General features: G+C 70.6%; 53 protein-coding genes and 2 pseudogenes (2 of these 55 running past the window's edge). 10 read left to right on the top strand and 45 right to left on the bottom strand.

All coding sequences use genetic code 11. The features are described from left to right. The 8 genes in view from QF027_RS43445 to QF027_RS43410 are tightly spaced (at most 38 nt apart) and all read right to left on the bottom strand, a layout consistent with a single transcriptional unit that may run on beyond the window. Positions 1–683, bottom strand: the 5' portion of a protein-coding gene (locus QF027_RS43445; RefSeq protein WP_307080948.1) for an amidohydrolase family protein. It extends 157 nt beyond the left edge of the window; only the first 683 of its 840 coding nucleotides appear in the window; the start codon lies at positions 681–683; its stop codon lies off the left edge, out of view. Then, positions 680–994 (bottom strand): L-rhamnose mutarotase, encoded by a 315-nt coding sequence (locus tag QF027_RS43440; RefSeq protein WP_306973362.1) that lies wholly within the window; start codon positions 992–994, stop codon positions 680–682. Before QF027_RS43440 ends, QF027_RS43445 begins: the two co-directional genes overlap by 4 nt. Further along, the gene (locus QF027_RS43435; protein WP_307080947.1) at positions 991–1,959 is read right to left on the bottom strand and encodes an aldo/keto reductase; all 969 of its coding nucleotides are present in this window, start codon (positions 1,957–1,959) and stop codon (positions 991–993) included. The genes QF027_RS43440 and QF027_RS43435 overlap by 4 nt, the downstream gene beginning before the upstream one ends. Then, positions 1,956–2,711 (bottom strand): SDR family NAD(P)-dependent oxidoreductase, encoded by a 756-nt coding sequence (locus QF027_RS43430; protein ID WP_306973364.1) that lies wholly within the window; start codon positions 2,709–2,711, stop codon positions 1,956–1,958. Before QF027_RS43430 ends, QF027_RS43435 begins: the two co-directional genes overlap by 4 nt. After that, complete coding sequence (locus QF027_RS43425) at positions 2,708–4,057, bottom strand: L-fuconate dehydratase (RefSeq protein WP_307080945.1); 1,350 nt, start codon at positions 4,055–4,057, stop codon at positions 2,708–2,710. Before QF027_RS43425 ends, QF027_RS43430 begins: the two co-directional genes overlap by 4 nt. Positions 4,058–4,095: 38 nt before the next feature. Further along, a complete protein-coding gene (locus QF027_RS43420; protein WP_306973366.1) occupies positions 4,096–5,121 on the bottom strand; it encodes an ABC transporter permease in 1,026 nt (341 codons plus the stop codon). Then, positions 5,114–6,607 (bottom strand): sugar ABC transporter ATP-binding protein, encoded by a 1,494-nt coding sequence (locus tag QF027_RS43415; RefSeq protein WP_307080943.1) that lies wholly within the window; start codon positions 6,605–6,607, stop codon positions 5,114–5,116. Before QF027_RS43415 ends, QF027_RS43420 begins: the two co-directional genes overlap by 8 nt. Continuing rightward, positions 6,604–7,677: a sugar ABC transporter substrate-binding protein gene (locus tag QF027_RS43410; protein ID WP_307080941.1), complete on the bottom strand. Its 1,074-nt coding sequence runs from the start codon at positions 7,675–7,677 to the stop codon at positions 6,604–6,606. Before QF027_RS43410 ends, QF027_RS43415 begins: the two co-directional genes overlap by 4 nt. Positions 7,678–7,867: 190 nt before the next feature. On the opposite strand from QF027_RS43410, the gene QF027_RS43405 reads away from it, so the two are divergent. Further along, a complete protein-coding gene (locus QF027_RS43405) occupies positions 7,868–8,569 on the top strand; it encodes a FadR/GntR family transcriptional regulator (protein ID WP_306973369.1) in 702 nt (233 codons plus the stop codon). A 261-nt stretch (positions 8,570–8,830) separates the two neighbouring features. Here QF027_RS43405 and QF027_RS43400 read toward each other — a convergent pair whose 3' ends face one another. The 6 genes from QF027_RS43400 to QF027_RS43375 form a co-directional block, all read right to left on the bottom strand. Then, entirely contained in the window at positions 8,831–11,845 is a 3,015-nt protein-coding gene (locus tag QF027_RS43400) for an alpha-mannosidase (protein WP_307080939.1), read from the bottom strand. 27 nt (positions 11,846–11,872) lie between these two features. Next, the gene (locus QF027_RS43395) at positions 11,873–13,864 is read right to left on the bottom strand and encodes an endo-beta-N-acetylglucosaminidase (RefSeq protein ID WP_307080937.1); all 1,992 of its coding nucleotides are present in this window, start codon (positions 13,862–13,864) and stop codon (positions 11,873–11,875) included. Positions 13,865–14,249: 385 nt separating this feature from the next. Continuing rightward, positions 14,250–15,506 (bottom strand): glycoside hydrolase 5 family protein, encoded by a 1,257-nt coding sequence (locus tag QF027_RS43390; RefSeq protein ID WP_307080935.1) that lies wholly within the window; start codon positions 15,504–15,506, stop codon positions 14,250–14,252. A 33-nt stretch (positions 15,507–15,539) separates the two neighbouring features. Beyond that, positions 15,540–16,370, bottom strand: a complete 831-nt coding sequence (locus QF027_RS43385; RefSeq protein ID WP_307080933.1) for a carbohydrate ABC transporter permease — start codon at positions 16,368–16,370, stop codon at positions 15,540–15,542. Further along, the gene (locus QF027_RS43380; protein ID WP_307080931.1) at positions 16,367–17,305 is read right to left on the bottom strand and encodes a carbohydrate ABC transporter permease; all 939 of its coding nucleotides are present in this window, start codon (positions 17,303–17,305) and stop codon (positions 16,367–16,369) included. The genes QF027_RS43385 and QF027_RS43380 overlap by 4 nt, the downstream gene beginning before the upstream one ends. A 2-nt stretch (positions 17,306–17,307) precedes the next feature. Next, entirely contained in the window at positions 17,308–18,594 is a 1,287-nt protein-coding gene (locus QF027_RS43375; RefSeq protein WP_307080930.1) for an ABC transporter substrate-binding protein, read from the bottom strand. Between the two features lie 220 nt (positions 18,595–18,814). Between QF027_RS43375 and QF027_RS43370 the strand changes: the two genes are divergently transcribed. Next, positions 18,815–19,825, top strand: coding sequence for a LacI family DNA-binding transcriptional regulator (locus QF027_RS43370; protein ID WP_307082701.1), 1,011 nt, complete (start codon positions 18,815–18,817; stop codon positions 19,823–19,825). A 432-nt stretch (positions 19,826–20,257) separates the two neighbouring features. Here the strand turns inward: QF027_RS43370 and QF027_RS43365 are convergent, their stop codons facing one another. Together QF027_RS43365 and QF027_RS43360 are read right to left on the bottom strand one after the other, a co-directional pair. Next, entirely contained in the window at positions 20,258–21,790 is a 1,533-nt protein-coding gene (locus QF027_RS43365; RefSeq protein ID WP_307080928.1) for an alpha-L-fucosidase, read from the bottom strand. Positions 21,791–21,799: 9 nt separating this feature from the next. Then, complete coding sequence (locus tag QF027_RS43360; RefSeq protein WP_307080926.1) at positions 21,800–23,620, bottom strand: family 20 glycosylhydrolase; 1,821 nt, start codon at positions 23,618–23,620, stop codon at positions 21,800–21,802. A 249-nt stretch (positions 23,621–23,869) separates the two neighbouring features. On the opposite strand from QF027_RS43360, the gene QF027_RS43355 reads away from it, so the two are divergent. Then, positions 23,870–25,213, top strand: a complete 1,344-nt coding sequence (locus tag QF027_RS43355; protein ID WP_307080924.1) for an amidase — start codon at positions 23,870–23,872, stop codon at positions 25,211–25,213. 10 nt (positions 25,214–25,223) lie between these two features. On the opposite strand, the gene QF027_RS43350 is transcribed toward QF027_RS43355, so the two are convergent. Both QF027_RS43350 and QF027_RS43345 read right to left on the bottom strand, forming a co-directional pair. Beyond that, the gene (locus tag QF027_RS43350) at positions 25,224–25,706 is read right to left on the bottom strand and encodes a GNAT family N-acetyltransferase (protein WP_373432009.1); all 483 of its coding nucleotides are present in this window, start codon (positions 25,704–25,706) and stop codon (positions 25,224–25,226) included. A gap of 51 nt (positions 25,707–25,757) precedes the next feature. After that, positions 25,758–25,931, bottom strand: coding sequence for a hypothetical protein (locus QF027_RS43345; RefSeq protein WP_007386357.1), 174 nt, complete (start codon positions 25,929–25,931; stop codon positions 25,758–25,760). A 429-nt stretch (positions 25,932–26,360) separates the two neighbouring features. On the opposite strand from QF027_RS43345, the pseudogene QF027_RS43340 reads away from it, so the two are divergent. Both QF027_RS43340 and QF027_RS43335 read left to right on the top strand, forming a co-directional pair. Further along, positions 26,361–26,787, top strand: a pseudogene (locus QF027_RS43340) (hypothetical protein). Positions 26,788–26,812: 25 nt separating this feature from the next. Continuing rightward, complete coding sequence (locus QF027_RS43335) at positions 26,813–27,598, top strand: SDR family oxidoreductase (RefSeq protein ID WP_306973378.1); 786 nt, start codon at positions 26,813–26,815, stop codon at positions 27,596–27,598. 5 nt (positions 27,599–27,603) lie between these two features. Here QF027_RS43335 and QF027_RS43330 read toward each other — a convergent pair whose 3' ends face one another. From QF027_RS43330 to QF027_RS43315, 4 genes are all read right to left on the bottom strand, one after another. Next, positions 27,604–27,834: a hypothetical protein gene (locus QF027_RS43330; protein ID WP_306973379.1), complete on the bottom strand. Its 231-nt coding sequence runs from the start codon at positions 27,832–27,834 to the stop codon at positions 27,604–27,606. Positions 27,835–27,926: 92 nt separating this feature from the next. Next, complete coding sequence (locus tag QF027_RS43325; protein WP_306973380.1) at positions 27,927–29,444, bottom strand: SDR family NAD(P)-dependent oxidoreductase; 1,518 nt, start codon at positions 29,442–29,444, stop codon at positions 27,927–27,929. Between the two features lie 104 nt (positions 29,445–29,548). Further along, the gene (locus tag QF027_RS43320; protein ID WP_306973381.1) at positions 29,549–30,877 is read right to left on the bottom strand and encodes a wax ester/triacylglycerol synthase family O-acyltransferase; all 1,329 of its coding nucleotides are present in this window, start codon (positions 30,875–30,877) and stop codon (positions 29,549–29,551) included. A 146-nt stretch (positions 30,878–31,023) separates the two neighbouring features. Beyond that, entirely contained in the window at positions 31,024–33,642 is a 2,619-nt protein-coding gene (locus QF027_RS43315) for a PA14 domain-containing protein (protein ID WP_307080922.1), read from the bottom strand. A 160-nt stretch (positions 33,643–33,802) separates the two neighbouring features. Between QF027_RS43315 and QF027_RS43310 the strand changes: the two genes are divergently transcribed. Beyond that, positions 33,803–34,186 carry a hypothetical protein gene (locus QF027_RS43310; protein ID WP_307080919.1) on the top strand — a complete coding sequence of 128 codons (384 nt, stop codon included), beginning with the start codon at positions 33,803–33,805 and terminating at the stop codon, positions 34,184–34,186. A gap of 12 nt (positions 34,187–34,198) precedes the next feature. Here QF027_RS43310 and glgC read toward each other — a convergent pair whose 3' ends face one another. The 3 genes from glgC to QF027_RS43295 are packed head-to-tail and all read right to left on the bottom strand — an operon-like array spanning position 34,199 to position 37,424. After that, positions 34,199–35,419, bottom strand: a complete 1,221-nt coding sequence (gene glgC / locus QF027_RS43305) for a glucose-1-phosphate adenylyltransferase (protein WP_307080917.1) — start codon at positions 35,417–35,419, stop codon at positions 34,199–34,201. 49 nt (positions 35,420–35,468) lie between these two features. Next, positions 35,469–36,635 (bottom strand): glycogen synthase, encoded by a 1,167-nt coding sequence (gene glgA / locus QF027_RS43300; RefSeq protein WP_306973385.1) that lies wholly within the window; start codon positions 36,633–36,635, stop codon positions 35,469–35,471. 39 nt (positions 36,636–36,674) lie between these two features. Next, positions 36,675–37,424, bottom strand: a complete 750-nt coding sequence (locus QF027_RS43295) for a (2Fe-2S)-binding protein (RefSeq protein ID WP_307080915.1) — start codon at positions 37,422–37,424, stop codon at positions 36,675–36,677. A gap of 210 nt (positions 37,425–37,634) precedes the next feature. On the opposite strand from QF027_RS43295, the gene QF027_RS43290 reads away from it, so the two are divergent. Beyond that, a complete protein-coding gene (locus QF027_RS43290; protein ID WP_306973387.1) occupies positions 37,635–38,780 on the top strand; it encodes a DMT family transporter in 1,146 nt (381 codons plus the stop codon). On the opposite strand, the gene QF027_RS43285 is transcribed toward QF027_RS43290, so the two are convergent. After that, entirely contained in the window at positions 38,770–39,900 is a 1,131-nt protein-coding gene (locus QF027_RS43285) for a transglycosylase family protein (protein WP_307080913.1), read from the bottom strand. The genes QF027_RS43290 and QF027_RS43285 overlap by 11 nt on opposite strands. A 263-nt stretch (positions 39,901–40,163) precedes the next feature. Between QF027_RS43285 and gndA the strand changes: the two genes are divergently transcribed. Continuing rightward, positions 40,164–41,603 (top strand): NADP-dependent phosphogluconate dehydrogenase, encoded by a 1,440-nt coding sequence (gene gndA, locus QF027_RS43280; RefSeq protein ID WP_307080911.1) that lies wholly within the window; start codon positions 40,164–40,166, stop codon positions 41,601–41,603. A 506-nt stretch (positions 41,604–42,109) separates the two neighbouring features. On the opposite strand, the gene QF027_RS43275 is transcribed toward gndA, so the two are convergent. From QF027_RS43275 to QF027_RS43245, 7 genes are all read right to left on the bottom strand, one after another. Continuing rightward, a complete protein-coding gene (locus QF027_RS43275) occupies positions 42,110–42,460 on the bottom strand; it encodes a GNAT family N-acetyltransferase (RefSeq protein ID WP_306973390.1) in 351 nt (116 codons plus the stop codon). 35 nt (positions 42,461–42,495) lie between these two features. Then, entirely contained in the window at positions 42,496–42,915 is a 420-nt protein-coding gene (gene panD / locus QF027_RS43270; RefSeq protein ID WP_306973391.1) for an aspartate 1-decarboxylase, read from the bottom strand. 138 nt (positions 42,916–43,053) lie between these two features. After that, positions 43,054–44,322, bottom strand: a complete 1,269-nt coding sequence (locus QF027_RS43265; RefSeq protein WP_307080909.1) for a PP2C family protein-serine/threonine phosphatase — start codon at positions 44,320–44,322, stop codon at positions 43,054–43,056. An 852-nt stretch (positions 44,323–45,174) separates the two neighbouring features. Then, positions 45,175–46,593, bottom strand: coding sequence for a DUF2252 domain-containing protein (locus QF027_RS43260; RefSeq protein WP_306973393.1), 1,419 nt, complete (start codon positions 46,591–46,593; stop codon positions 45,175–45,177). A 109-nt stretch (positions 46,594–46,702) separates the two neighbouring features. Further along, positions 46,703–47,110 carry an SHOCT domain-containing protein gene (locus QF027_RS43255; RefSeq protein WP_306973394.1) on the bottom strand — a complete coding sequence of 136 codons (408 nt, stop codon included), beginning with the start codon at positions 47,108–47,110 and terminating at the stop codon, positions 46,703–46,705. Further along, positions 47,107–47,469, bottom strand: a complete 363-nt coding sequence (locus tag QF027_RS43250; RefSeq protein WP_307080907.1) for a carboxymuconolactone decarboxylase family protein — start codon at positions 47,467–47,469, stop codon at positions 47,107–47,109. Before QF027_RS43250 ends, QF027_RS43255 begins: the two co-directional genes overlap by 4 nt. Before the next feature lie 132 nt (positions 47,470–47,601). Then, positions 47,602–47,817: a hypothetical protein gene (locus tag QF027_RS43245; RefSeq protein WP_306973396.1), complete on the bottom strand. Its 216-nt coding sequence runs from the start codon at positions 47,815–47,817 to the stop codon at positions 47,602–47,604. Between the two features lie 110 nt (positions 47,818–47,927). On the opposite strand from QF027_RS43245, the gene QF027_RS43240 reads away from it, so the two are divergent. Next, positions 47,928–48,089, top strand: a complete 162-nt coding sequence (locus QF027_RS43240) for a hypothetical protein (protein WP_307080905.1) — start codon at positions 47,928–47,930, stop codon at positions 48,087–48,089. On the opposite strand, the gene QF027_RS43235 is transcribed toward QF027_RS43240, so the two are convergent. The 3 genes from QF027_RS43235 to QF027_RS43225 form a co-directional block, all read right to left on the bottom strand. After that, a complete protein-coding gene (locus QF027_RS43235; RefSeq protein ID WP_307080903.1) occupies positions 48,046–48,534 on the bottom strand; it encodes a hypothetical protein in 489 nt (162 codons plus the stop codon). The genes QF027_RS43240 and QF027_RS43235 overlap by 44 nt on opposite strands. A gap of 436 nt (positions 48,535–48,970) precedes the next feature. After that, entirely contained in the window at positions 48,971–49,174 is a 204-nt protein-coding gene (locus QF027_RS43230; protein ID WP_190107469.1) for a cold-shock protein, read from the bottom strand. Positions 49,175–49,418: 244 nt separating this feature from the next. After that, positions 49,419–49,757: a MerR family transcriptional regulator gene (locus QF027_RS43225; RefSeq protein WP_031144137.1), complete on the bottom strand. Its 339-nt coding sequence runs from the start codon at positions 49,755–49,757 to the stop codon at positions 49,419–49,421. 826 nt (positions 49,758–50,583) lie between these two features. Here QF027_RS43225 and QF027_RS43220 point away from each other — a divergent pair. After that, on the top strand, positions 50,584–51,027 hold the full coding sequence (locus QF027_RS43220; protein WP_307080901.1) for a hypothetical protein: 444 nt from the start codon (positions 50,584–50,586) through the stop codon (positions 51,025–51,027). On the opposite strand, the gene QF027_RS43215 is transcribed toward QF027_RS43220, so the two are convergent. The 9 genes and pseudogenes from QF027_RS43215 to QF027_RS43175 all read right to left on the bottom strand — a co-directional run. Further along, on the bottom strand, positions 50,928–51,596 hold the full coding sequence (locus QF027_RS43215; RefSeq protein ID WP_307080899.1) for a TetR/AcrR family transcriptional regulator: 669 nt from the start codon (positions 51,594–51,596) through the stop codon (positions 50,928–50,930). The two genes, QF027_RS43220 and QF027_RS43215, sit on opposite strands and share 100 nt — an antisense overlap. Beyond that, positions 51,596–52,000 carry a PaaI family thioesterase gene (locus QF027_RS43210; RefSeq protein ID WP_307080897.1) on the bottom strand — a complete coding sequence of 135 codons (405 nt, stop codon included), beginning with the start codon at positions 51,998–52,000 and terminating at the stop codon, positions 51,596–51,598. Before QF027_RS43210 ends, QF027_RS43215 begins: the two co-directional genes overlap by 1 nt. Positions 52,001–52,041: 41 nt before the next feature. Continuing rightward, complete coding sequence (locus tag QF027_RS43205; protein ID WP_307082699.1) at positions 52,042–52,548, bottom strand: SMP-30/gluconolactonase/LRE family protein; 507 nt, start codon at positions 52,546–52,548, stop codon at positions 52,042–52,044. Then, complete coding sequence (locus QF027_RS43200; RefSeq protein ID WP_307082798.1) at positions 52,497–52,808, bottom strand: hypothetical protein; 312 nt, start codon at positions 52,806–52,808, stop codon at positions 52,497–52,499. Before QF027_RS43200 ends, QF027_RS43205 begins: the two co-directional genes overlap by 52 nt. Positions 52,809–52,822: 14 nt before the next feature. Then, positions 52,823–53,789 (bottom strand): annotated as a pseudogene (locus QF027_RS43195) (sugar kinase). Beyond that, positions 53,786–54,406 (bottom strand): bifunctional 4-hydroxy-2-oxoglutarate aldolase/2-dehydro-3-deoxy-phosphogluconate aldolase, encoded by a 621-nt coding sequence (locus tag QF027_RS43190; protein WP_307080896.1) that lies wholly within the window; start codon positions 54,404–54,406, stop codon positions 53,786–53,788. The pseudogene QF027_RS43195 and the gene QF027_RS43190 overlap by 4 nt, the downstream one beginning before the upstream one ends. A gap of 47 nt (positions 54,407–54,453) precedes the next feature. Next, the gene (gene dgoD / locus QF027_RS43185) at positions 54,454–55,599 is read right to left on the bottom strand and encodes a galactonate dehydratase (protein WP_307080894.1); all 1,146 of its coding nucleotides are present in this window, start codon (positions 55,597–55,599) and stop codon (positions 54,454–54,456) included. Continuing rightward, positions 55,596–56,342: a FadR/GntR family transcriptional regulator gene (locus tag QF027_RS43180; protein WP_307080893.1), complete on the bottom strand. Its 747-nt coding sequence runs from the start codon at positions 56,340–56,342 to the stop codon at positions 55,596–55,598. The genes dgoD and QF027_RS43180 overlap by 4 nt, the downstream gene beginning before the upstream one ends. A 55-nt stretch (positions 56,343–56,397) precedes the next feature. Beyond that, on the bottom strand, positions 56,398–56,769 hold the 3' portion of the coding sequence (locus QF027_RS43175) for an SDR family NAD(P)-dependent oxidoreductase (RefSeq protein WP_307080890.1). It continues 78 nt past the right edge of the window; the window shows 372 of its 450 coding nt (coding positions 79–450); its start codon lies off the right edge, out of view — the gene reads right to left on this strand; it ends in the stop codon at positions 56,398–56,400.

Here is a 56,769-nt window from a genome sequence, read left to right as displayed (position 1 = left end):
CGGTCCGGGCCGAAGGCGTCCAGGACCGTGTCCGCGTACGGGCGCAGGTCGTCGATCGTCCAGGAGCCGAGGTCCGCCTCGGTGACCATGCCGGAGAGTTTGCAGACGGTGTTGGGCAGGGCGGCGAGGGCACGGACGCCGACCGCCCAGGGTTCCATGGCGCCGGAGGCGATGGGCGGTTTGCCCAAGTGGTCGAGGACGAAGGTGAGGTGTGGCAGCGACTCGGCCGCCTTGGCGCAGGCGGGCAGTTGGTGCGGCAGGACGACCAGGTCGTACACCAGACCCGCTTCGGCTACCGCGGTCAGGCCTCGGCGTACGTCCGGCCGCAGCAGCCACTCGGGATCCGGCTCACCCTGGACCTGGTGGCGGATGCCCTTGAGGAAGGTCCCGCCGGGGAGTTCGCGCAGACGTGCCAACTCGTCGGCGGTATCGGGACGGCTCAGGTCGGTCCAGCCCACGACACCCGCGATCACGTCGTGGCGGGCCGCGAGGGCCAGGAACTCCGGGGTCTCCTCGGGCACGGTGATCGTCTGGACGAGGACCGTGCGTTCGACGCCTGCCGCGCGGGCCTCGGGGGCGAGGTCCTCGATCGTGAAGTTCCGTCGCAGCGGGCTGTCCGAGCCGATCCAGTCCTGGTCCCGCACCGACAGGTCCCACACATGGTGGTGCGCGTCCACCGTCATGGCAGCTCCCACACGACGGGCAGGCCGGCGTCGGCGCCCTCGTCGGAGTAGTCGTGCGCCACGTCGAGGAGTTCGGCCATGCGGGCCTGCCAGGTGACGTTCACCGGGAGCTTCTCCAGCTCGGCGAGGAGGCGGCCGTAGTCCTCGCACTCCAGGACATGGAAGAGGTCGGTGCCGCTGCGCCAGATCGTCCAGGAGTGGGCCCCGGCGGCGCGGATCGCGTCGGTGAGTTCGACGGGGACCTCGCGGTGCGCGGCCTCGTACTCCTCGACGCGGTCCGCGCGGACCTTGGTGTGCAGGGCGACTCTCATGACGGCTCCTCGGTGGTCAGGAGACCGGTGTCGCGCAGTTCCTGCCAGAAGACAGGGGGCACCGGGGTCGCGAACTGGTCGGCGGCATCCTGGACTTCGGCCGCCGAGCGGGCACCCACCAGGACGCTCGCGACGGCCGGGTGGGCGGCACAGAAGGCGAGGGCGGCGGCACGCAGACTGATGCCGTGCCGCTCGGCGGCCTCCCGCATGCGCAGGGCCCGGTCCAGCACGTCCCCGGAGGCCTGCGCGTAGTTGTACGTCGCTCCGGGCCTCGGATCAGCGAGCAGCCCGGAGTTGAAGGCGCCGCCGATCACCACGGAGACGCCCCGTGCCACGGCGGCGGGGAGCAGCTCGGCGAGCGCGCTCTGGTCGAGCAGGGTGTAGCGGCCGGCGCACAGCACCACGTCGACGTCGGTCTCGCGGACGAAGCGGGTCAGCATCCCGGCCTGGTTCATGCCGGCGCCGATCGCCCCGACGACACCCTCGGAGCGGAGCTTCTCCAGGGCCGGGTAGCCCTCGCGGAAGGCCTCTTCGGCGTGGTCGTCGGGATCGTGGAGGTAGACGACGTCCACGCGGTCGAGGCCGAGCCGTTCGAGGCTCGACTCGAGGGTGCGTCGTACGCCGTCGGCGCTGAAGTCCCACACGCGGCGCCGCGTGGCGGGAACCGCGAAGCCGTCGGCGAGATCGTCGCCGCCGTCCCCGGACGGCTCCAGGCGGCGGCCCACCTTCGTGGAGAGGGTGTACTCCGCGCGCGGATGCTCGCGCAGTGCCTCCCCCAGCCGGCGTTCCGACAGTCCGAGACCGTAGTGCGGGGCGGTGTCGAAGTAGCGGATGCCGCGCTGCCAGGCGGCGGTGACCGCCTCGTGCGCCTGTTCGTCGCTGACCTCGGTGAAGAGGTTGCCGATGACGGCGGCGCCGAAGCCCAGTCCGCTGACCCGCACACCGCTCGTGCCGAGGGTGTTCACTGGCCCACCGGCCTCAGGCGCAGGCCCTGCATGCCGCCGTCGACGGCGAGAGAGGTGCCGGTGGTCGCGCCGGAGAGCGGGCTGGCCAAGTAGGCGATGGCGCCCGCGACCTCGTCCGCCGAGACGAGCCGGCCGGTGGGCTGGCGGGCCTCCAGGGCGGCTCGTTCGGCCGCCGGGTCGGGGGCCTTGGCGAGCAGCCGCCCGATCCACGGGGTGTCCGCCGTGCCGGGGTTGACGCAGTTCACGCGGATGCCCTCGCGGACGTGGTCGGCGGCCATGGCGAGGGTCAGGGAGTACACCGCCCCCTTGGTCGCGCTGTACAGCGCCCGCTGCGGAAGGCCCGCCGTGGCCGCGATGGAGGAAGTGTTCACGATCGCCGCGTGCGCGGACGCGCGCAGGTGGGGCAGGGCGGCGCGGGCGACGCGGACCATGCCGACGACGTTGACGTCGAGGACGCGGTGCCATTCGTCGTCGTCGTTGTCCGCCACGGTGCCCTGGGCGCCGATGCCCGCGTTGTTGACCACGACGTCGAGTCCGCCGAGTTCGGCCACGGCGGCGGCCACGGCCTCGCGGACGGAGGCGTCGTCGGTGACGTCGGCGCGGTAGGCGAGCAGCGGCTTCTCGACCGAGGACGGGTCCAGGTCGAGGACGGCGACCTGGGCGCCGCGTGCGACGAGGAGTTCCGCGGTGGCCCGGCCGATGCCGGAGGCGCCGCCGGTCACCAGGGCCTTGAGACCCTCGAAGTCACTCATGCCGCCTGCCCCTTCTTCTGCGTGTCGTCGGCGAGGTCTTCTGCCCAGAAGGCGCCTCCGGGGAACGTGTACCGCGCAATGGACTCGGGGCGCATGGCGGCCGAGAAGCCCGGCGCGACGGGTGCCGTGTAGTGGCCTTCCCGGATCACCACGGGATCGAGGAAGTGGTCGTGCAGATGGTCGACGTACTCGATGACCCGGTCCTCGGTGGTGCCGGTGACGGCCACGTAGTCGAACATCGACAGGTGCTGGACGAGTTCGCACAGGCCGACCCCGCCCGCGTGCGGGCAGACCGGCACGCCGAACTTGGCGGCGAGCAGCAGGATGGCGAGGTTCTCGTTGACGCCGCCGACGCGGGCCGCGTCGATCTGGACGACGTCGAGGGCGCCGGCCTGGAGCAGCTGCTTGAAGACGACCCGGTTCTGGACGTGCTCGCCGGTGGCGACCTTGACCGGGGCGACGGCCTTGCGGATCGTCGCGTGGCCGAGGATGTCGTCGGGGCTGGTGGGCTCCTCGATCCAGTACGGGTCGAACTCGGCGAGGGCCTTGGTCCAGCGGATCGCCTCGTCGACGTCCCAGCGCTGGTTGGCGTCGATCGCCATGCGGATGTCGGCGCCGACGACCTGGCGGGCGACACGGCAGCGCCGTACGTCGTCCTCCAGATCCGCGCCGACCTTGAGCTTGATCTGCCGGAAGCCGTCGGCGACGGCCTCGGCCGCGAGCCGGGTGAGCTTCTCGTCGTCGTAGCCGAGCCAGCCGGCGGAGGTGGTGTAGGCGGGGTAGCCGGTGGCGAGGAGCTCGGCGACCCGGTCCTCGGCCCCCTCGCGCCCCCGCCGCAGGATCTCCAGGGCCTCCTGCGGGGTGAGCGCGTCCGTGAGGTAGCGGAAGTCGATCTGGCCGACCAGCCACTCGGGGTCGCCCTCGGCCAGCAGCCGCCACAGCGGCTTGTCCGCGCGTTTGGCGGCCAGGTCCCACACGGCGTTGACGACCGCGCCGATCGCCATGTGCATCACGCCCTTCTCGGGTCCGAGCCAGCGCAACTGGCTGTCGCCGATCAGGTCGCGGTTCAACGTCCCCGGGTCCGCGCACAGTTCGTCCACCCACCGTCCGACCACATGCCCGCGCAGCGCCTCGATCGCGGCGACCTGGACCTCGTTGCCCCGCCCGATGGTGAAGGTGAATCCGTGCCCCTCGTGCCCGTCGGCGGCGTCCGTGCGCAGCACGACGTAGGCCGCCGAGTAGTCGGGGTCCGGGTTCATCGCGTCGGAGCCGTCGAGCTCGCGCGAGGTGGGGAAGCGGATGTCGTAGGTGTCTACCGCAGTGATGCGGGCGGGGGTCGGGGACACGGAGTGCCTTTCGGTAGGTGACGGGGACGCGGGCGGGGTCAGTCCTGGGCCCGGCCCGTCGTCACTCGGGCGATCATGAGTGCGAGCAGGATGATTCCGCCGTAGATGGCGTCGATCCAGGAGGGCGGCACCTGGGCCATGGTGAGCATGGTCTTGACCACGCCCAGCAGAAGAACGCCCGTCAGGGCCCCGAACATGGTGCCGCGGCCGCCGTCGAGACTGATACCTCCGATGACAGCGGCGGCGAACACCGTGAAGATCATGTTCTGGCCCTGGTTGGCGCCGATCGCGCCGACGTAGCCGGTGTACATGAGTCCACCGATCGAGGCGAGAACCCCGGCGACGATGTAGACACCCAGCCGGACACGGTCGACGCGGATGCCTGCGGCGCGGGCCGCTTCGAGATTGCCGCCGATCGCGTACAACGACCGCCCGACACGGTGGTACTTGAGCACCAGCCCGGCAACGGCGAAAGCGGCGGCGGCGAGCCAGACCGACATGGGGATGTGCAGGAACGTGGTGGTGGCCAGCGAGAAGAACGAATCCGGCATGCCGAACAACGTCTTGCCCTTCGTGGCGCCTACGAGGAGGCCACGCAAGATGATCAGCATGGCAAGCGTGACGATGAACGCGTTGAGCTTCACCTTCACCACAAGGAGGCCGTTGAAGGCGCCGATGGCCGCGCCCACGAGGGGGATGGCCAGCAGGGCGACGGGAGCGGGGAGCTCCGTGCCCCAGCCGGACTGTGCGGCCGGCAGTACCAGAAGTGCCGCCACCGCCGGCGCGATGCCGACCATCGACTCCAGTGACAGGTCGAACTTGCCGGTGATGAGCACCAGCGACTCGGCGAGCACCACCATCGCCAGCGCCGCGGATGAGGTCAGGATGGAGATCAGGGTGGCCTCGGTGAAGAAGGAGTCGTTGAGTACGGCACCGAGTACGAGCAACAACAACAGCGCCGGCACGAGAGCGAGTTCGCGAGCTCGGCGCAGCAGCAGAGCCCGCGCTGACCGTACCTCGGGCACGCTCACCTGCTTCACCGGCGGAGCCTGCGTGTCAGCCATGGTGGTCCACTCCTTCGATGGAGGCGATCAGCTCGCGGTCGCGCCAGCCGGCCGGGTGCTCGGCGACCACGCGGCCGTGGAAGAGGACGAGGACGCGGTCACAGCGCCGCAGGTCGTCGAGTTCGTCGGAGACGACCAGAACCGCGGTGCCATCGTCGCGGGCGGTGTCCACGCGGGAGAGCAGGGACTCCTTCGACTTCACGTCGACGCCCGCCGTGGGGTTGATGAGGACCAGCAGGCGGGGGTCGGAGGCGAGGGCGCGGGCCATGACGACCTTCTGCGCGTTGCCGCCGGAGAGGTCGGAGACGGGCTGGTCGGGGCCCTCGGTGTGGATGTCGAGCCGGTCGATCAGCTCGGCGGCGAAGCCGCGCTTGCGGTCGGTGCCGACGAAGCCGTAGCGGCCGAGCCGGTCCAGGACACTGAGGGTGGCGTTGTCGCCGATGGTCATGCCGAAGACCAGGCCCTGTGCGTGCCGGTCGCGCGGCACGAAGCCGACGCCCGCCTTGAGACTGGCCTGTACGTCGCCGAACGGCAGTGGCCTGCCGCCCAGTTGGGCTGTTCCACCGGTCGGCGTGTGCAGTCCCGTGAAGGACTCGGCGAGCTCGATCTTGCCGCTGCCGCTGATGCCGGCGAGTCCGACGACCTCACCGCGGCGCACGGTGAGGTCGACGTCCTCGTAGGCGTCGGAGGTGAGGCCGCGCACGTCGAGAAGGACGGGCGCGGTGTTCTCGACCTCCCTGAGCCGGCCCGCCTGCTCGGCGACGGTCTCGCCGGCCATGGCCTCGACCAGGGCCGCCCGGGGCATGTCGGCGACCGGGGCCGTGGTGATCCAGCGGGCGTCCCTGAGGACCGTCACCGTCTGGCACACCTCGTACACCTCCTGGAGGTGGTGCGAGATGAACAGGAAGGTGACACCGGAGTCCTGGAGCGCGCGCATCCTGCCGAAGAGCCGCTCGATCTCCCGCTTGTCGAGCTGCGCGGTCGGCTCGTCGAGGACGATGAAGCGGGCGCCGCAGCTCAACGCCCGTGCGATCTCCACCATTTGGCGGTCCTCGACCTTGAGGTCGGCGGTGCGCGACTCCGGGTCGACGCGCACGTCCCAGGTGTCGAGGAGTTCGGCGGCCTCCTTCTTCAGACCGCGCCAGCTGATGAACCCCCGGCGCAGCGGCTGCCGGTTGATGAAGAGGTTCTCGGCGACCGTCAACTCGGGTACGACGGTGGGCTTCTGGTAGACGCAGGCGACCTTGCTCCGCCAGGCGTCCCGGTCGGCGAGCGGGGGCGCGGGCTCGCCGTCGAAGCGGACGGTGCCCTCGTCGGGGGCCTGGAGGCCGGTGAGGATCGTGACGAGGGTGGACTTGCCCGCCCCGTTGCGCCCGACGAGGGCGTGGGACTCGCCGGGCAGCACGGTGAGGCGGCCGTCCGCGAGGGCGGTCGTGGGGCCGTACCGCTTGACGACCCCCTCGGCTTCAACCAGTGGGGTGCTCATTTGACCGTGTTGCCCCACAGCTTGGGGTCGTCGACGTTGTCCTTGGTGACCAGGGGCGCGGGCAGCTGGTCCTCCAGGATGCCGCTGGACAGCTTGACGATCGTGGAGTCGTGGTCGGTCGGGCCGGGCTTGAAGGTCTTTCCTTCCATGGCCGCCTTGATGTAGTACATGCCGTACTTGGCGTACAGGTCGGCGGGCTGGGAGACGGTGGCGTCGATCTCGCCCTTGCGGATGGCGTCGTACTCCTGCGGGATGCCGTCGTTGGAGACGATCCTGATGTGGCCCGCCTGCCCGGCCTTCTTCAGCAATCCCTTGGACTTGAGGGTCTGCAGGGTCGGCGCGAGGTAGACGCCGCCGGCCTGCATGTAGATGCCCTTGATGTCGGGGTTGGCGTTCAGGAGGGTGCCCAGCTGCGAGGCGGCCGCGTCGGACTCCCACTTGGCGGGGATCTCCAACACCTTCAGCTTGGGGAAGTTCTTCTTCACGCAGGCCCGGAAGGCCTCGGAGCGGTCGCGGCCGTTGACGGAGGCGAGGTCGCCCATGATCTGCACGACCTTGCCGGAGGGGATCTGCTCCCCGAGGTACTGGCAGGCCTTCTCGCCGTACGAGACGTTGTTCGCCCGTACGACCATGGCGACCTTGCCCTTGTCGGGGGCCACGTCGACCGCGACGACCGGGACGCCCTTGCGTTCGGCCTGGTCGAGGCCGGCCTCGATGGCGGCGCTGTCGAGCGGGGCGACGACCAGGCCCTTCACGCCCTGGTTGAGCTCGTTGTTGATGTCGGTGATCTGCTGGGAGGGGTCGCTGTTGGAGTTGACCGTCTTCAGCGTGTCCACCCCCTCGGACTTGGCCATCTTGGGCACGTAGTCGTTGTACGACTGCCAGAACGGCGAGGTCAGCAGCGGCAGGATCACGCCTACCTTGCCGGTCCCGTCGCCTCCCTCGGCGCCGGCGCTGCCGGTGTCCTTGGTGCTGCCGCACGCGGCAAGCACGAGCGAGGCGCTCGCGGCCGCGGCCACCGCGCCGATGATGCGAAACCTGTTCCGCTTCCCCACTGTTCTGCCGGGCATCTGGCGGCTCCTCATTGAGCGTGTCGAGCGTGATCGAGCATGAGCGTGTTCGAGCAGATGCCCGATACTTATCAGACCACTCACCCCTTGCAATACCCTCCGGCGGCAGGTTTTCCCGTCTTCCGGCCATAGTGGTCCGACCACCCTGCTGGTTAGACTGCGGCGCACCCCGGTGATGTGGAGGAATGGCGTGGACGAGACAGCCCCGCAGAAGGGCACCGTGACGCAGCGCGCCATCGAGCAGATCAAGGCGATGATCGGCGAGGGCCGGCTGGAGCCCGGCCAGCGGCTGCCGACCGAGCGAGATCTGGCCGTCCAGCTGGGCATCTCCCGCAGTTCGATACGGGAGGCGATCCGGGCGCTGACGGTGATGGGCGTGCTGGAGGCCCGGCACGGCTCGGGCATCTACGTCACCCAGCTGGAGGCGGGTGACCTGCTGGAGACCTTCGGCGTGGTCGCCGACCTGTCCCGGGGCCCGCGTCTGGTGGAGCTGCTCGAGGTGCGCCGCGTCCTCGAGTCGACGGCGACCGCGCTGGCCGCCGCCCGCATCACGCCCGACCAGCTGGCCGAGGTCGAGAAACACCTCGCGGCGATGAACGCCACCGACGACCCCGAGGAGATCCTCGCCCACGACCTGGCCTTCCACCGCGAGATCGCGGTGGCGGCCGGCAACGACACGATGGCGGCGATCCTGGAGGGCCTGTCGTCGCGCACCTTCCGGGCGCGGGTGTGGCGCGGCTACCAGGAGGAGGGCGCGTTCGAACGCACGCGGCGCGAGCATGCCGCGATCCACCGGGCCCTGATCGCCCGCGACCCGGAGGCGGCCCGGGCGGCGGCGGCCGCGCATGTGGGCGAGGTGGAGGAGTGGCTGCGGGCGCAGCTCGGGGCGTGACCGAAGAGGAGCCCGAGGTGGAGCTGCGCGCGCAGGCGGTCCGGTGGGGGGGACGACAGGCCGTATCCGGAACGCGGGGACGTCCGGTTCACGGACGCCGACGGCCGACGCCTCGGCTCGGACCGACACCCGCACACGGCGCGCTCGTCACCGCCACCACCGCGCCCGCGGGCATCGCGGCCGAGGATGAGCAGGGCGAGTGCACGGGTGCGACAGGATCAGCTCGTCCGGTGAAGGGGGCGGGTCTCCCCGCCCCCTTGCTCAGGCCCTGCCGAACCGCAGCGTGACCAGCTCGAACGGCCGCAGTCGCAAGAACACCTCGTTCCCCTCACGCCGCAGCGAGGGGGCATCGGACAACGGGCGCTCCAGCAGATCCGTCGCCGTGACCCCGGCGACCTCGAACCCCGCCGTGAGGGTGGCCCGGGCCCGCCCGCCGTGTGCCTCGTGGAAGCGGACCACCACGTCCCCGCTCCCGTCGTCGGCCAGTTTGACGGCTGTGATCACCACCGCCTCCTGGTCGACGGTCACCAGGGGAGCGACCTCCTGGGAACCCCGCACGGACCGGTCCGGCAGATTGATCCGCCACCCCTCCCGTACCGCGTCCCCGATGCCCGCCCCCGGCACCAGCGCGTGCCGGAACCGGTGGACGCCCTGGTCGGTCTCGGGATCGGGGAAACGCGGGGCCCGCAGCAGCGACACCCGGACCGTGGTGGTCGTGCCATGGTCGCCGTCGACCCGGACCGTACGGGTCACGTCGTGCCCGTACGTCGAGTCGTTGACGATCGCCACGCCCCAGCCCGGTTCCTCCAGGTGCACGAAGCGGTGGTTGCAGGCCTCGAACTTCGCCGCCTCCCACGAGGTGTTGGTGTGCGTGGGCCGGTGGAAGTGCCCGAACTGCGTCTCCGACGCGTACCGTTCGGCGTGCACGTCGAGCGGGAAGGCGAGCTTCAGGAACTTCTCCGTCTCGTGCCAGTCGACCTCCGTGTCCACGAGAAGCCGCCGCTCACCGGGCCCCAGGGACAGCACCTGGGTGACGCGGGAGCCGCCGAAGGTCCGCACGATCCGCACACCGTGCCCCTCGGGGGCGAGCTCGTCCACCTCGGTGAGATCCGTGACCGTGTTGCGGTAGAACTCGTCCACGTCCCACGCGTCCCACATGTTCGGGAAGTCCGGGTGGAGTTGGAGGAGGTTGCCGGCACGGCCCGGTGCGATCGTCTCGCGGTCGGCCTCGATGTCGTACACGGAGACGGCCAGGCCGCGCGCGTCGACCTCGACCCGCAGGATGCCGTTGTCCAGGACGTGCCCGCCGCCGGGCCGCTCGGTCACCGTCGTCCGCCCCTCGACGACCGCGATTCCGGCACCGCCCGCGGCGACTCCGTCACGGCCATGGGGTGCGGGGTTGAAGAGCAGTTCCCGTGTCCCCTCCCCCGCGAGGGTGCGCTGGGCCGCGTCGATGATGCCGTTCAACTCGTCCGCGAGCCGCTCGTACGTGCGCCGCGCCTCCCGGTGCACCCAGGCGATCGACGACCCCGGCAGGATGTCATGGAACTGGTGGAGCAGCACCGTCTTCCAGATGCGGTCCAACTCCTCGTACGGGTAGGGCGATCCGGCCCGTACGGCCGCCGTCGCCGCCCACAGCTCCGCCTCGCGCAGGAGGTGTTCGCTGCGGCGGTTGCCCTGCTTGGTCTTCGCCTGGCTGGTGAGGGTCGCGCGGTGGAGTTCGAGGTAGAGCTCGCCGACCCAGACGGGCGGTTCGGGGTATTCGGCCTGGGCCTTCGCGAAGAACTCCGCCGGGGTCTCCCACGTCACGGTCGCCGAGCCTTCGAGGTCGCGCAGGCGGGCCGCCTTGGCGACCATCTCGCGGGTCGTACCGCCGCCTCCGTCGCCCCAGCCGGTGGGGGCGAGGGAGTGCCGGGCGACCCCCTTGTCCTTGAAGTTCCGTGCCGCGTGGGCGATTTCGCTGCCCTTCATGGAGCAGTTGTAGGTGTCGACGGGCGGAAAGTGCGTGAAGATCCGGGTGCCGTCGATGCCCTCCCACTGGAAGGTGTGGTGGGGGAACTTGTTGGTCTGGGACCAGGAGATCTTCTGTGTCAGCAGCCACTTGGAGCCCGCCGCCTTGATGATCTGCGGCAGTCCGGCCGCGAAGCCGAACGTGTCGGGCAGCCACGCCTCCTGGTTCTCGACGCCGAACTCGTCGAGGAAGAACCGTTTGCCGTGCACGAACTGACGGGCCATCGCCTCCGAGCCCGGCATGTTGGTGTCCGACTCCACCCACATGCCGCCGGCCGGCACGAACCGCCCGTCCGCCACCGCCTTCTTCACGCGCGCCCACACCTCGGGCCGGTGGTCGCGGACCCAGGCCCACTGCTGGGCCTGGGACATGGCGAACACGAACTCCGGCTCGTCGTCGAGGAGGGCGGTCATGTTGGATGTCGTCCGGGCGACCTTGCGCACGGTCTCCCGCAGCGGCCACAGCCACGCCGAGTCGATGTGGGCGTGTCCCACGGCGCTGACGCGATGGGCGGAGGGGACGGCGGGCGCCTCGAAGGCGCTGTCCAGCCGCGAACGGGCCTGCGCCGCCGTGCCGCCCACGTCCTGGAGGTCCAGCGCGTCCAGCGCCTTCTCCACCGCCCGCAGGATCTCCCAGCGCCGCGCCGACTCCACCGGCAGCTCGGCCATCAGCTCACCGAGCACCTCCAGGTCGATCACCAGCTGCCACACCGTCTCGTCGAGCACGGCGAGGTCCATACGTGCCAGCCGGTACTGCGGTTCGCCGCCCGCGGTCTCCTTGTCGCCCAACCGCGTGGGCAGGAAGGGGTGGTAATCGAGGATGACGGGGTTGGAGGCGGCCTCGATGTGCAGGCGCACCTCCTCGCCACCCTCGACGGGAGCGCCGATCCGCACCCACTGGTTGCGCGGGTTGAGGCCCTTCACCGGGGTGCCGTCGGGCCGGTAGACCAGGCCCTCGCACTGGAAGCCGGGCATGTTCTCGTCGAAGCCGAGGTCGAGGAGGGCCTCGACGGTCTTCCCGGCCCACGCCTCGGGGACGGTTCCGGTGCCGCGGAACCAGCTGGTGCCCCAGGGAGCACCCCAGCGGGCGCCCACGGCGATGGGCTCCGGCTCGGCCGCCAGGCCCTCGGCGACGGGCACCGGCTCGTCGGGCGCGTGCCACACCGCCACTTCCAGCGGCACGGACTCGGGGTACACGGCGGGGCGGAGTCGCTCGTCGAGGACGCGCCTGAGGCGGGCTTCGACCAGGCTGCGGTCGTCATGCATGCGGGGTGCTCTCCAAGGGTCCGGGGGTTACCAGGGGTGGGTCACGGTCACGGGGTCCGACGACGTGTACAGCTCCCCCACGGCACGCAGCTCCAACCGCGCCTGCCGTTCGCCCTGTTCGGGCCGGAGGCCGCCGACGAAGTAGGCCCGCTGACAGGTGCCGCCGAGAAAACGCCGGCTGCCGTCGGGCAAAAGCCGGTGCAGGGTGTAGTGGCGTACGGCGCCGGGAGCCGCGTTCCACGCGAGGCGCAGGTCGCCGCCGGAGGCCGCGGTGATCCGCAGGCCGGAAGGTGCGGCGGGGGTGCCGGGGGTGTCGTACACCGCGAGACCGCCGAGCCGCCACGTCAGCGAGCCGCTGCCGGTGAGCCGCACGCCGAGCGCGTGGACGGTCCCGGAGAGCCCGGTGAGCCGTACGGTCGAGGTGTGCCAGCCGTCGCCGGAGGTCACGGGAAGATGGACGTACGGCGGTGTCGCCCCCGACGCGCCCGGCTCGGCGGTGGCCACGGCCAGCTCGACGCCCACCGCACCCGCGTCCATCCGGTGGGTCAGCTCGACCACCGTGTCGTGGCTGATCGGCAGCCGCGCGGCATACAGATCCACGGTGACCGGCTCATCAACCGAGCCACTCACGACCACACTGCTTCCGCCCCGCCAGGCGTCCGCGAAGTCGAAGGAGACGGCCGGCCGGGAGCCCTCCGTCCGTACCACCCACTGCCGCGACGGCAGCCGGTCCTGCAACCCGAGGTGGTTCCAGGCCGCGTCCGACGTGACGGCACCCTCCTCGTACCACCGCAGGCCGTGCCCGGTGTTGAACACGCTCGCGAACGGCAGCGAGGTGACCGTCGACCGGTCGGCGACCGACACCGCCGGAGCGCGCCAGCCGTCCGTCCCGTCGGGGCGGGACGGATCGAGCGACCGGCCCGTCCAGAAGCGGTCGTCGGCCGCGTGGAAGTCCTCCGGTGACCGCTGGTCGGCGGGCAGGTGGTTGCGGGTCCACTCCGGCCGGTACAGCCCGATCGACGTGATGTGCGGCTTGCCGGCCGGCACGATCGCGTCCCAGTTCTCGGACGTGTTCCAACCGCCCGCCTCCACGTCCACCCCGGCCCACAATTCGTAGCGGCTACGGCCCAGTCGCTGCGCCAGGGTGCCCGAGGAAGCCAGAGCGGCCGCCGTCCACCGGAAGTCGACGAACATGTCGTCGGCGGCCTCGAAGAACGCCTGGTTGCGGCTGTTCAGCGCACCCTGCCAGCTCACCGTCCCGTTCACGGTCATCGAGTCGTACCACGTCACCCGCTGCCCCCGAGCGGCGGCGAGCGACTTCAGCTCCCGGACGAATCCCAGCATGTCCGCGCCGAGAGCCGCATCCCCTCCGCCGGTCTCGGCGTTGACGAACCACCCGTCGAAGCCGTGGGCCGCGGCCACCGCGACGAGTTGCGCCGCCAGTGGATACCGCCCGGCCGCGTCCTTCTGCACCAGGTCCCGGGTCCACTGCAACTGCCCGCCGTAGGCGACGGGCGGCAGGAAGACGTTGCCGAGCACGGGCACGCCGTGGCGGTGGGCGGCGTCCACGATCGGCGCGTTCGGCGCGAGGATCAGTCCCTCGCCGGACGAACCGCCCCAGAAGACCAGCTCGTCGACGTAGGCCCAGTGCCCGAAGGCGTAGTAGTCGGACGTCGCCGAGCCCTGCGAAGGGTTGCCCGAGGTGGGCCCGAAGGAGACCAGCGACTGGATGCGGGCCTGCCCGGCGCGTGCCGTCGTGTTCGCGGGGGTCGGGGTGAAGCGGGCGGCGAGCGGTACGGAGGCCGCGTTGAAGGCGAGGTCGGCGTCGTCGACCGCCCGCCAGTCCTTGAGACTGCGCCAGGTGATGCCGGTGCCGGGGCCGCCGGAGGGCAGGGAGTCCGGGTACCAGTAGGTGGCGTACGGCTGGAGCGTGGTCGCCGCCGCTGCCTTCGCCGGCAGCGCGGGCAGCAGCGCCGCCGCGGTCGCGGCGAGCAGAACCGTGCGTCTGGTGGGGTTCACGAGCGGGTGCCTCCTAGTGGTCCTTGTGCGGTTGGTAACTGCTCGCCGGGGAGTGCGTACGAGGTCGAGTGAGCTCGATCGTGTGATGGTCCGGTCGCGGGCTTGCGGGGCCCTGGGCCGATCGGGTTGACGTGATCGTGCGAGCTGGGACGCCGGGTACGGCGCCTGGGGGCACCCCCTCTGGGGGAGTGCGGGGCCCCCGCTCCACCAGAGAGATGGTCAGGGGCCTCCCGTCGCCTCTGGCCGTAGCACCGGGACCGGACCACGCACAGGATGCGTGTCGCCGCCCCGGGGTCGAGTACGCCGGGGACCTGGGGGCACCTCCCACGCCCTTGAGGCAGTGGGGGAACGCCCAAGACCGTTCGGGGCGTGCGGCTGAACGGGCTCACTCCTGCTCAGTCCCCAGGAACGGTGGGAGTACCTGATCGGATGTGACGACCTCGGTGATGCCGCGCGCGGACAGATGGTCCTGGTCGGCGGCACGGGTGTCGAGGACGGTGGTGGGGCGGGCGCCGTCGGCGACCAGCCGGAAGTAGGCGTCGAAGACCGGGCCACCGGGCGCGCAGAGCGCACGGCAGGCGGGGTCGGAGGGAACGACCAGTGCGGTCGTACGGCGTTCAGGCGCGTGCGAGCCCGTACGCGCCGCCCGCTCCAGCGCCCGGGCCGCCTCCTTCGGCTTCCGGTCGTTGGTCAACAGGCCGAGCCCGTACTCCAGTTCCGGGAAGTCGGCGAGCTCCCGGGACACGTCGTGGGAACACCACCAGGTGATGCCCCACAGGTCGGGGCAGTCCAGGGCGTTCGCCACGGTCGCCTCGGTGAAGGCGGCGGCGTGCTCGGGCGGCACCAGCGGGGCGGGGGCGCCGACCTCCTGGAGCCAGACGGGCCGGTGCGGGTCCTCGGCCCAGGCCTTGCTGAGCTCCACGAGGTAAGCGGCGTGGTGCTCGGCCGGGACGGAGGTGCGGCCGTGGCGCTGGGCGGTGCCGTTGAAGACCCAGGAGTGCACGGCGGTGACGGCACCGTGGCGGGCGGCCTGGACGGGGGTGAAGGGCTGGTCGTCCTGGTACCAGGTGGCGTCGTACTCGGCGTGCAGGTGCAGTCGGCCGGGGGCCCCTTCCTCGCAGGCGGCGAGCATGCGGGTGAGCCAGGCGTCGATCTGCTCGGACGTGGCCCGGTCGGGGTCGGGATGCGGCCCCGCCGAGAACTGGTTGACCTCGTTGCCGAGGGTCATGCCGATGAAGTTGGGGCGGTCCGCCAGCGCCGCCGCCAGCGTGCGCAGATAGGCGGCCTGGCCCTCGACGACCTCCGGGTCGGTGAAGAGATTGCGCCGGTGCCAGGTCCGGGTCCAGGCCGGCAGGAAGTCGAAGCTGCTCAAGTGACCTTGCAGCCCGTCGACGTTGACGTCGAGACCGCGCTCGGCGGCGGCGTCGACGAGCCGCACGAGATCCGAGACGGCCCGCTCCCGGATCAGGGTGCGGTTCGGCTGGAAGTAGGGCCACAGCGGGAAGACCCGGATGTGGTCCAGGCCCAGGGCGGCGATCGAGTCGAGGTCGGCGCGGACGGGGTCGAGGTCGAAGTCGAGCCAGTGGTGGAACCATCCGACGCTCGGGGTGTAGTTGACGCCGAAGCGCACGGCAGCAGGCATGCGGAGTCCTTGTCAGACGCGAAGCGGGGGGGTTCAGCCCTTCACCGCCCCCTCGCCCACCCCGCGGAAGAAGTACCGCTGGAGGCCGGCGAAGAGGGCGATCAGCGGGGCCACTGCGATGACCGTGCCCGCGGCGACGAGCCGTTCGTCGTTGGCGAAGGTGCCGTGCAGGTAGTTGAGGCCGATGGTGAGTGTGAACTTCGACGGGTCGCTCAGCACGATCAGGGGCCACAGGAAGTCGTCCCAGGCGCCCATGAAGGCGAAGATCGCGACGACGGCCACGGTCCCCTTCACCGACGGCAGCGCGATCCGCAGGAACCGCTGCCAGACGTTGGCGCCGTCGACGTAGGCCGCCTCCTCGATCTCGTACGGCAGGTTCAGGAAGGCGTTGCGCATCAGCAGGACGTTCATCGCGCCGATGCAGCCCGGCAGGACCACGCCGATCAGGGTGTTGTTGAGGCCGAGCTCCCGCATGGTGGTGAACTGGGCGATGATGATGCCCTCCACGGGCACGAGCATCGCCAGGACGAACGCGAGGGTGGCCGCGCGGCGGCCGCGGTAGCGCAGCCGGGCCAGGGCGTATCCGGCGAGTGCCGAACCGACGCAGTTGGTCACGACGTTGGCGGTGGCGACCTTCAGGGAGTTGAAGGCGTAGTCCCAGACGGGGATGGTGTCGGCGACCCGCTCGTAGTTGTGGAAGGTCGGATTCCGGGGCAGGAAGGACGGCGGCGAGCTGTAGATGTCCTCCGTGGGGCCCTTGAGCGAGGTCGACAGCTGCCAGAGGAAGGGGCCGACGGTCAGGGCGAGGACGGCGAGCAACAGGACGTACCGCAGCACCAGTTCGCCCTTGCGTACCCGGGTCACGCCTCCCCCCTCCGGTCGGCCCGCAGCACGAGCAGCATCAGCGCGACGGTGACGACGAAGACGACGACCGAGATCGCGGACGCGTAGCCGACGCGGCCCGTCAGTCCGGTGCCGGTGCGCTGGACGAGCATCACGAGCGTGGTGTCCTCACCGGCCGGCCCCCCGCTCGGGCCGGCCATCAGGTAGACCTCGGAGAACACCTTGAAGGCGGCGACCGAGGACAGTGCCCCGACGAGTGCCATGGTCGAACGGACGGCGGGCACCGTCACCGTGACGAACCGCCGGATCGCCCCGGCCCCGTCCACCGCCGCGGCCTCGTGCAGCTCACGCGGCACGTTGGCCAGTGCGGCCAGGTAAATGATCATGTAGTAGCCGAGGCCCTTCCACACCGTGACGGCCATGGCGCTCAGCAGGAGCAGCCACTGGTCGCTCAGGAAGCCGATCCGCCCGACCCCGATGGCCTCCAACAGCGAGTTGATCAGGCCGCGTTCGTCGAGGAGCCACACCCAGATGAGGCCGACCACGACGATCGAGGCGACGACCGGGGTGTAGAAGGCGGACCGGAAGAAGGTGATGCCGGGAATGTTCTTCTGCACCAGCAGCGCCAGCAGCAGCGGCAGGATCACCAGCGCGGGCACGACTCCGAGGACGTACAGCGAGCTGTTGCGCAGGCCGATCCAGAACATGTCGTCGTGCAGCAGCTCACGGAAGTTCGCGAGGCCCACGAACTCGCCCGGGATCAGGGTGCGGCGGTCGGTGAAGGCGTTCACCAGCGTGGAGACGAACGGGTACAGGATGAACGCGCTGATGATCAGCAGACCGGGTGCGGCGAACAGCCAGGGGCTCGACGGGAGCTGGCGCCTGACCCGACGCCCGCGCGGGACGTCGGGCGCACGGCTGTCGGGCCGGGCCCGGGAGACGGTGGACGACGCCATGGCTATCCCTGCTGCTGGAGCAGCGTGTCGCAGGCCTTGACAGCGTTGTCGAGGGCTTCCTCGGGACTCTCCTTGCCCTGCAACGCCTTCGCGACCTCGTTGCGCAGGGCCGTCTTCATCTGCTCGCTGAACAGCACGGGTGTGTAATTGACCGCGTTCTTCAGGGACTTGGCGGCGGCGACCCGCACCCGCGTCTCGTCGGTCCCGTCCTCCTTGGTGAAGTAGGGGTCGTCCAGCGATCCCGCGGTGCTCGGGAAGATGGCGACCTTCTTCGCGAAGGACATCTGGTGCTCGGCGTCGGTGACGTAGTGCGCGAAGGCGACGGAGGCGGCCTTCTTCTTGGTCTGCGCGTTCACCATCACGCCCATCACGTACATGTTGACGTGCCCGGTACTGGTGATCTGGTCGGTGATGCCGATGTTCTTGTACAGGTTCGGCGCCTGCTTCTTGAAGTTGCCGAGGTCCAGTGCGCTGCCGGGGTTCATGGCGACGGCCCCGGTGAGGAACTTCTTGCCGGAGGACTCGGGCGTGGCGGTGAGCGCCTGCGGGTCGAGCGCCTTGGCGTCGTACAGCTCCTTGTACTTGGTGAGCAGTTCGACACCCTTGGCGTCGTTGAAGGCGAAGGCGGTGCCCTCGGAGTTCATGAGCTGGACGCCGTAGCGGCCGAAGTCCTCGACGGTGGGCACGTTGGCGAGGGTGGCGACCTTGCCGTCGCTCTTCTTCGCCAGCTCCAGGGCGTCCGCGAAGAGTTCGTCGTACGTCTTCGGCGGCTGGTCGGGGTCGAGCCCGGCCTCCTCGAAGAGGGACTTGTTGTAGAAGAGCGGTCCGGTGTTGAGGTACCAGGGGAAGGCGTAGGTGCCGGTCATGCCAGGTATCCGGTGGCTGGCCCAGGCGCCGTCCAGGTACTCCTTCCTGTACTGCCCGGCCGCCTTGTCGAGGTCGAGCGCGAGGCCGGCCTTGGCGAGGGGCGCGACCAGGTCCGGGGACACGTTGACGACGTCGGGCAGGGTGCCGCCCGCGGCATCGGCGCTGATCTTGTCGGCGTAGCCCTCGGCGGGCTGGTCGATCCACTTCACCTCGGTGCCGGGGTACTTCTTCTCGAAGTCGGCGATCAGGCCCTCGAAATAATCCTTGAAGTTCGCCCTGAGGTTCCAGGTCTGGAAGGTGATGTCGCCCTCGATCTTGCCGGAGGCGTCACTCGAACCGCCGTCGTCGCCGGACCCGCAGCCGCTCAGCGGCAGAAGGGCACAGACAGCGGCGGCAGCGAAGGTTCTGCGGGAAATGGGCACGGCGAACCGGTCTCCTTTGCGGCGGAGTTGGCCAACGACGGAGACCCTGCACGCCGTTCCACGGGCCCGTCAATGCCTCTCGCACAGCTAATTTCTTTAGTGACTAATGCGTATTAGGTTGACGGAGCTGAACCGCATTAGTGCATACTGTCCCGACGGTCTGCCGAGGGAATGGGGAAACAGCGTGTCAGGCAAGCGGTCACCGGTCCGCAGGCCCACGATGAAGGACGTCGCCCGGCAGGCCGGCGTCTCCCAGAGCGCGGTCTCCTTCGCACTGAACGGCCGGCCCGGCGTCTCCGAGGACACCCGCGACCGCGTACGCCGGGTCGCCGAGGAACTCGGCTGGCGCCCGAGCACCGCGGCCCGGGCGCTGTCCGGCGAGGGCGCCGCCACGGTCGGCTTCGTGCTGGCCCGCCCGGCCGAGACGCTCGGCGTCGACTCCTTTTTCCTCCAACTCGTCTCCGGGATACAGGAAGTGCTGGCGGAGCGTCATCTCGGGCTGCTGTTCCAGGTGGTGGAGGACGTCGAGGACGAGTGCGCGGTGTACCGGCGCTGGTGGGCCGAACACCGGGTCGACGGTGTCCTGGTGGTGGACCCGCGAACGGAAGACCCCCGCACCGGAGTCCTCGACGAACTGGGCCTGCCCGGTGTGGTGATCGGCGGTGCCCCCGACGAACGCCACCCCGGCCTGTCGACGGTCTGGGCCGACGACGCGGGCGCGATGGCCGCGGTCGTGGACGAGCTGTACGCCCTCGGCCACCGACGGATCGTGCACATCGCGGGCCTGCCCGGGCTCGCCCACACCGAGCGCCGTATCCGCACGCTGCGCGCGGAGGCCGAGCGGCGCGGCCTGACCGGCGTGACGTCGGTGACCACCGACTACTCCGACGCGGCGGGCGCGGCCGTCACCCGCCGGGTCCTGGAGGCGTCCGCTCCCCCGACCGCGCTGATCTACGACAACGACGTGATGGCCCTCGCCGGAGTCGCCGCAGCGACCGAACTGGGCCACTCGGTGCCCGGGGACGTCTCGGTGGTCGCCTGGGAGGACTCGGCCCTGTGCCGCATGGTCAAGCCGTGGCTGTCGGCCCTGTCCCGGGACAGCGTGGAGTTCGGCCGTACGGCGGCCACGGAACTGACAGCGCTGCTGGACGGCGGTCCGGCGCGGACGGTACGGGTGCCGGTTCCCCGGCTGATCGTGCGGGACAGCACGGGGGTGGTCCGGGGCGCCTGAACCGAGGGGACAGCGAGCGCCCCGGCGGGGACAATGGCCGTACGCGGACAAGGGGAACGGTCTGTGTCGCCACCGCACTCGCGCTGTCGGCCGCGGTGGGCTGTACGACCGGCGACACCGAGGAGCGGGCCCGCCCGAGCAGCCCGACCGCCTTGACGCCCCGCACTGCGAGCCCGACGCCGGCGCCGGTGAACCCCGTCTCGATCCCGGCCATGATCCAGCGCGATCACAGGGGGTCCGGTCTCGAACTGGGCAGGGTGCTGACCCGTACCTCCGCCTACACGAGCTACGAGCTGACGTACGCGTGTTCCCCGAGCCGCCGAGGCACTGGCCGGGACGCCCGGCTGGGAACGCGACTTGATGCCCTTCGACTGGCGGCTGCCGTGAAGGGTGGCCACCGGGGCGCAGAGAATCCGGTGGCCACCCACTCCCTCAGACCCGGGACCGATACAGCCCGAACTCCTTGATCTGTACGGCACTTCGAGCCTGTGTCACCCGCAGTCGCCACCTGCGGGCCCGTACCGGAGCCGACAGCAGCAGGATGCGGCTCGCGCCGACGGTCCCGGCACCCGTGACCTCCGTCCAGGTGCCGTCGCGGAACGCCTCGACGACGAAGCTCTCCACCTGCTGGCCGTGCCGGATGTCCTCGGCGAGACGGATGCGGTCGACCTCGTGTTCCGTGCCGAGGTCGACGGTGACGCGGCCCGGTGCCGACGTGGTGCGACCGCGCGCGGTCAGGTCCTGCGGCAGCTCCCGCTCGATCCGTTCCCTGAACTCCCGCAGCCGCACGACGTCCGTGCCGTGCAGCAGGCCCTCCGTGTCCGGTGGGACATTGAGCAGCAGCACCGCGTTGCGCCCCACCGACCCGAAGTAGATCTCCGTCAGGTAATCCACGGACTTGGGCTGTTGGTCGGCGTGGTAGAACCAGCCGTCGCGGATGGAGACGTCGCACTCCGCGGGCCACCACTGGAGGTAGTCCGTCGCGGGCTGCGCCTTCACCAGGGCGGCGCGACTGCCCTCGTCGGGGGTGTCGTAGGACATGGCCCAGTCGGTGCGGCCGTACTGGTTCTCCTTGACCGGGATGACGCTCCACTCGTCCTCGCGCGCCATGCCGCTCTCGTTGCCGACCCAGCGCAGGTCGGGGCCGGTGACGGCGATCGCCGCGTCCGGGGCGAGGGTCCGCACCAGGGTGTACCAGCTGTCCCAGTCGTAGCTCTCCACCTTTTCGGGTGGGATGTGGCCTTGCGCGCCGTCGAACCACACCTCGTCGACGGGCCCGTACTCGGTGAGCACCTCGTACAGCGTGTTGAGCATGTGGGCGCCGTAGTCGGTGGCGTCCAGGGTGTGGAATCGGTCCGGCGTACGGTCGTCGTCCGCCACGAGGGTCGGGATCGTGCGCGGGGAGCGGGCGCTGCCGTTGGCGTACACGCCGTGCAGGTACTGGTTCTCGTCGGCTGGTGAGATGTAGACACCGACCTTGAGGCCGTGGCGGCGCATGGACTCGGAGAAGGAACGCAGCACATCGCCCTGTCCGTCGCGCCAACTGCTCGATGCCACCGAGTGGTCGGTGTAGCGGGAGGGATAGAGGACGAAGCCGTCGTGGTGCTTGACGGTGAGGATGGCGAGCCTGAAGCCGCCGTCCTTCAGGGCCGCCGCCCATTGGTCGGTGTCGAGGCCGGTCGGCTGGAAGACGTCCGGGTCCTCGTCGCCGGTGCCCCACTCCAGGCCGGTGAAGGTGTTCACGCCGAAGTGCAGGAAAGCGGTCCGCTCCAGGCTCTGCCAGGCGATCTGCCGTGCGGTGGGCCTGACGTGGGACGCCGTGCGGACGAGGTCGGCCTCGGTGTCGTCCGGGGAGACGCGGATGCGGTAGGAGCGGTCGTCGGAGGCCGCGGCGGCCATCGTGGGGATGCCGGTCACGGCGAGTGCGGTGGCGGCGGTGACGAAGAGGCGTCTGGAGACGGTCATGGGGGCTCCTCAGCTCAAGTGCCAGACGGCGGGGGTGCGTTGATCGGCCGGGTACTGCACGATCCGGCCGTCGTCCGTGACGGTGAGCGCCATCTGGGTGATCGCGTTGACGAGCCGGTATCCGCCCGCCACGGGCTCCAACTCCCAGCGCTGCAAGGTGCCGGACGTGTCGCAGGTGTCCCAGGTCGCCTCGATGCCGGGCTGCAGCGGCACGTTGAGCGTGAGCTTGCCGCCGCTGATCGCGAGGCAGCCGGCCGCCGACCGGAGGGTCACATAGCCGTCCGCCGTGCGCTGCACGGAGGCCGTGAACGACCGCCCGAAGGTGTACGTGCCGTCCGCCACCGGAACCCGGGTCAGGTCCCGCCGACCCGGCGCGTGTCCCACCGCCGCACCGCGCGCCACGAACTCCGCGTAGGCGGCGTCGGGATGCGGATCCCCCCACGTGGCCTGGGCGACATGCCGTAGCGCGGGCCAGAGCCGGACGGCGACCTCGTTCTCCGTCTCACCGCGTCCGTTGTCCGGCCACAGGCTGATCTTCGCGCCGGTGACGCCCCGGGAGGAGGCGAGCTTCTCGCCCTCGAAGCTGCGCGGGTCCCAACTCTGGTCGTAGAGCGACTCGGTGTCGCTGTGGAAGCCGCCGCGGATGAGGTAGAGCGAATAGGAGGCGTTCATCACCGAGTAGCCCTGCGCGATGAGCTGACTGGGCTTGACCGCCACGTTCAGCCAGTGCTCGACCGTGGTGTCGGCCTTCACCGGCACGGTGTTGGCTCCGGTCAGCCCGTCGTTCCAGATCCGCAGCTTCACACCCTTGCTCGCCGCGTGGTCGTGGACGCGGTTGACGAAGTCGACGAACGCGTCCTGCGGGGTGGCGCCCGAACCGTACGTGTCCTGGGCGTACTTGAGGATCTGCGGGTACTTCGCGAAGTCGGAGCCGAGCATGTACTCGTCGGCTCCCATGTGCCAGGACTTCGCCGTGAAGACCTGGGCGTACTCGTCCATCAGACTCGTGTAGTAGTCGAAGGCCGCCTGCTGGGTGATGTCGAGCCGGGAGGGCTGCTTGTTGCCGTCGGAGTCGGTCAGCTGGAGGTCCGGGCGGTTCTCGATCCACGGGTCGAAGTGCCCAGGGGAGTTGATCTCGGGGATGATCTCGACGTGGTACTTGTCGCCGAGCGCGACCAGCTGCCGTATCTCGTCCTTGGTGTAGTAGCCCCAGGTGTTGGCCTCGGGGTGGGCGTCGCTCTTGACCTTCAGCTCCACGAGCAGCTGGTTGAGCTTGTTGTAGGCCATCTCTCGGACGAGGTTCTCCAGCCAGGGCAGCGAGACGTGGATGTAGCAGGCGCACACGCCGACGCCCCGCTCCTTGTAGCGCGGCACGTCGACCGTGCGCCCGGCGGGGATCCGGTCGCCCTGCGCGAGGAGCTGGAGGAGGGTCCGGGTGCCGTAGAAGGCGCCGGTCTCGGTCGCTCCGGTGATCGACAGGCCTGCACCGGCGTGGAGTTCGTAGCCCTCGGCACCGAGGGAGCTCCGGGACGGCTTGACGTCGATAACGATGTCACCGGACCGGGCTCCGCCGCGTACGACGGGGACCGAGCCGTGGCCCGCCGCCCGCAGATCACCGGCGAGCGTGCCGGCCACCCGGCGTTCGGCCGGGCCGTCGGCGACGAGCCGGGCCCCGGGCCGGTAGACGTAGGCGCCCGACTCCGGAGTCCACTGGGTCAGGGCGGGCACCGTGACCGGCGGGCCCGGGTCCGAGCGTGCGAGCGCCGGGGCGGGCGCCAGGAGCAGCGTCAGCAGCGCCACGACGGCGGCGAATCTCAGCCGTTTCCTCATGAGCGACTCCCTATTCATCGGATGGCTGATAATTGAGGTCCACAGAAGGGCTGTCAACGGGGCTGAATCAGCTGCGAGTTGAGCCAGAGATCGGATGACCTGCTGGTCGTCGCCTGTCTCCGGCGTCCTCCGTCGCGAAAAGTCCAAGAAGACCGGTCCGAATGTCCAAGCGCGAGCGCTCTCGACGCGACGTCCGCCTCCGGGCAGAGTTCTCCCTACGTACTCGCGAGTAGCCCCCGAGGAGCGCACGTGACCAGCTGGGTCGGCCGTACCGCCGCCGAGATCGCCGCCGCCGTCCGCGAGAAGCGGACCACGCCCCGGGAGGTGGTGGCCGAGCACCTCGCCCGGATCGACAGGCTCGACGGACGGATCGGGGCGTTTCGGGTGGTGCGCGCCGAAGCGGCGATGGCGGAGGCCGACGAGGTGGGCTCCCGGGGCGACCTCGGCGAACTGCCGCTGGCCGGGGTGCCGGTGGCCGTCAAGGACAACCTCTCCGTGCGCGGCGAGGCCAACCGCGTCGGCTCCGCCGCGACTCCCGACACTCCCGCCCAGGCCGATCATGAAGTCGTGGCCCGGCTGCGGGCCGCGGGCGCGGTGGTCGTAGGGCTGACAAACGTGCCGGAGCTGTGCGTCTTCGGTACCACGGAGGGCGTCCACGGCACCTCCCGCAACCCCTGGGACACCTCGCGTACGGCGGGCGGCTCGTCCGGCGGCAGCGCGGCCGCGGTCGCCGCGGGCCTGGTCCCCATCGCCCTCGGCAACGACGGCATGGGCTCCCTGCGCATCCCGGCGGCCAACTGCGGGCTCGTCACGCTGAAGCCGGGCTCGGGGGTGGTCCCGGCCGGCATCAGCGACGGCGACTGGTTCGGCATGTCCGAAAACGGTCCGCTGGCGACCACGGTCGAGGACGCCCGTCTGCTGCTTTCGGTCATCGCCGGCACCGAGTTCGTACGACGGGACGCGCCCGCCACGCTCGACGTCGCCGTGTCCCTGCGCAGCCCGCTCGCCGGGGTCACGATCAGCGCGCCGTATACGAACGCGGTCCGGGAGGCGGCCGGGCTGCTGATCAAGGCGGGGCATCAGGTGCGGCGCGCCGACCCGCCGTACCCGCTCTCGCTGAGTGTCACCTCCCTCGCCACCTGGACGGCCGGCACCTCGGTGGACGCGGCGGGGCTGGATCCGCGGCTGCTGGCCCGGCGCACCCGGGTGCACGCGGCGATTGGCCGGCGCTTCGTCAAGGCGGTGCGGAAGGGCAAGGCCCGGCAGGAACTGCGCGAGCGCCTGGAGCCGTTCTTCGCCGAGCACGATGTCCTGCTGCTTCCGGCGCTGGCCCGCCGCTCCCCCAAGGCTGAGGCCTGGCACGAGCGGGGCTGGCTGCGCAACGTCCTGGTCAACACCAACTACTCGCCGCTCACCCCGCCGTGGAACCTCACCGGCTGGCCGGCGATGTCGGTCCCGCTCGGCACTCTGCCTTCGGGCGCCCCCACCGCCGTGCAACTGGTGGCACGGCCCGGGTCGGAGACGGTGCTGCTGGAGGTCGCGGAGGAACTGGAGCGGCGGCAGCCGTGGCGCCGGACGGCGCCGCTCGACTGAATACCTGCCCCTAGAGGGCCTTGTACATGATGTGCAGTCCGACGCGTCCGTGCCGGGGGTGTTCGAAGGCGTCCGGCACGGTGCCGAGGATCGTGAAGCCGAGCGAGGTCCACAGCCGCACGGCCGGGTTGGTCTCGACGACGGCGTTGAATACCATCCCCCGGTAGCCGTCGGCCGCGGCGGCGGCCAGGACGTGCTCGGCGAGGGTGCGGCCGATGCCGCGGCCGCCCTGGTCGGGGTCGACCATGAAGCCGGCGTTGGCGATGTGGGCGGCGGGACCGCCGTAGTTGGGGGTGACGTAGGCCGAGGCGACGACGGCGCCGCTTTCGTCCTCGACGACGTAGACGCGCTTGGCCGGGTTCATCCACAGGGCGCGCGCTGCTTCTTCGGAGGTGTCGGGGTCCCAGGCGTAGGTCTCGCCCGCGGCCACGATCCGGTGCCAGAAAGGCCAGATCCGCGGCCAGTCGTCGGCCGCGGCTTCTCTGATCAGCATGGGCGTGAGTCTCGCACGCCCATGCCGTCGGCGATCGCGAAGGTCCTGCGGTCAGTCCACGCTGGGCAGGATGTGGGGCTCGGCGAGGTCGTCCTCGTAGCCCGCGAGACGGATGGGGGCGGAGCGCGCCCACACGTCGAGACTGCCGATGTCTCCGGGCCGTCGGCCCGCGCGCTCCGGGCGTTCCTTGGGGCGCTGTTCGCGATTCGTCTTTTCCGGTGTCACCGCGCACTCCTTATGTGTCGGGCTCACCCTCGGGACGTACCTGTGCACCCTACGGTCCGGTGCCTGGACGCCCGCTCGGGTCTGGGTCGAGTCGGTTTCGGACGCGGTGGCGCCGGTAACTCAGGTGAGAGCAGGCCGTGGTGACCGGCTTTGTCCCGGGACGGACTATGGGTGTGGGTGGGACCCCGTACTGCCGTCCGTCGGCTACAGATTAACCAGATGAGCAGTGGCCCGCTCGATAGGGGCTGAAAACAAGGCGTAACCATCGCGAGTCACCTAAGGTCTTTCAGTAACGTTCTGGGCATATTTGTCACTCGATGCACAGTTTGAAAGTCACCCGACCGGCCTACACGACCGCGCGCGCCTTCGACGGTCCGGAGCCACGCAGTTCAGGTCCTGTCGACCGAATGGGCTGGGGAGGACTGACGCATGGAGCTGCGCAGTGTCGAGGAGCTGATGGATCTGCTGCACGCCTGTCGGCACCAGCAGGCGTTGCGGACCGCCGCTCTGCTGCGCCGCAGCCGCCCAGCCGACAAGGAACTCCAGGTGGCGGGGCTGGTACGGGGCATCGGGCAGCTGCTGTCCCCCTCCGACGGCACCGCCCGGGCCGAACGCGCGGCAGCGGCGGTACGCCCCCTGCTCGGCTGGGGATCCCCCCAGGCCCTTAAGGCACTGGGGGAGCGTCGCCCACCTGGTCCGCCACCACGGCCCGACCTGCGACGACGACCTGTCGCGCCTGCGCGAGGCGGACCAGGAGAGCCGGGCCGTCGTCTTCGACGCCGGTGTCCTGGAGGACTGGCGCACCCTGCTGGAGCTGGTCGCGGCACGCAACACCCGTATCAGGGGTGTCGATTGACGGTCCGTCATGAGACGGTACGGCGATGACGCCTGGACTGCACGGCAGGGCCGCCCTGGTCACCGGGGCCACGCGCGGCATCGGACACGCCGTCGCCCGGCAGCTGGCCGACGCCGGGGCGCGGGTGTGTGTGACGGCCAGGGACGCGGAAGAGGTCCGGCACACCGCCGAGCAGCTCGGCGGTATCGGGCTGGCGGGGAGCGTCGCGGACCCGGAGCACGCGCGGGCGGCCGTGGATCTCGCTCTCGGCGAGTTCGGCCGGATCGACATCCTCGTCAACAACGCGGCGACGAATCAGCCGTACGGCCCCCTCATGGAGGTGGATCCCCAGGCGTGGGGCGAGGCCTTCACCGTCAATGTCGAGGCACCGCTGCGGCTGGTGCAGGCGGCGTGGCGGGCGTGGATGCGGGAGCACGGCGGGTCGGTGGTCAACGTCTGCACGGAGGGCGCCGGACATGTGGGGCCGAACGTCGGCGCGTACGGCACGAGCAAGGCGGCGCTGCTCCATCTCACCCGGCAGCTGGCGGGCGAGCTGGCCCCCCGGGTGCGGGTCAACTCCGTCTCTCCCGGTCTCGTACGGACGGAGATGGCGCGGTTCGTGTGGGAGAAGGGCCCCGTCGAACTGCCGTTGGGGCGGATCGGTGAGCCCGAGGACATCGCGCGGGCGGTGGTGTGGCTCGCGTCCGACGCGGCCGAGTGGATCACCGGGGCGGATCTGCTGGTGGACGGGGGCACACGGGTGCGGGCGGCGCACCCGGGCGGGTACGCCGTCCATGACCGGCTGCGGTCGTATGCCCCGCCGCACTCATGACGGCGTCACGGGAACAGGGCGATGCCCATGAGGATGATCAGGCCCGCGAAGACGACGAGCGCGATCATGCCCCAGCTCCAGGGGTGCCTGATCGGGTCGGAGGCACCACCGCGGGGCCGGTCCTCCGGGAGTTCGCGCTGGACCGGACGGTCGCTCGCGTAGAACTCCTCGTCGGTCGGGTAGTGGTTGCGCGGATCGTTGAAGGCGCGCGGATCGATGCTGTGTGGACGTGCCATGACAACTCCTGGCAGAGAACCTTCCGCCCCCGTGTTCCCCGTCGACGACGGCCCACACGTCAGGGCCGCCGCCGACCGTCAGAGCCGCGGGCTCACCACTTGCCGGGCGCGTAGTCCTTCAGGAAGACCCCGTACACGTCCTCGCCGTCCTCGCCGCGCACGATCGGGTCGTAGACGCGGGCCGCGCCGTCGACCAGGTCGAGGGGGGCGTGGAAGCCCTCCTCGGCGAGACGGAGCTTGTCGTAGTGGGGGCGCTCATCGGTGATCCAGCCGGTGTCGACCGAGGTCATGAGGATGCCGTCGGTCTGGAACATCTCCTGCGCGCTGGTCCGCGTGACCATGTTCATCGCGGCCTTGGCGGCGTTGGTGTTGGGGTGGCCCGCGCCCTTGTAACCGCGGCCGAAGACGCCCTCCATCGCCGAGACGTTCACCACGTAGGCGCGTCCGCTCCCGGCCTTCTTCGCGGCGTCGGCCATGGCCGGGCGCAGCGCGCTGATCAGGATGAACGGCGCCGTGTAGTTGCACAGCTGGGTTTCGAGCAGCTCCACCGGAGAGATCTGCTCGATCGTCTGGACCCAGGTGTTGCTGTCGACGACGTCGGGGACGAGGCCCCCCGCGTCGATGGCGGTGCCGTCCAGATGCCGGGCCACGCTGGCATTGCCCGCGACCAGGGCGAGGTCGGCGATCTGCTGCGCGTCGAGGCCGGAGATCCCGGCGGGCAGGGAGGCGAGTCCGTCGACCGCGCCGGAGCCGAACGCACCGATGACGTGGTGGGCGGGGAGCTCACCGGCGGGCAGCGGGGCGCTCTCGCCGTCGACCAGGGCGGCGTAGGCGGAGGGCAGCCGTCGTACGGTCTGCGTCGCGTTGTTGACGAGGATGTCGAGCGGGCCCGCCGCGGCGACCTGCTCGGCGAGGGCCACGGCCTGCGCCGGGTCCCGCAGGTCGATGCCGACGACCTCCAGGCGGTGGATCCAGTCCGCCGAGTCGTCCATGGCCTTGAAACGGCGGATGGCGTCCTTCGGGAAGCGCGTGGTGATCGTGGTGTGCGCGCCGTCGCGCAGCAGCCGCAGCGCGATGTACATGCCGATCTTGGCGCGGCCGCCGGTGAGCAGGGCGCGCTTGCCGGTGAGGTCGGCGCGGACGTCGCGCTTGGCGCGGTTCAGGGCGGCGCAGTCCGGACAGAGCTGGTGGTAGAAGTAGTCGACCTCGACGTACCGGGTCTTGCACGTGTAGCAGGAGCGCGGGCGCTGGAGTATCCCCGCGATCCGGCCCTCCTCGGTGACCGACGACGGCAGGATGCCCTCGGTCTCGTCGTCGATGCGCTGGGCGGACCCGGTCGCCGTGGCCTCCGTGACCGCCTTGTCGTGGGCGGTCTTGGCGGCCCGGCGCTCCTGCCGGCGGCGCTGCTTCACGGTGCGGTAGACGCCGGCGGTGGCCCGGCGCACGGCGATCGCGTCGGGGTGGTCGACCTCCAGCTTGTCGAGCTCGTCGAGCACGCTGAGGCAGACGGCCAGCCGCTCCGGATCGATGCCGGGGCCGTGCACGACCTCGTCACCGGGCTCGCGCACGACCTCGTCCATGGTCGCCGAGCCGTCCTCTGTCACCGTCATCGCGCTGCCGTTTCCCTGGTCACCCGAGCGGCGCGTCGGTCGCGTCCGCTTGTCGAACGCGGAATTTTACTTCAGCGCCGGACCCGACCCGCAATCCGGAACGATCAAGAACCGCAGGCAGCCAGCAGTTCCTTCACCTCCTCGGACAGTGCCCGGGCAAGGACGTCCAGGTCAGGCACGGCTTCGGCGTCCGCCACGAGACCGTAGTGGACCTGTCCCCGGTACGTCGAGATCGCGACCGCGAGGGACTGGCCGCGGGCGAGCGGGGCGAAGGGGTAGACCTCGGTGACCAGGTTTCCCCCGAGCTTCAGTCCGATGCCGGGCAGCGGGACGCTGGTGACGAGGATGTCGAACCAGAGCCGGGCGCCCTGGCCGGCCAGGGGCCCGCCGAGGCGGTGGCCGAGGGCCGGGACATGGTCGGCGAGGAGGGCGACGGCGCCCGCGCCGCGGTGGGGGCCGGCGTCCTTTTTGCGGTCCATGGCCGTGCGGACCGCGTCCAGGCGGCCCAGCGGGTCGGGGTCGTCGACCGGAAGCCGCACCAGGTACCCGGAGAGCCGGTTGCCCTGCGGGTGCGCGGTGCGCGGACGGCGCCTGGAGACGGGGATCAGGGCGCGGGGTGCCACGCCCGCACTGCCGTCGCCGCGCTCGTCCAGCCAGCGGCGCAGGGCGCCCGCGACGACCGCGATCAGGACATCGTTGACGGTGCCGCCCCGGGTCTTGCGGACGCGGTGCACGTCGTCGAGGTCGACGACGACTCCGGCGGTGCGGCGGGTGCCGGTCGGCTTGGAGACGAGGGCGGCCGAGGAGCGCACGCCTACGCAGGACAGGGCGACGGATGCGCCGATGTCGAGGGCGCGGCCCAGGTCGGAGACGGCGGACCGGACGAGCCCGGGCAGCCGGCGCACATCCGGGAGCAAGGCCTTCGCGGGTTCCGCGGGGCGCGGCTTGCGCACGGGCAGGTCCATCGGGTCCAGGACGGCGGCGGCGAGCGTCAGGGCCCGCAGTCCGTCGGCCAGGGCGTGGTGGAACTTGAAGAGCACGGCGAAGGAGACACCGTCCTCCCCCGGCAGCACATGGGCTTCCCATGGCGGCCGTTCGCGATCGAGCGGCCGCTGCATGAGTCGGCCGGCCTCGGTGTGGAAGTCCGCGGTCGGGGCGTGCAGCAGGACGTGGCGGAGCGGGTCGAAGTCCGGGTCGGGTACGCGGGCGGCTCCCCCGAAGGCGTACGGGAAGCCGAGCGGCCACACGTCCCGGATCCGCATCCTGAGGCCGGGCACGGCGGCGGCCCGGCCCGCGAGCAGATCGGCCGCGTGCGCGCCGGCGGTGGGTGAGTGTGCCGCGAAGACGCCGAGCGCTCCCAGGTGCATCGGGTGCTCGGCGGATTCCATGTTCCAGAACGCCAGGTCGAGAGGGGCGAGCAGGTCAGAGGTCAATGGCTTGCCTCGCGTCGAGAACGGGTGGGCCAGCAGTCAATCGCCATCCCGTGATTACGGTCAAGTACGATCAAGCTACGCACAGTTAACAACAGATTAAGCCCCGCCCCCAGTCGAAAGGGGCGGGACACATGGTGTGAATGCAATCATCCGTCGGTTGACGCACACCCTGCCGGAATCGCCCGGGACGCGTCCCGGATCAGGGCGTGGTGCGCGGCCCGGACCCGCTCGACGTCCGGTTTGAGGACCTTGCGGTCGTAGGTGAGCAACCCGTTCAGCTCACCCTCGACGTCCGCGATCTGGGTGTAGACGGCCCCGTTGCCGCCCCGGCAGGCCAGGGCCCGCACCTCGTCGAGCTTGGCCAGATAGCCGTCGGTGTAGGTCGCCGGGTCGACGTCGACGTACGACTGCTGGACGGACCAGGCGTGCCCGGGCACAGCGAGGCCCAGGCCGCCGTACTCACCGCTGACCAGGGCGCGCCTGCCGTCGGGGTGTGGTGGCAGGGCGGGACTGGGATACCCGTGCTCGTCCATGATGTCGCCGGCGTTGCCGTCGGCGCCGAGGTTGAGACCCGACTGGTTGTTGACCAGGCGGGTCGGGTCCCAGGCCTTGGCCTGCTCGGCGATCCGGCCGATGTCGTACTGCCCCCAGCCCTCGTTGAAGGTCACCCACATGACGACCGACGGACTGCTGATGTGCTCGTCGACCATCTGCTTCATCTCGCGCTCGTACTCGGCACGGGCGGCGGGACTCGGATTCACCCCCGCGGTCATCGCGGGCATGTCCTGCCACACCATCAGACCCAGCCGGTCGGCCCAGTGGAACCAGCGGTCGGGCTCGACCTTGATGTGCTTGCGGACGGCGTTGAAGCCGAGCTTCTTGTGCACCCTCAGGTCGTACGCCAGGGCTTCGTCGGTGGGCGCGGTGTGCAGGCCGTCGGGCCAGAAGCCCTGGTCGAGGGTGGCCATCATGAAGACGGGCTCGCCGTTGAGGACCGTGCGCGGGGTGCCGTCGACGTTCTCGACGGCGATGGAGCGCATCCCGAAGTAGCTGCCGACGCGGTCGGCGCCGACGGTCACCTTCAGGCCGTAGAGGAACGGATCGTCCGGCGACCACAGGCGCGGGTTCTCGATGGTCAGGGTCAGCGGCGCACCCGTCCGGCCGCGTGCCGTGGCGAGCTTCCGCTTTCCGTCGTACGCCGTGGCCGTGATCGGTACACCGTCGCGGACGCCCTGCGCCTGCACTGTCAACCTGTTGGCGGAGACGTCGGGGATCAGCTTGAGGGAGCCGACGTGGTCGCGGGCGACCGGCTCCATCCAGACGGTCTGCCAGATCCCGGAGGACGGGGTGTACCAGATGCCGCTCGGGTCGAGACGCTGCTTGCCGAGGGGCGGGTTCTCGCCGTCGGCCGCGTCGGTGGGGTCGTACACGCCGACGATCAGTTCCTGGGTGCGGCCGGGCTTCAGCGCGTCGGTGATGTCGGCGCTGAACTTGTCGTAGCCGCCGGTGTGTTCGGCGACCTTGATCCCGTTGACGTACACCTCGGACCGCCAGTCGACCGCCCCGAAGTTGAGCTGGAGGCGCTTGCCGGAGCCGATGCGCCAGTCGGCCGGGACGGTGAAGGTGCGGCGGTACCACATGCGGTCCTCGTGCCGTTCCAGGCCGGAGAGCTGTGACTCCACGGGGTACGGGACGAGGATGCGCTCGGCCAGGTTCCTGCCCACCGGTGGCCGTTCACCCGCCTCGGCGGCGGCGAACTGCCAGCGGCCGTTGAGGCCCTGCCACGCCTCGCGGGTCAACTGCGGCCGCGGATACTCGGGATGGGCGTTGTCCGGCCCCACCTCGTCGGCCCACTTCGTGCGCAGTTCGTACGTCGAGCGATTGGGTCCGCTGCTCCAGAACGCGCCGACAACGTTGCCGTCAGCACTGGTGAGCCCGCCTTCACCGTCATAGCGGAGGTCGGCGGTGCCACGCGCGGTGCCGGCCCTGTTGCCCACGACGGGTTCGGCGAGGGTGACGAGCAGGACACGGGGGTCTTCCGGGTCCTGTTTCGCCGTGCCCAAGGGCCACTTGGCGCCGCCGATCACCGCCCGGAGGTGGTCGGCGAGGGCGGCCGGAGGTGCGGCTAGGGGCTGGGCGAAGTCGAGCTTCAGGGTGCGGCCGGTGCCGAGGACGGTGGTCGCGACCGCGCCGTCGTAGTCGTAGCCCTCGGGCAGCCGGAACGCCGACTGCGGAACGGCCTCCTTGGTTCCGCCGGGCTGGACCCAGCGCAGGTGGAGGTTGGAGCCGCCGTAGTGCTCGAAGTACTCGACCTTGATGTCGTAAGACTCCCCGGCGGTCAACTCGACGGGCTGCGCGGTCTGTTCGCGGTCCCAGTCGTCGACCCAGTGGTCGATGAGGAGCTGTCCGCCGATCCAGAGGCGGAAGCCGTTGTCGCCGATGACCGAGAAGGTGTGCGGTCCGGAGGCCGTCGGTACCAGCCTGCCGGTCCAGCGGACGCTGACGTCGTCCGAACGACCGGTCGCGGCGGCCAGCCGGGGCTCCAGGTTGTCGAAGTCGAGGGTCGGGTCGAAGGTGGTCGCCTTGAGCTCGTGGAAGTCGAAGGCACCGGGGGCTGACTGGGTGTAGTACTCGCCCTTGAGACCACGGGCCTCGACGGGATCGTCGGCCTGGGCGGGGACCGCGGTCAGACCGGCGAGGCCGAGGAGGGCGGCGAGCAGTAACGCCAGCCGGGCTCTGAGACGGGTGATGTGCCTGCTGTGCACGGAAGCCTCCATAACAACGTTGTCATGGGCAGGAAGTGGCATGACAACACGGATTCCGACTTCCGTCCAGGGACATGACAAGTCCTCGGCACATGCCATCGCCGCGCCGCACGCGGACAATGGCAGAAGAACCCTCCCCTGCCGGAAGAAGGCGATGGAGATGCCGAAGGTTTCCCGCGACACGGCCACCCAGGGCGGCGACTACGGGGCGGTCGTCGACCGGTCCGAGGTGTTCGGCGACTACACGGTCGACTTCCTGACATTCCGCGAGGACGTCGACCACCGGCCGCTGCTCAAGGGGCTGCCCGACGACCGCTGCCAGTGCCCGCACTGGGGCTACGTCTTCAGGGGCGAACTCACCTTCCACTACGCGGACCACGACGAGGTGTACCACGAGGGCGACGCGTTCTACGCCCCCGCGGGGCATGTGCCGGTCCACACCGAGCCGGGCAGCGAATACCTCCAGATCAGCCCCTCGGATGAGCTGCGCCGAACCAGTGAGGTGATCATGAAGAACTTCACAGCCCAGCGGCCACAGGGCTGACCCGACCGCCGCTCAGGACACCAGCTGTCCCTTCCCGAGCGCGATCACCCCGCCCTTGGACACGGTGTACAGCTCCGCGTCCCGCTCCGGGTTCACACCGATCGTCGCGCCCGGCGGGACCTCGACGTTCTTGTCGAGGACGGCGCCGCGGACCACGGCACCCCGCCCGATCTTGACGTTGTCGTGCAGTACCGAGCCCTGGACCACGGCCCCCGGGTCGACCAGGACACCGGGCGAGAGCACGGACCGGGTGACCTGGCCCCGGATCAGGCAGCCCGCGCTGATGATGGACTCACTGGCGATGCCTCCGGAGTTGAAGCGGGCCGGGGAGAGCTGGCCGGAATGGGTGTAGATGGGCCACTGCCGGTTGTAGAGGTTGAAGGCGGGGCGCTCGGCGATCAGGTCCATGTGGGCGTCGTAGTACGCGTCCAGGGTTCCCACGTCGCGCCAGTAGCCGCGGTCGCGGGTGGTCTCGCCGGGGACGTGGTTGGCGCTGAAGTCGTAGAGCTGGGCCTCGCCGCGGTCGGTGAGCTGCGGCAGGATCGAGCCGCCCATGTCGTGGACGGAGTGCTCGTCCTCGGAGTCCCGCTGGAGCGCCTCGATCAGGGCCTTGGTGGTGAAGATGTAGTTGCCCATCGAGGCGAACACGCTCTCCGGGTCGTCCGGCAGCCCCGGCGGGTCGGCGGGCTTCTCCAGGAAGCCTTCCACCGTGAGGCCGTCCGAGCCCGGGGAGATCACCCCGAACGAGGGGGACTCGGCGCGCGGGACACGGATCCCGGCCACCGTGACGCCCGCGCCGGACTCGATGTGCTGCGCGAGCATCTGGCGCGGGTCCATGCGGTACACGTGGTCGGCGCCGAAGACCGCGACGTACTCGGGACGTTCGTCGTAGAGCAGGTTCAGGGACTGCAGGATCGCGTCCGCGCTGCCCAGATACCAGCGCGGTCCGAGGCGCTGCTGGGCCGGCACCGGCGTGATGTAGTTGCCGAGCAGGCTCGACATCCGCCAGGTGGTCGTGATGTGCCGGTCGAGCGAGTGCGACTTGTACTGCGTGAGCACACAGATGCGCAGGATGTCGCCGTTGACGAGGTTGGACAGGACGAAGTCGACCAGACGATACGTCCCTCCGAAGGTGACCGCCGGTTTGGCGCGGTCCGTGGTCAAGGGCATCAGGCGTTTGCCTTCTCCACCCGCGAGTACGATGCCGAGCACCGAAGGTCCGCCACGACGCATGGCCGCTCTCCTCACCCTGGTTTGACCCATCACTGCCCTTGCGAGGGGCCTAGTACGCCTGTTTGAGGATCTTCTCGTAGAGCCGGACCGTGCGCAGCGCGACGGCATCCCAGCCGAACTCGCCCACCGCCCGCTCACGTCCCGCCTCGCCCATCCGCCGCGCGGTCTCCGGATCGCCGATCACGGAGTCGAGTGCCCTGGCGAGGGCCGTCTCGAACTCGTCGTCCACGGTGACGAGCAGGCCGGTCCTGCCGTCGTCCACGACCTCCGGGATACCGCCGACCCGCGAAGCCACCACGGGGGTTCCGCAGGCCATCGCCTCCAGGTTGACGATGCCGAGGGGTTCGTACACCGAGGGGCAGACGAAGACGGCCGCGTGGGTCAGGAGCTGGATCACCTCGGGGCGCGGCAGCATCTGCGGGATCCAGTGGACGCCCTCGCGGACCCGGCTCAGCTCCTCGAAGAGCTCACGGAACTCCCGGTCGATCTCGGGGGTGTCCGGCGCGCCCGCGCACAGGACGACCTGCGCGGCCGGGTCGATGTCCCGGACCGCGCGCATCAGGTGCGGCACGCCCTTCTGGCGGGTGATCCGGCCGACGAACAGCACGAACGGGCGATCTCGGTCCAGTCCGATCCGGTCCAGTACGTCGGTGCCGTGGTCGGGCCGGTACAGGGCGGTGTCGATGCCGTTGTGCACGATGTGGACCTTGGCCGGATCCAGCGCCGGGTAGCAGCCGAGGATGTCCTCGCGCATGGCTCCCGACACGGCGATCACCGCGTCGGCGGTCTCGATCGCGGTGCGCTCGGCCCAGCTGGAGAGGGCGTATCCACCGCCCAGCTGCTCGGCCTTCCAGGGGCGCAGGGGCTCCAGGGAGTGGGCGGTCATCACGTGCGGGATGCCGTACAGCAGCTTGCCGAGGTGGCCGGCGAGATTGGCGTACCAGGTGTGCGAGTGGACCAGCTCGCGGCCTTCGAGGCCTGCGGCCATGGAGAGGTCCACGGAGAAGGTGCGCAGCGCGTCGTTGGCGGTGTCGAGCGCGGACCAGGGCCGGTGCCGGATCACGCCCGCCGCTCTCTCCTTGACGGACACCTCGCCCCAGCAGTGCACGTCGAGGTCGACGAGGGACCTCAACTCCCGGGCGAGGAACTCGACATGGACACCGGCACCGCCGTACACGTCCGGCGGGTACTCCCGGGTCAGCAGGCCAACACGCACCCGGAACCCCCTGTCTCAGCGGCTGGTCGGCTTTCATGGTCACCCAGATGCGCCGCGCGGGGAAGAGCGCGGGGCTCGTGTGAAACAACAGTCACCGCACAGGCCACCCTCCGGCAACCGGTAGTACAGACAGCAGCTGCGGCGGCGGAAGGCGGTGCCGGTGAGGGTACCGGTTCCGGCGAGCAGGGGATGGGCGAGGAGTTCCACGGCGAGGTCACGGGCGCGGGCGGAGAGGTCCGGACGGTGGCCGAGCTGGCGGGCAGCGCCCGCGAGGGCCGAGGCGGCGTTGCCCCGGAGCAGTCCGGTGGCGAGCCGGTAATCGGCGTGCAGCGCTGCCGTGAGCGGTTCGAGGTGGCCGTGCAGGACGACATCGGCGATGGTCCCGGCATCGCCCGGCAGCGGCTCCACGGCATCCAGCCACAGATCGTCGGGGGCGCTCGCGTCGGGGTCCCAGTGCAGCCGCCGCGGCGACAGGTCGGGGATCCGGCCGTACAGGGCCGCGCAGCCGAGCGCCACCGACCACAGCCGGGCCGCGAGGCCCTGCTGGGCGATGGAGGCCGCGATCCGGGGTTCGGGGGCGCGCAGGGCCCCGGCGACCTTCCTGACACGAAAAGTCAGGGTATTTCCATAAACTTCCGACGCCCGGTGCTCGTAGACTTGTGCGAGGGTCGGCAGCGCCGGGTGTGCTGTCCCGGGAGTGCCGCCGATCGTCCGTAGTACGAAGAAGGCGCCGAGCGGTCGTAGCGCCGCGAGATCAGGGTCGAGGTCCACGACCAGCAGTAGTACCAAGACCCGTAGGGGTACCCACCAGGGGGCCTCCACCCCGTGTCACCCGCCTTGGGGAGGACACGGACCGTTTTGTACTCCATCGGCAGTAGGACCCATTGCCTGCTCAGGTACGACGACGGGAAGAACTTTTCCCGGCATCGTGTTGGTCATGGAAGACGACCGTTCGTCGCGCCGGGCAGCCAGCCCCCGCCTCACGCAGAGGAGCAACTCATGAGTGCCCTCGCGTTGTCCGTGCTCCTCTCCCTCGTCTCCGCCGTCGCCTACGCGGGCGGAGCGATCGTGCAGGAGCAGGTCGCGGTGTCGCACCCGGACGAGCAGTACGCGCCGCTGCGCCGGCCGAGCTGGTGGGCGGCGGTCGCGCTGAACGGCCTCGGTGGACTGCTGCACGTGGTGGCGCTCGCCTACGGCCCTCTCAGCCTGGTCCAGCCGCTGGGCGCCCTGACGATCGTGTTCGCGCTGCCGATGGCCGCGCTGTTCGTCGGCCGCAGGGCCGGGGCCACCGCCTGGCGGGGCGCGATCATGGCGACGGTGGGTCTGGCCGGTCTGCTCTCCCTGGTCGGCGCCTCCGACGCACAGTCCCTCAGCACGGCCCAGCGGGTGTTCGCCGGTCTGGTGACGGCCGCCGCGGTGGTCGCGCTGATGATCGCGGGCCGGGCCGCACACCGGCACCCGGTGGTGCGCAGCGTGCTGCTCGCGACCGCGTCCGGCATCGCGTTCGGTATGTCCTCGGTGTTCACCAAGACGGTCGCCGTGGACTGGAGCGGTGGCGTGTCGACGGCGGACCTGCCCTCCCTGGCCGCGATCGGCGTCCTGGCGACGGCCGGGCTGATGCTGTCGCAGGCCTCCTACCGCGGCGCCGGTCTCGCGGCCCCGCTGGCGACGCTGACGGTCGTGAACCCGGTGGTGGCGGCGGCGGTCGGCATCACGATGTTCGGAGAAACCTTCCGCTACGGCACCACGGGCACCGCGCTCGCCCTGAGCTGCGGTGTGGTGGCGGCCGGCGGCCTGATCCTGCTGACGACGGAGCGGATCCAGCGCACCCATGCCGAGCCGGAGCCCGCGGCGACCGTCGCCCCCGAGGGCGGGGGGTTCGTCCCGGCGCCCGCCGAGGAGCCGGCGGTGGCCGTCCTGCGCGAGGGCGTACTCGTCGACGAGGTCGCCGCCCTGCGCGAGGAGCTGCTCGTCCCGGCTCCCGCCACACCGGCGGCTCCTGAGACGGCACAGCCGGACGGCACCGCCGAAGAACTCCTGGAGAACCTGGGCGACCAGCCCCCGGCGTACTACGGCCCCTTCTACGGCGCCGCGTACATCCCGGTGCCGGTCCTGGACCGGCACCGCACCCGTGTCACATCCTGATGCCGCCGGCCCTGAGATACGCCACCGGGTCGATATCGGAACCGAAGCCGGGCCCCGTCCGCACCTCGAAGTGCAGATGCGGGCCCGAGCTGTTGCCGGTGGAGCCCGAACGGCCGATGCGCTGCCCGCCGCCCACGCTCTGCCCGGACTTCACGGAGATCGCGGACAGGTGGGCGTACTGCGTGTAACGGCCGTCGGCGTGCCGGATCACCACCTGGTAGCCGAAGGAACCTCCCCAACCCGACGTGACGACCTTCCCGGCCGCGACCGCCTTCACGGACGTCCCGGTGGGCACCGCGAAGTCGACGCCGGTGTGGTAGCCCTTCGACCAGGCGGAGCCCGCCTTGCGGTAGGGCGTGCCGAGGGAGGCGTTCACGGGGGCGACCAGGCCGGTGTCTGCGGCCTTCTCGGTCTTCTCGGTCTTCTCCGCGGTGTCGGAGGAGGTCTTCTTCGTCGAGGTCCGGTCGGTGGTGGCGGTCGTTCCGGCGGTGGCGCGCAGCTTGAGGCGCTGCCCGGGCAGGATCAGGTCGGGGTCGGCCCCGACGGTCTTCCGGTTGGCGGCGTACAGCCCCCGCCAGCCGCCCCGAACCTTCCGGGCGTCGGCGATCCCGGAGAGCGAGTCGCCGCGGACCACGGTGTACATCTCGGCGGACCCGGCCCGCGACTGCGGGGTGGTCTGCGGCTGTACGTCCGGTACGGAGGCCGTCTTCCCGGTGAGGGGCCGGCCGTCCGGGGCGGAGCCCTCGCGGGTGAGTCCGGCCCGCGCCGAGCAGGCCGGCCAGGCGCCCGGTCCCTGTCCGTCCAGCACCTTCTCCGCCACGGCGATCTGCTGGTCCCTGGTGGCCAGATCCGCCCGTGCCGCGTACCGGGTGCCGCCGTAGGCCTCCCAGGTGGACTGGGTGAACTGGAGCCCGCCGTAGTAGCCGTTGCCGGTGTTGATGCTCCAGTTGTTGCTGGACTCGCACGCGGCGACCTTGTTCCAGGTGTCCACGTCGGCCGCATGGGCGGTGCCGGCGCCGATGAGCGGGACCGCGATGCCGACGCCGCCCGCGGTGACGGTGAGCGAGGCGCGGTTGATCCTGTTCGGCTGATACCGGCGGTGCCGGCCGCGTACGGCCATGGAGGCCTCCCCCTACAACATGCGTCAGGAGGGGCAAAAGTAAGCGCCGCGAACAGGCCATGACAAGACGGCAATCAGCCGCGTGGGGGCGCGCGCCGGACCGGTGTCTCCGGCTGAACGCAACGAGGCGCCCGAACCGTATCCCTGGTGTGCGGACAGTCCTCCGACAGGCCAGGATGTCCGGTGGACGATACTGACAAGCACGACCGGCAGCAGCGATAGACGACCTACGCGATCCACAGGATCTTTTGGGAGCAGGCGGTATGAGCACAACAGCGCAGATCGGCGTCACGGGCCTCGCGGTCATGGGCCGCAACCTGGCCCGCAACTTCGCCCGCAACGGCTATACGGTCGCCCTGCACAACCGGACCGCGTCGCGCACGCACGCCCTGGTCGAGGAGTTCGGCGGCGAGGGCGACTTCGTCGCGGCCGAGACCGCCAAGGAGTTCGTGGCGGCGCTGGAACGGCCGCGCCGGCTGGTCATCATGGTGAAGGCCGGTGAGCCGACCGACGCGGTGATCCAGGAGTTCGCGCCGCTGCTCGAGCCCGGTGACATGATCATCGACGGCGGCAACGCGCACTTCGCGGACACCCGGCGCCGGGAGCGCGAACTGCGCGAGCAGGGCATCCACTTCGTCGGCATGGGCGTCTCCGGCGGCGAGGAGGGCGCGCTGAACGGGCCGAGCATCATGCCGGGCGGCCCCAAGGAGTCGTACGACTCTCTCGGCCCGATGCTGGAGAAGATCTCCGCGAAGGCGGCGGACGGGGCGCCCTGTGTGACGCACGTCGGTCCTGACGGCGCCGGGCACTTCGTGAAGATGGTCCACAACGGCATCGAGTACGCCGACATGCAACTCATCGGCGAGGCGTACCAGTTGCTGCGCGATGTCGCCGGGTACTCCCCCGCCCAGATCGCCGACATCTTCCGCACCTGGAACACGGGCCGCCTGGACTCGTACCTGATCGAGATCACGGCCGAGGTGCTCTCCCACGTGGACGCGGCGACGGGCAAGCCGTTCGTGGACGTCGTGGTGGACCAGGCGGAGCAGAAGGGCACGGGTCGCTGGACCGTGCAGATCGCCCTGGACCTGGGTGTCCCGGTGTCGGGCATCGCGGAGGCGGTCTTCGCGCGGTCCCTGTCGGGTCACGCGGAGCTGCGGGAGGCGTCCCGCGGTCTCGCCGGGCCCAAGGCGTCCCCGTTGTCGGAGGCGGAGGCCGGGGCCTTCGCGGACCGTGTCGAGCAGGCGCTGTACGCCTCGAAGATCGTGTCGTACACGCAGGGCTTCCACGAGATCGCGGCCGCCCGTGAGGAGTACGACTGGGACATCGACCTGGGTGCCGTCTCGGCGATCTGGCGCGGCGGCTGCATCATCCGCGCGGCCTTCCTCGACCGCATCCGGTCCGCCTACGACACCCGCGCGGACCTGCCCAGCCTGCTCTCCGACGACACCTTCGCCCAGGAGATCGCCGACGCCCAGGACGACTGGCGCGAGGTCATCATCGCGGCGACCCGCCAGGGTGTCCCGACGCCCGGCTTCGCGGCGGCGCTGGCGTACTACGACGCGCTGCGCGCCGAGCGGCTGCCCGCTGCGCTCACACAGGGGCAGCGGGACTTCTTCGGGGCGCACACGTACCGGCGCACGGACCGCGACGGTTCCTTCCACACGCTGTGGGGCGGGAACCGGTCCGAGGTGACGGGCTGAGCGTCGCCCTGACATGGAGGAGGGCCACCGTTCGGTGGCCCTCCTCCACTGTGTTCACGTTGGTTGCCGTCAGCTGAGCGGTGGCCCCGGCTCCGGGTTCGGTACCGGTTCAGGGCCCGGCGGGACCGGGGACGGCGACGGGTCCGGGACCGGGCCCGGTCCCGGAGTCGGAGTCGGGTCCGGAGGTGACGGGGGCTCCGGGGCAGGGCCCGGCGTGGGGACCGGGCCGGGGCCCGGAGTCGGCCCCGGAGTGGGACCCGGTGGGACAGGATCGGGGTACGGGTTGGTCATGGGGTCCTCCAGCCAGTCGGTCGACGTCGGCTCTGGACTACTCCCCCGCGTACCCGTGAGCCCTCCCGCCAGTCACCCACCCGCGTGACGGGCGTGGCCCGCGTGGGTGTGCTCGGGTGCTCCGGGTACGAGAGGGGCTCGACGTGCGGTGCGGCGCGATGCGGCCCGTTGCGGTGCGCGAGGCCGGCAGGACCGCGGCTTTCGGACCCGCCCGCTCAGAAGCCCTCGGGGTGGGCCACCAGCCATTCCCGGGCCGCGCGGAGCAGTTCCGGGTCGGCTGCCGGGGCCTCGTCGGGGTGGCGCTCGGCCCACTTGACGACGTACGGGCAGAGCGGGGCGACAGGGATGCCCTCGCGCGCCGCGATGGAGTAGAGCTCGCGGGCCAGGGAGCCCGCGATGCCCTGTCCCTCGTAGGCCGGTTCCACGATGGTGTGGACCGGGACCAGAGCGCGCGCAGGGGATTCGAGGACGAAGTACTGGATGTGGCCGACGACCTCGCCTCCCCCGGAACCTAGGGCCTCCAGCCGACCGGCCTGTCGGTCGTCGCGGATCTCTATGTCGCTCATGGGCACGCTCCTGGTCCGAAGGTCGTCGAGCGGGGTCAGGCCGACACCGCCTGCGGGCTGCGCTCCTGGTCCGAACCCGGCACCGGCTCGGACGGGTCGGCCCCCAGCGCCACGATGCGGTTGTCGTGGTCCACGTGCACGACCCGGGGTACGAGCGCCCGCGCCTCGGCGTCGGTCACCTGAGCGTAGCTGATGATGATCACCAGATCTCCGGGGTGGACGAGATGGGCGGCGGCACCGTTGATGCCGATCACGCCGGAGCCGCGCTCACCCTCGATGACGTACGTCTCGAGCCGGGCGCCGTTGGTGATGTCGACGATGTGGACGAGCTCACCGGGCAGCAGATCGGCGGCGTCGAGGAGATCCGCGTCGATGGTCACCGATCCCACATAGTGCAGGTCGGCCTGGGTGACGGTGGCTCGGTGGATCTTGGACTTGTGCATAGTGCGCAGCATTCAGCACTCCTGGAAGACGGCTCCCTGCCTGCTTTGTGCAGGTCAAGGGCGTCCTTCACTCTACACCGGCACCCGTCGGCGTCGATGACTGTGAGGAACATCGCTTCCCTCTGGCGAGCAGGCTCCCTGCCTGTGCCATCACCACGGCCTCGTACGTTCGGCCGAAGCCTGCCGGGTGTCCGCGCCGGAGCTCACGTGCCGCTCGGTCTCCTGAGGGTCGTGCCAGTCCAGGCACATCACGGTGGCATCGTCTTCGAGCCGGCCCCCGGCGGCCTCACGGACGGCGGACGTCAGCGTCAGCGCCACCTCCCGCGGGTGCAGATCCCGGGTGTGCTCCAGCAGGGCAGGCAGGTCGACCGTCCCCCCGTGACGTTCGAGCATGCCGTCGGTGAGCATGAGCAGGCGGTCGCCGGGGCGCAGATCGATGTCCTGAACGCGGTAGGAGTGCGGCGCGGACTCGGACAGCCCGAAGGGCTGGTCCACCAGGCAGGTGATCTCCTCCGCGGTCCCCTCGCGCACGCGCAGTGGCCAGGGGTGGCCGGCGTTGACCAGCTGGGCCCGCCCGGTGGTGAGGTCGATGCGCAGCAGTTGCCCGGTGGCGTGACCGTGGCCGTGGTCGGCCAGGGCCTGGTCGGCCCGGTGGGCCTGGTCGGCCAGGGCCTGGTCGGCCCGGTGGGCCTGGTCGGCCAGACCGGCTCCCGTGCGGCGGGCGCCGCGCAGGGCGGCCACCAGGACCGTGGCGGCCAGCGCGGCGTCGATGTCGTGGCCCATGGGGTCCGTCACCGACACATGCAGGGTGTCGCGGTCCAGGGTGTAGTCGAAGGTGTCGCCGCTGAGGTCTTCGGAGGGCTCCAGACTCCCGCACAGTGTGAACTGTGCGGCCTCGCAGGACAGTGAGGGGGGCAGCAGCTGGTACTGGATTTCCGCTGCCAGGGTGGGGGGACGGGAGCGTCTGCCCCAGGTGTACAGGTCGGTGAAACGTCCGTTGGCGATCACTATGTAGGCCAGGACGTGGGCGGCTTCTCCCACCGCTTCGAGGACGTCCTCACCGGCGGCGGCCGGCAGGAGCAGTTCCAGCAGACCGATCGCATCCCCCCGGTTGGTGACCGGCACGATCACCCGCTGCCCCTGGCCGCTCGCCTCCTGGTACAGCCGCTGGGTGCAGATCACCTGCTCGTAGACACTGCCGAACATGGGAATCCGCTCCGCTTCCCGGCCGCCCTCGAGCGCCCCGGCGGTGGACAGCCGCACTACCGTCTTTCCCGTCAGGTCCACGATGAGAAAAGAGACCCGCGTGGCCTCGAAACGCCGCCGCAGGTGCTCGGCGACCACGTCGACGGCGCCTACCGGCGCCGCTGTCTCCGCCGCCGTCAGCAGCCGGGGAAGTGCGCTCTGTCCGTCATCCACGCCGTGGTCCTTTCCACAGGCCCCTCCTACAGCTTGGGAACCTCCACGGTGAGCGTCAATCTGTGAACGGTCACGACAGGTCAGGACGCCATGAGTCGCTTGGGCCGCTTCAGTGGAACGTCCGACGCGAGAGATGCGCGGGAAGGACGGCAAGCCCCGGCTCACCGAAGACACAGGCCGGCCACTACGGCCTGACGCCGACCGGCAGCCAAGAATCTGACTCCCGGGGTCGGCCCAGCCACCCACGGCCCACCGACCTGCACATCATGGGCCGCGCGGCGAGCCCTTCGTCGGCGACTCCCTGACGAAGCCGCTCCGGTCCGCCGCAGAAGCGGCACCTCGGTGGCGCCGATCTGCTCGCGCTGCGCGCCGTCACGGGACCCAGCGCCACCTCGCCGCGATCTCCGCCGCAGGGCGGTCTCCCCGACGCCTGGCGCCGGGGGGACCGGCAGGTCATCGACGAGTGGTCCAAGGTCGCGCTCAGGCGGGCAGGCCTGCGGCCCTGACGGGCGCGGCGGGAGCCGTCGCCCCAGCCCCGGGAGCCGTAAGAGCCTGCCGCTGTTCGTCATGGTCGCCCCGGCCGGCATGAACGTGACGCGGCAGGAAGCCGCTGACCCCGGCTCCTCGCGCTGACCGGCGCCCCTGCGGTCGCCCCCCGGTGTGTCATGTGCCGGTGCCTCGATCGCGCGCCGCGTTGGGAGGCCGCGGTGCGGGGTGTCTCCGTGGCAGCCGTCGAGGTCGGCGTCGGCGGGCAGGTCGCCCTTGTCGTCCCACTCGACGCCGCCCCGCTCGACGTGGATCTCCTGGACTCCGGGGCCACCGCCCGCGTCGGCGCGGGAGGTTCAGTGGTCTTCAGGCCGCTTCGGCGGACAGTCGCCCGACGTGGACGGCGTCGACGAGAGCCTGGTGGTCGCGTTCGTTCTGGTCGGCGTAGCGCTCGGCGAAGGTCGCCAGCGCCCGGTCGAAGCTGTCGCCGCCGCCCAGATAGGCGGCGATGCCGATGCGGTCGCCGGATCTGGCGTGCGCCCGGGCCAGCGTCGCGCCGCACAGCGCTCCGAAGGTCCGCATGCCGCGGGGCACCATCTCCTCGGCCGCGGCGACCCACTTCCAGTCGCGCAGCTGCCGTACGTAGAAGTCCCGGCGTCTGCCGTCGATGCCCTCGACGCGCTCCCAGCCGAGGAAGATGTCGCTGGTGGCCTGCATCAGCCGTTGCCCGGCGACCACCCGCTCGCCCTGCGTCCGGTACGCGCTCGCCCCGGCGTAGGGTGCCAGCACCGACTCGTCGGCCTCCTTGGCCTGGAGGAACAGCGGATCCTCGTCGTCCTTGCCGAGCAGCAGCACGATCCAGCAGCGGGTGCCCACACTGCCGACCCCGACGACCTTGCGCGCCATGTCGGCCATCCTGTACTGCTCCAGCAGGAACCGCCGGTCCGACTGGAGAGTCTGGCCGTAGCGCTCGATCAGTGTGCGGAGCTCGTGTTCCACGGCGCCGCGCCTGTCATCCGGCAGCAGGTCTTCGAGACGGGTGATGAGCGGTGGGGCGGAAGCGATGCGGCGCCTGCCGTCGACGACGTGGGTGAGTTTGTCGAAGACCTGGAGGGTGTCGTGCGACCGTGCCTTCGTCACGGCCTGCGCCCACCGTTCGCGGCCGCGCGCGGACAGGTCGGCCGCGAAGCGGTCGCGTACCCGGTCGACGTCGAACTGGGCGTACCAGACGGCCAGGTTGCCGAGTCCGGCGAAGGACCGCATGCTCTCGCGATAGGACCGCACGGTGGCCAGGACGATCGCGGCCCGCTGCTTGGTGCTGAAGCCGTTGGCCCGGCCCGCGATGACGAGGCTGGCGGCCAGGCGCTTGACGTCCCACTCCCAGGGCCCCGGCAGGGTCTCGTCGAAGTCGTTGATGTCGAACATGAGGCGCCGCTCGGGTGAGGCCAGCAGCCGGAAGTTCAACATGTGCGCGTCACCGCACAGCTGGGTCCGCAGTCCCGATGTCGGGGTGCCCGCGAGATCCGAGGCCATGATGGCGGCCGCGCCCCGGTAGAAGCGGAACGGCGACTCGGACATCCTGCCGTAGCGGATCGGCACGAGGTCGGGCAGCCGGGTCGTCGACTGCTTCGCGATGATCTCCAACGGGTCCGGGCGCTGCGGTCCGGGTGCGAACGCGGCGTGGCTGGAGCGGGGCACGGCGGCCCGCGCCGCCTTGCCGTGCGCGGCCCGTTCCTGCGGGGTGTGGTGCCGCACGTCGTGTCCGTCCAGGTGGTTGTCGGTCATGGCTGCGGCTCCGTTGGCTGGTCTCGCCGACCCGGGCGGTGGCGATGGCTGTCGGATGACACCGGGAACGGTTCTCGGAGCATGCTCGGATCCCCTGTGCCAGGGGAGGTCAGTGGAGGATCTTCTCCTTGGCCCGCTGGTACTCCTCGTCGGTGATGTCACCCCGGGTACGGATGTCGGAGAGTTTCGCGAGCTGATCGGTTTCGCTCCCGCCCCCCGCGCCCTGGCCGACGGTGGTGCGGATGTAGTCGTCGACCGCACGCTGTTTGGCCTGCGCGTGCCGTGTCTCGCGCCTGCCCATGTCCTTGCCGCGGGCCAGGACGTAGATGAACACGCCGAGGAAGGGAAGCACGACGACGAAGATCAGCCATCCCGTCTTGGCCCCTCCGCCAAGTGTGTCGTCCCGGAAGATGTCACCGATGACCCGGAAGAGCAGCACCAACCACATGATCCACAGGAAGATCCACATGACGGTCCAGAAGGCCCCGAGGACCGGATAGTCGTAGGCCAGATTCATGTCGCTGCTCCTTCTTCCCCGCCTGCGTCGTGCAGGGGGAGACCGAAGGCTTCGCCGATGCTGCGGGCGGCGGACACCACACGGGCGCTGCCGACCACCGGAGCGATGGCCACGAGGGTGCCCTGGATGCGCTCGAGGGGCACGCCGAGTTCGCCGGCGGCGCCGATGTTGAGCAGATACGAGGCGGGCGAGGCGTCCATGGACACCAGCGCCGCGATGCGCGTCAGCAGGTACGTCTCCGGATCCAGCCCCGACCGCTCGAACGTGTCGAGCGTCATCTGGACGAGCGTCTCGAACACGGGAGCGTCCGCCTCGGCGAGGGCGCTGACACCGCCTGTCCCGATCATTTCCTCGGTCATGGTCCGGCTCCTTCTCTGGGGGCGTTGCGATCCTTCTCCTGTACGACTCCAGTCGAGCCCCGCCGGTCTGACGCGGCATCCCCCGCAGCGGGTGATTCGGGTCCCGGCTGCCGGCCCGTGGCGTCGGCCGGTTCAGTCGATGATGAACCAGCCACGTACCTGCGCCTCGTGGTCGACGTACCGTTCGCCGGAGACGTCGACCACGACCTTGTCGATCGTGCCGCCGGTGAAGGGGAACGGCCCGTGGTGGTCGGGTGTCACGGGTGACGCGTCGTCGCGGCCCACGCGGATCCCGTCCCCGACGACACAGAAGAAACCGGGCTGGGTGACGATGCCGTCGCCGCCCACCTCCTGGTCGTCCCTGCAGAGGGTGAGGTGCCCTCGGCGCCGGGCATCTCGGGGTCGGCGCTGCGGCCGTTCGCCGCGAACTCGGCCGTGAACACCGCGGAGTGCAGGCGATGGTCCTTGACGTAGAGGCTGTGGCCGCCCGCGACACCGCCGTGGGCGTACAGCACGCCCTCGGCGTCGGCCGACCCGACGTCGACCCGGCGGCCATGGTGTACGACCGGCCGCTGGTCACGACGCCGGACTGCTCGGGCACCGCCGCGGAGTCGGGGTAGTACACGTGACGGTCGCGCTCGGGACTTCCGTGCGGGCGCTCGGCCAGGACCTGTCCAGGGCGGTGCGGTCGTCCAGCGGCAGCCCGGTGCAGATGCCCGCGTTGTAGTACCAGAGGCTCTTGAGGGTCTCGAGCCGGGCCGGTTCCCGCGCTGCCAGGTCCGTCGACTGCGCGCGGTCGGTGGTGAGGTCGTAGAGCTCCCAGACGTCGTGCGCGAAGTCGCCCCAGCCGCTCAGCGGCGGGTGCACCGTGCAGGCGAGCCATCCTTCGTGGTGGATCGACCGTTGGCCCAGCATCCCGTAGAACTGGGTCTGCCGTCCCGGCGCCCCGGGGTCGGTGAGCGAAGCCCTGAAACTCTCGCCCTCGATCGGGCTCTGCCGGTAGCCCTTGATCACCTCGGGTGGCTCGACGCCGAGGAGGTCGTACAGCGGGGGGACGACGTCCACCGCGTGGACGTACTGCCGGCGGACCCCCCGGGCCGAGATCCCCGCGGGCCGAGATCCCCGCGGGCCATGCCACCAGGCACATATCGGCCACGCCGCCCTCGTAGCCGGCCCAGCGCTTCCAGTGGAGGAACGGGGTAACGGGGTGTCGAACGCCCAGGCCCAGCCGGTGTTGCAGTGGTTGCACGACGTCGGGCCACCGAGCTCGTCGATGTGATCCAGGGACAGCTCGGCGAACGGCGTGCCCGAGACCGTGTGACCGTCGTACTCGCAGTCGCCCGGACACGCGCCACGTCCGGGCGGCGCCTGTGCAACCGACGCCGCGTCGACGCACGAACGCGTCGAACGATCGAGACACACCGACAGTCGAGACGTGGTCACTGGGCGGCATGAAGCCGGCCGGCCACCTCGGCTTGATCCCCGGGGCAGGTCTGCGAGGTCAGGCCAGGCTGATGTTCTCGGCCTGCGGACCCTTCTGGCCCTGGGTGACGTCGAACGTCACGGCCTGGCCCTCCTGGAGCTCACGAAAGCCCGTCGAGTTGATCGCGGAGTAGTGCGCGAAAACATCCGGGCCGCCGCCGTCCTGGGCAATGAAGCCGAAGCCCTTCTCCGCGTTGAACCACTTCACAGTTCCCGTTGCCATGTCCGGTGCCTTCCAGTCGATGAACGCCTCCCACTCCGGTGGCAGACGGAGGTGATCGCCCTGGTCCCTGCGGCACAGCACAGCAAAACGCCCACACCAGGGGCGTGGGCAAGAGAGAATTCCGAACCACGACAGCTGACGCAGACGCTACACGCCCGCACACCGCGTCACCACAGGAAATGGTTCACGCCGCGCACCGAGACCGTGCGTGCGGTGCCCGTCGGAACTGACGGGCACGCTCGTCTCATGCTGCTGCCGTTGGGTTCGCCGATTCGGCGGCACGGCGGTATTCCGCGTTGAGACGCTGGGCTTCCTCGAGCTGGTCTTCGAGGATGACGATCCGGCAGGCGGCCTCGATGGGGGTCCCGTGGTCGACGAGTTCCCGGGCGCGTGCGGCGATGCGCAGCTGGTAGCGGGAGTAGCGGCGGTGCCCGCCTGCGGAGCGCAGCGGGGTGATGAGGCGGGCTTCGCCGATGGCGCGGAGGAAGCCCTGGGTGGTGCCGAGCATCTCGGCGGCCCGGCCCATGGTGTAGGCGGGGTAGTCGTCGTCATCGAGACGGCCGAACGTGTCGTCTGCTGTCATTGCGCCTCTCGCGGAACGCGTTGAGGGGCCCTGGCACCGTACTGGCACCAGGGCCCCGAAGGAACTAACTACACCATCTGCCGGCCCTGATACTGCACCGGCCCTCTGTTTCCGCGGACCCGACCGAGACGCTGTCGGGGGCGCGGGGATCGCGGTTGCTCGACCGGAGACCACCTCACTATCGATGTCCTGCGGTACCCGGGGTCGAGACTGCCGCCCGGGCGATCCTGATGGCGCTCGGCTCCTCCGTTCTTCCCTCTTGGCCAACTGCTCACTGACGGAAACTGCGAACTGCTGATACCGCGAACTGCTGGTGGCTTCCAACGGAGCCACTCTTCGGCAGCCTGCCGAACCTCCCGGTGCGCGCGCCCGCAGCCGACGCCTTCACCGAGGTACTGCCACTGCGTGGCGGCCCCTGATCACTGCGGGCCACCCGGTCCGGTCGTCAGTCCCGTCGCCGTCCTGCGACCACTCTGGCTTCGGAACTCCACCACCGCACCGTCATACCAACTGCAACTGCGTACTACTGCCCGGCAGTTCATCTCTGCCGGGCTCGCTCGATCTCGGCTACAAGAGAAACCATAACCACATCGCCACCCAATGTCTACTGCGGCTGGCATAGATTTTGGCGCGCTCGAAGATGAGACAATCCGTCTCGCCTGGGCCACGGACGGTTCGGGCAGCGTCGGGCCCCGTGCGGCTCTCGCAGTGCCCCACCGCTTCGCCTACCTCCACCCCGACCGGCCGGCACCCCTGTCCGTCGGCGCACCCGGACGCGTCACCCTCCTGAACCCGGCCAAGCCCTGGCCGTACGGGCACAGCCGACATGCGCGAGCAGTTCGCGACCGACATCGACCCGGCCGCCCTGCGCGACCTGCCCGTCCGCCCGGCCATCGGCGGGAACGACACCGGAACCGCCGATCTGCCACCCCTCGACGCACCGGGAGCCGCGTCCTCGGGCAGCAGCCGTATCGAACGCATCACCTCACCGCGGGCCAACTGGCAAGCCCATGGAATCGACGCACGCCTGGACATCGTCCCCGGCGCGGCCCACGACCGGTTCGCGTGCCTGCCGGCAGTCCAGCAGTTCCTCGCCTCGCAGATCACTCCGTGGCGAGGGCGCCGCCGGTGCCACCCGCGGATCGTCGTCGCGGATGGGGCACCCGCAGTTCAGCCCAAGCGCAGCACATCAGCGAGCGAGGGTGCGGTCGCCCGGGACGCGGTGAGAAGGGCGCCATGGACGGCTGAGGACGCCGCCCGTCTGATATAGCGATCACTGTCTGAAGGCCAGGCATCGCGCTCTTGGTGGATCAGAAGAGAAACCGCCCCGTGCACGCCGGCACACAGCACTCTGGCGGTCTCGGTCTTGCTCTCCACAGGTACCCCGGCATCAAGACAGGCCGCGACCTTGTCCCGGAAGTAGCGGAAGCACGCGTCCTCGTTCCGACGGCTGGCTTCGGTGGCCTCACCGGCCATCACCAATCGGTACTGGGACGGATGGCGCAGTCCGAACGCGATGTAGGCGACGCAGATTTCATGGAGCGCCGTCACGGGGTCCGCGATGTCCCGGGACACTGCTTCCAACTCGATGAACAGGGAGCTCCACACACGCAGGCACGCCGCATGGACGAGTTCCCGCTTCGAGTCGAAGTGGAGGTAGACGGCCGGCGGGCTGACTCCTGCACGTGTCGCTACTGCCCGAATCGTCAGCGCGTCGGCGCCACCGTCTTCGAGAAGTCGATCGGCGATGTCGAGAAGCTGGTCCCGGAGCAGGCCGCCGTGCCCCTTGGCGGCGCGAACTCGGGAGTCGCGATGCTCTGACGGTGCGTCACCGAGCATCAGGACACCTTCGGTTTGATGGTCGTGACCACTTGGGTCACCCGGGCGCACAGTTCGCCTTCGTCATCATGGATGTCGACCTCGACCACGCTGTTGCGCCCCACCCGCAAGGGACGAGCTGTCGCGACGACGCTCGTGCGTGCGGGCCGAAGAAAGTGCGTGCTCGACTCGACAGTGGCCGGCGCGGCGCCGGCTGGACCGTTGAGAGCGGCGCACACGGCAGCACACACATCGGCGAGCCCCATCAACGCTCCTCCATGGAGGCCACCACCCACAGTGGAGAGGGAGAGGTCGTGCACCAACCTGGCTTGCACGCCGACTTCCGAGATCTCCTCGAACACCACTCCGAGCGTCTTGGCATAGGGCGCCAGCGCGTAGACGTCTTCAGCTGCGAGTGTGGGCACGGGCTGCTCCTGTCTGTGTTAACTGCGATAACTTATCGACGTTAACCCAGCTCGTCAACGGTTGGTCCGGGCAGCGCACGGGCATCACCGTCGGCCTCTCGCCCCCCGCAGCGTCGCTTCCCCCGACCGGTACCGGGAAGCCGAGCACGGCGCCGGAGGTCGCGGTCGGGTTCTTCACCCCGTACCGGGCTGTGGTGACGAACAGGCGGTTGTCGTCGGGGAGCAGGCGCACCGACGTGGGTTTCCGGGCTGCCCATGAGGTCGCCCGAGAGCGGGTCGATCCGGCAGCGCAGGATGGTTCCGACGGCCGTGTCGGCAAGGTACATGGTGGTGCCGTCCGCGGTGAACGCCGGGCCGTTGGCGATGGTCAGGCCGTCGAGGACGCGCACCACCGTGCCGTCCGGGTCCGTGCGGTACAACGAACCCGCCCCGGGGGTGCCGTCGTAGGCCATGCTGCCGGCCCAGAAGCGACCGGCGGGGTCGGCGACGCCGTCGTTCATGCGGCTGGGGAACGAGGTGCGGTCCTCGGGTCGGTCCAGCCAGTCCAGGGCGCCGTCGGGGGTGAGCAGCGCGATGCCGGTTCCCGCGGCGGCGATCCTGGTGTCCGGTGGCCGTACACCGGCGCGACGGCGCCCAACGGTACGTCGAGACAGGCGAGTCGGGTCGGCCCGGTGTCGTCGCGCAGTGCGAAGAGCCGACCGCTGAGGAGGTCGACGTACACATAACGGCCGTCGAACCAGCGGCCGCCCTCGGCGAGTTCGTACCCGCCATCGACGACGACCGTCGCGGGCGCTGCCGTTGATGTCACGTTCGGTCTCCTGTTCAGCGAATCGTCGTGCCGTCGGGCTGGTCGAACAGCCCGAGTTCGTCGCGCGTCGGAAGGCCCTCCCAGTCACCCCGGGTGCCCACGGCGAAGGCCGCGGTGGGTGACGGCTCGGTGCAGCCGGGCCGGGATGTCCGCGCCGTCGAGGAGTCCGGACAGGTATCCGGCCACGAAGGCGTCGCCCGCGCCGACCAGATCGATCGCGTCGACCTGTCGGGCGGCGCGGTCCGTCGCCCCGTCGGAGGTGAAGGTGGTCGCGCCGTGTGCGCCACGCTTGATGACCACCTCGTCGACGCCTGCGGCCAGGAGGCTGTGCACGGCTTCGGATTCGCCTGCGCCGGACCGTTCCCGCACCAGTGGCAGCTCGTCCTCGGAGGCTATGAGCAGGTCGGTGTGAGCCAGGATCGGGCGGAGGACAGTGAGGGCCCGGTCAGCGGTCCACAGCTTGGAGCGGTAGTTGACGTCGAAGCACACGGTCATGCCGACCTCGCGGGCGGTGGTGGCGGCAGCCAGGACGGCCTCGGCAGCCGACGGGCTGAGCGCCGGGGTGATGCCGGTCAGATGCAGGATGCGGGATCCGGAAGCCAGTGCGGGCAGGACGTCGGCCGGTGAGACGGCCGAACCTGCGGAACCGGCGCGGTAGTAGCTGACGCGTGTGAGGGTGCCGAGACGGGGTTCGGTGAGCAGCAGTCCGGTGGGCCGGCCGGTGTCGTCGGTGACCGCGTGCTCGATGTCGACGCCCTCGGCGCGCAGGGTGCGCAGGACCAGCGCGCCGAGTTCGTCCGCGCCGACCCGTCCCGCCCAGCGCACCCGGTGTCCGAGCCGGGCCAGGCCGACGGCGACGTTCGACTCGGCTCCCGCGACGGACAGGCCGAGGCTGCCGCCGAGCCGCAGCGCGCCCTGGGCCCGCAGCGCCGCCATGGTCTCGCCGAAGGTCACGACCTCGGGTGCGGCCTGGGTCGTCATGTCGTCTCCCCCGCGGCCACCTCGCGGAACTCGGCCGCCCGGGCGCGGAGTCCGGCGAGGTCGCCACCGTCGGCCGCGTCTCCCACGAGCGGCGAGCCGACGCCCACGGCGAGGGCACCCCGGTCCAGGTAGGCGCGTGCGGCCTGCGCGTCCACTCCGCCGACGGGAACGAAGGGCACCTCGGGGAAGGGATCCCGCAGAGCGCGCAGATAGCCGGGCCCGCCGAGCGAGCCGGGGAAGAGTTTGATCGCGTCGGCGCCCCGTGCGAGGGCCTGTTCGATCTCGCTCGGGGTCAGGGCCCCCATCAGCACGGGCACGCCGTACGACGCCAGCCCGTCGACCAGTGCCGGGGTGACGAGGTAGGAGGCGCCGGCGTCCACGGCGCGTGCGGCGTCCTCGGTCGTGCGCACGGTTCCGGCACCGAGGAGAGCGTCGGGGCCGAGGGCGGCGCGGGCCTGCCTGATGACGGTCAGGGCGTCGGCCGTGGTCAGTGAGACCTCGATGGCCGGGATGCCCACCTCGGTGAGGGTGCGTACGGTCCGCAGGGCCGCGGCGGGATCCTTGCCCCGTACGATCGCCAACAGGCGGTGGGCTCGGAGGGATTCCACCAGGTTCATGGGAGCGGGCTCTCCTTGGGTTCGGGGTGCGGGGGCCTGAGGGGTGCTCACCACTCGGTGAACGCCCCGTCTGCTCCCCGCCACACGGGGTTGCGCCAGCGGTGTCCGGTCTCGGCGGCCCGGCGTACCGCGTCTTCGTCGATGTCGACGCCGAGACCGGGGCGGGAGCCGGCGACGGCGTATCCGTCCCGGAAGCGGAAGGGTTCGGGGTCCATCACGTACTCCAGCAGGTCGCACTGCTGGTTGTAGTGGATGCCCATGCTCTGTTCCTGGATGAGGAAGTTCGGCACGGAGAAGGCGATCTGGAGGCTTGCGGCCAGGGCGATCGGGCCGAGGGGGCAGTGCGGGGCCAGGGCGACGTCGTACGTCTCGGCCATGGCCGCGATGCGACGGACCTCGGAGATGCCGCCGGCATGCGACAGGTCGGGTTGGGCCACGGCGATGCCGCTGGTCATGACGTCACGGAAGTCCCAGCGCGAGTACAGGCGTTCGCCGGTGGCGAGCGGAATGCTCGTGGACTCCACCAGGCTGCGCAGATGGCCCGAGTGTTCCGGTGCGACGGGTTCCTCGACGAACAGCGGATGCAGGGGTTCGAGCAGGGGCAGCAGACGGCGGGACATGGCGGTGGAGGCCCGGCCGTGGAAGTCGACGGCGACGTCCCGCTCGTCGCCCAGCACCTCGCGGACGGCCGCGACGCGCTCGACGACCTCGGCGGTGCGGGCCGGGGTGTCGATCGGGGCGAGTTCGGCGGAGGCGTTCATCTTCACGGCGGTGAAGCCCGCCTTCATCTGTTCCTCGGCCCTTTCCGCGACATCGCCGGGGCGGTCTCCGCCGATCCAGGCGTACATCCGGAGGCGGTCGCGTACGGGGCCGCCGAGGAGCCGGTGCACCGGGACGCCGTAGGTCTTGCCTGCGATGTCCCACAGAGCCTGGTCGATGCCGGCGACGGCGCTGGAGAGGATGGGGCCGCCGCGGTAGAAGCCGCCCTTGGTGAGCACCTGCCAGTGGTCCTCGATGCGCAGCGGGTCCCGGCCGACGAGGTAGTCGGCCAGTTCGTGCACCGCGGCGCGTACGGTCTCGGCGCGGCCCTCGATCACGGGCTCGCCCCAGCCGGTGACACCCTCGTCGGTGGCGACGCGCAGGAACAGCCAGCGCGGAGCCACCAGGAATGTCTCAAGTCCGGTTATTTTCAAGGAGCTTCCTCAGGGAGCGGTTCGGTCGAGCCGTCAGCGTGGCCTTCCTGCGCCTGTACGGCGGCCAGGTCCTGGGACGCCTGCGCGAGCAGTGACTCGACGGCGGCCACGGCGGCGTCCGGATCGCCCGCCTCGACCGCCGCGAGCAGGTCCTGGTGCACGGGGATGGAGTCGGCGAAGTGGCGGGCGCCGTGCACGATCCGGTCGCGCACGCGCAGACCCGCCTCGATGACGACTTCCATCCGGCTGAGCAGTTCGTTGTGCGCGGCCTCCAGCAGGGCGCGGTGGAAGGCCAGATCCGCCTCGACCATCGCCTCCGCGTCCGTCCCGGCCGCCGCCATCGCGTCGAGCGCCTGCCGCAGCGCGTCCAGGTCGGCGGGGGTGCGGCGGGCCGCGGCGAGCCTGGCTCCGGCGGGTTCGACTATCGCGCGGACCTCGGCCAGGTCCTCCAGGAAGCCGTCGGTGGGAGCGCTGCTGCCCTGCCAGCGCAGCAGGTCGCTGTCGAGCAGGTTCCAGTCGGCGCGGGGCCGGATGGTCGTACCGCGTTTCTGCTTCGACTCGAGCAGGCCCTTGGCCGCCAGCACGCGCAATGCCTCGCGCACCACGGTCTTGCTGACGCCGAGTTCGGTTTCGAACTTGACCGGGTCCACGACGGTGCCCGGGGGGTAGTCGCCGCGGATGATGCGCCGGCCCAGTTCCTCCACCGCCTGGCCGTGCAGCCCCCTACCGGGATGGGTCACCACGTTCTCCGTTTCCGTTCAGATCCTGTCGGCGCGTGCCCGGGATGGTGCGCGGCGCTCACGAGGACTCCTTCATGACGCTCCATCCTCCATCGACCACCAGGCTCGCTCCGGTCACGTAGGACGCGTCCGCCGATGCCAGGAACGCGACGGCCGAGGCGACCTCCTCCGGCCGGCCGAACCGCTTCGCCGCCGTGGCCGCCACGCTGCGCGCCCGCTCGGACTCCGGGATCCCCTTCCAGGCCGCGGTGAGGACGGGTCCGGGCAGGACCGTGTTGACCCGGATGTCAGGACCGTACTCGACGGCCAACTGCCGTCCCAGCGAGCACAGGGCTCCCTTCGCGGCGGCGTAGGCGGCGTGGCCGGGCAGGCCGATGACCGCATGCACCGAGGAGGTGAGGACGACCGACCCCGACGCCTCGCGGAGCAT

Source organism: Streptomyces canus, assembly GCF_030816965.1.
Lineage (GTDB): Bacteria > Actinomycetota > Actinomycetes > Streptomycetales > Streptomycetaceae > Streptomyces > Streptomyces canus_E.
Note: the sequence above shows the minus strand (reverse complement) of the source record. Positions and strands in the feature narration are given on the sequence as shown.

Excerpts from the sequence above, each read along its gene's own strand:
- QF027_RS43440 (WP_306973362.1), bottom strand. The coding sequence starts at position 994 with ATGAGAGTCGCCCTGCACACCAAGGTCCGCGCGGACCGCGTCGAGGAG.
- QF027_RS43430 (WP_306973364.1), bottom strand. The coding sequence starts at position 2,711 with ATGAGTGACTTCGAGGGTCTCAAGGCCCTGGTGACCGGCGGCGCCTCC.
- QF027_RS43420 (WP_306973366.1), bottom strand. The coding sequence starts at position 5,121 with ATGGCTGACACGCAGGCTCCGCCGGTGAAGCAGGTGAGCGTGCCCGAG.
- QF027_RS43415 (WP_307080943.1), bottom strand. The coding sequence starts at position 6,607 with ATGAGCACCCCACTGGTTGAAGCCGAGGGGGTCGTCAAGCGGTACGGC.
- QF027_RS43410 (WP_307080941.1), bottom strand. The coding sequence starts at position 7,677 with ATGCCCGGCAGAACAGTGGGGAAGCGGAACAGGTTTCGCATCATCGGC.
- QF027_RS43400 (WP_307080939.1), bottom strand. The coding sequence starts at position 11,845 with ATGCATGACGACCGCAGCCTGGTCGAAGCCCGCCTCAGGCGCGTCCTC.
- QF027_RS43390 (WP_307080935.1), bottom strand. The coding sequence starts at position 15,506 with ATGCCTGCTGCCGTGCGCTTCGGCGTCAACTACACCCCGAGCGTCGGA.
- QF027_RS43380 (WP_307080931.1), bottom strand. The coding sequence starts at position 17,305 with ATGGCGTCGTCCACCGTCTCCCGGGCCCGGCCCGACAGCCGTGCGCCC.
- QF027_RS43370 (WP_307082701.1), top strand. The coding sequence starts at position 18,815 with ATGAAGGACGTCGCCCGGCAGGCCGGCGTCTCCCAGAGCGCGGTCTCC.
- QF027_RS43365 (WP_307080928.1), bottom strand. The coding sequence starts at position 21,790 with ATGACCGTCTCCAGACGCCTCTTCGTCACCGCCGCCACCGCACTCGCC.
- QF027_RS43360 (WP_307080926.1), bottom strand. The coding sequence starts at position 23,620 with ATGAGGAAACGGCTGAGATTCGCCGCCGTCGTGGCGCTGCTGACGCTG.
- QF027_RS43350 (WP_373432009.1), bottom strand. The coding sequence starts at position 25,706 with ATGCTGATCAGAGAAGCCGCGGCCGACGACTGGCCGCGGATCTGGCCT.
- QF027_RS43335 (WP_306973378.1), top strand. The coding sequence starts at position 26,813 with ATGACGCCTGGACTGCACGGCAGGGCCGCCCTGGTCACCGGGGCCACG.
- QF027_RS43330 (WP_306973379.1), bottom strand. The coding sequence starts at position 27,834 with ATGGCACGTCCACACAGCATCGATCCGCGCGCCTTCAACGATCCGCGC.
- QF027_RS43325 (WP_306973380.1), bottom strand. The coding sequence starts at position 29,444 with ATGACGGTGACAGAGGACGGCTCGGCGACCATGGACGAGGTCGTGCGC.
- QF027_RS43310 (WP_307080919.1), top strand. The coding sequence starts at position 33,803 with ATGCCGAAGGTTTCCCGCGACACGGCCACCCAGGGCGGCGACTACGGG.
- glgC (WP_307080917.1), bottom strand. The coding sequence starts at position 35,419 with ATGCGTCGTGGCGGACCTTCGGTGCTCGGCATCGTACTCGCGGGTGGA.
- QF027_RS43290 (WP_306973387.1), top strand. The coding sequence starts at position 37,635 with ATGAGTGCCCTCGCGTTGTCCGTGCTCCTCTCCCTCGTCTCCGCCGTC.
- QF027_RS43285 (WP_307080913.1), bottom strand. The coding sequence starts at position 39,900 with ATGGCCGTACGCGGCCGGCACCGCCGGTATCAGCCGAACAGGATCAAC.
- gndA (WP_307080911.1), top strand. The coding sequence starts at position 40,164 with ATGAGCACAACAGCGCAGATCGGCGTCACGGGCCTCGCGGTCATGGGC.
- QF027_RS43275 (WP_306973390.1), bottom strand. The coding sequence starts at position 42,460 with ATGAGCGACATAGAGATCCGCGACGACCGACAGGCCGGTCGGCTGGAG.
- panD (WP_306973391.1), bottom strand. The coding sequence starts at position 42,915 with ATGCTGCGCACTATGCACAAGTCCAAGATCCACCGAGCCACCGTCACC.
- QF027_RS43260 (WP_306973393.1), bottom strand. The coding sequence starts at position 46,593 with ATGACCGACAACCACCTGGACGGACACGACGTGCGGCACCACACCCCG.
- QF027_RS43255 (WP_306973394.1), bottom strand. The coding sequence starts at position 47,110 with ATGAATCTGGCCTACGACTATCCGGTCCTCGGGGCCTTCTGGACCGTC.
- QF027_RS43250 (WP_307080907.1), bottom strand. The coding sequence starts at position 47,469 with ATGACCGAGGAAATGATCGGGACAGGCGGTGTCAGCGCCCTCGCCGAG.
- QF027_RS43240 (WP_307080905.1), top strand. The coding sequence starts at position 47,928 with ATGGTCCTTGACGTAGAGGCTGTGGCCGCCCGCGACACCGCCGTGGGC.
- QF027_RS43230 (WP_190107469.1), bottom strand. The coding sequence starts at position 49,174 with ATGGCAACGGGAACTGTGAAGTGGTTCAACGCGGAGAAGGGCTTCGGC.
- QF027_RS43225 (WP_031144137.1), bottom strand. The coding sequence starts at position 49,757 with ATGACAGCAGACGACACGTTCGGCCGTCTCGATGACGACGACTACCCC.
- QF027_RS43220 (WP_307080901.1), top strand. The coding sequence starts at position 50,584 with ATGCGCGAGCAGTTCGCGACCGACATCGACCCGGCCGCCCTGCGCGAC.
- QF027_RS43215 (WP_307080899.1), bottom strand. The coding sequence starts at position 51,596 with ATGCTCGGTGACGCACCGTCAGAGCATCGCGACTCCCGAGTTCGCGCC.
- QF027_RS43190 (WP_307080896.1), bottom strand. The coding sequence starts at position 54,406 with ATGAACCTGGTGGAATCCCTCCGAGCCCACCGCCTGTTGGCGATCGTA.